Origin of the sequence: Croceifilum oryzae, assembly GCF_030814315.1 — a bacterium.
Classification (GTDB): Bacteria; Bacillota; Bacilli; order Thermoactinomycetales; family Thermoactinomycetaceae; genus Baia; species Baia oryzae.
On record NZ_JAUSUV010000007.1, the window covers coordinates 57,672 to 114,938 of the forward strand.

Genomic DNA, 57,267 nt, shown 5'->3' on the forward strand with positions numbered 1-57,267 from the left:
CATGGAATTGAATGTCCCATGTATCGCCATTCGCTTGGGGGATTACGGTAACGTCTTGATCTTTTTGACGGTATCTAAATTTGGCTGTACAAGAAAAGGGTTTTGTGGGCGCTTCTGTGTTTGCGAGCCAGTTTACTTCTGTTGCGATTAGTCCACTCGTATAAAGGGCATCGTGGTCATGTCCTTGGGCGACGTAGAGGGTGTTTTGAGACACATCTTTCTTAATGACAAACCAAGGTAGTCCGCCTTCACCTGCACCACCACCGATTCCTAAACCTTGACGTTGTCCCAGCGTATAATACATCAAACCATCATGCTTCCCTACGATCGTGCCATCTATTGTTTTCATATCACCTGGCTGTGCAGGCAAATAATTGCTTAAGAACTCTTTAAAATTTCGCTCTCCAATAAAGCAGATACCAGTGCTATCCTTTTTCTTTGCTGTATATAATCCAGCCTCTTCCGCTATTTTGCGAACTTCTTTTTTCTCTAGATGTCCGAGAGGGAAGAGTGTGTTTTTAAATTTGCTTTGTGGGACTTGGGAAAGGAAGTATGTTTGATCTTTATTAGGGTCAACACCTCGACAGAGTTGTCTCGTTCCATTTACTTCTTTTAATTGAGCGTAGTGACCTGTTGCCAGAAATTCTGCTCCTAATTGCTCAGCTTTTTGAAGAAATTCACCAAACTTGATTTCCCGATTACACATAATATCAGGGTTAGGTGTGCGTCCTTTTCGATATTCATCTAAGAAATAAGAAAAGACTTTTTCTTGATATTCTTTTTCGAAGTTAACAGAATAATAGGGTATACCGATTTGTGTAGCCACACGGCGAACATCTTCATAGTCTTCTGTAGCAGTACAATGACCGAATTCATCGGTATCATCCCAGTTTTTCATAAACAAACCGATTACATCGTAGCCTTGTTGTTTTAAAAGCCAAGCTGTAACAGAAGAGTCGACTCCACCTGACATTCCGACTACTACACGTTTATTTTGATTCGTCATTATGCATCTCTTTTCTATTTGTTATCCCTGTCAATAGTATGTAATTTTATTATAAACGATTTGGTCAAGAATGAACAAAAAGGAATTGGTAAATCTTATCACATAAGGGTTTTAGGAAGAAATCAAAATGTATATAATAGATATATTAATATGAAATTTACTCTCTGTGATTGCACAACTATGAAAAGTCTTCGATAAAACAAGGGAATTCGTTGTCAAAGGGAATCGAATCAAGTAAGCTTTAAGAATAAATGTGTCAGAATATGAGCCGAGGGATAGGAGGATTTATGAGGAAACTACCACTCAAACAAGTAATTTGTGTAACGGCTGCTTCAGTACTCATGAGCGGTTGTTCTTCAGTCGTACAGCAAATTCAAGAGACAACCGGAAATGAGATTCGTAAAGTGGAAGAATCTAAAGCCTCTGCACCAACGGAAATTAAGTCAAAGCAAGTGGTGAAAGAGATCCATGCAAGCCCAGGTCCTCATACGAAGATTGCGGATATTTTACAAGATCCAGGTAAAGGATCTTTTTCGGGTGATAGCTTTAACCAATCGAAAGTGTATCAAGCGTTGGATCAGATGCCAATTGGTTTAGAGCGAGATGCCGCTTTTCAATATCTCCTAGGTTTACTGGGAGAAAATTATAAGCAACTTGTAACCGTTTATGATGATGTGGAAATGGTTGACTTGCAAGAACAAGCACGGGTACTATCCGAGATTGCAAAAGACCATCAAGAGAAACCATTGACAGCGGAAGAACAAGCTGCGATTCATGCAGGAGCAGTGAAAAACAACCAAATCTTGTTCCTCATCGATGCAAGTCGTTCGATGGGAAAAGATTTACAGGGTAAAAGAAAGATAGAATGGATCAAGGACGCACTCACCCAAGCGACGAAAGCAATTCCAAAGGGTACTCAGGTTCATGTGAGGATGTTTGGAAAAGAGGGTGGAGTGGATGACAAAGATCCAGGACAATCTTGTAAGGATACCTCTTTACTATACTCAGGTGTTGAATGGACGGCTCCGGTGTGGTCAAAATCGATGACTCGATTAGAATCAAAAGAGGGTTGGAATCCAGTTGGTTTAGCGATTCAAGAAGGTACAAAGGATTTATCTGCCCATAAGGAGAAGAGTTATGAAAATCGTGTTGTTCTCATCACAGATGGTGTAGATAAATGTAATACAAATCCGAATCAACAAGCCAAGCAGTTGAGCGAGTCGGATTTGCACGCTGCTATTAATGTGATTTCCTTTGGTTCGAACCTACAAGAAGAAAAACAGGTTTCTTCGATCGCAGGTCAATCAGGGGGAGAATTTATCTCCATAAAAAATGGGGAGAAACTTACAAAGGCTCTCCAATCCGTTACAAAAGAAATCAGACAGATGGATTCTCCGTGGCAGGTACGTGCTCTGGAAAAGTCAGAAAAAACTTTTCAAAACACGCGTGATCAGTTAAAAGATCAGCATCAAAAACTGAGTGAAGTAACGAAAAATGAGCAAGAGCATCTCGAGGCCGCTAATGAATACATTTATAATCAATCTAAAATTGAAAAGACAGATTATGAACGCATTGGTCAGTGGATCGATCAGAGATATGAACAAGTGGATGGACACATTCAAAAGCAATATAAGAAGTCAGATGGAAAACTCCGCAAAGATTGGTTAAGCCAAGTGGATAACTTGGAAAAATCATGGGATAAAACAAATCCCAAAAACACACCCAATACATTTGCAGAAAAGAAAACAGAGATTTTGGGTGATGCCAAATGAACCATAACTTGAAATTGCCATATGAGATGATTTATGATGAACGCCTGCAAATTCGTCGTCCGATTCTTCATGTTGATTATGATGAGTTAGCGGTTGATGTACAGGCAGAGTTTGAACTTCTTTGTCAACAAGTATGTGCGTGTATTCCAGAGCAGATCAAGTGTTTTGAGATTGAGTATCTTCAGACGTTCGATTCGCTTAAAGAAGTAGAGGACGAAAGGTTGTTCTTTGCGATTAATGAACAATTAAATGATCTCTCTAGTAGAATTAGCGATTTAAATATCCTATTTCTCCATATTGAAGGGTCTTTCGTCTCCCATAGTGTTCATTCATAACATAGCAAAACATCCAGTTTGGTTATTGAGCCAAGCTGGATGTTTTTGTATGAATTCAAATGTTTAACCCCATAATAAGACAACAATGTGTCTTTCATTAGATAGTATTAAGTTTTTGTAAAGATTATTTTAACTTAGATTAAATTTATTCATGCATAATTAACTTTTCTCTTTTCAATCCCTAAATAGCAAGAGTAAGATTAGCCTTGTTTAATGGCAATTCAGTACTGGAGGGGTAAATGTGATTTTTAATCGTACAAAGGATCGTATCTTTTATCAAACCCTTATCGATGCGGCAAGCAACATTGTGGAAGCTGTACAACTTTTCCGTGAAAATGTTGAGACCCTAGAAGAAAAAGAAAAATACGCAGAACGACTTAAGGAATTAGAGTCAAAGGGTGATACCTATACTCACCTCATGATTAAGGAATTGAACTCTACATTCGTTACGCCGTTGGATCGTGAAGATATTTTAAATTTGGCAGTTAAATTAGATGATGTATTAGATGGTATTGAGGCTTGTGCGGCTCGATTCGTTTATTTCCATGTTAATAAATCGGCTCCGTACTTAGTACAATTTGCTGAGATTATTGTAAGCTCTGCGCTCTTGTTGCAAGAATCATTTATTGCACTAGAGAAAAAAGATTTCCAAAGTATTCGTAAGATCTCGATTGAAATTAATGACCTTGAAAATCAAGGCGATAAATTAATGCGTGATAGCTTGTATACGTTATTTGAAAATCCAAGTGATGGACTAGAGCTATTTAAGATGAAAGAAATTATCGAGAAACTAGAGCGTGTTACCGACTTATTTGAAGACTTGATGGATGTTATGGAAGGTGTGATTTTGAAGTATGCTTGATCCATTTTGGCTCGTCGTAGCGGTTATTGCCCTAGCGTTAATTTTTGATTTCACTAACGGTTGGCATGATACGGCAAATGCGATTGCGACAGTCGTGGGGACGCGTACGTTAAAACCATATACCGCCATCTTAATGGCCGCAGGTCTTAATTTAGTAGGCGCGTTTTTCTCGACAGCTGTCGCTAAGGCGATCGGTAAGGATATCGTAAATCCGAAAGCGGTGACGTTGGTAGTATTAGTGGCGGCACTGGCAGCTGTTATCATCTGGAACGTAATCACCGTATTAATGGGCCTCCCGACCAGCTCGTCACATGCATTGATTGGGAGCTTAGTAGGCGCGGCAGTTGCTTCGGCAGGATTTGATATTCTGCAAAGCAAAGGACTTATTACGATTTTAATTGGGCTCCTGATTTCACCCGTTTTAGGTGCCATCGTAGCGTTTATTTTTATGAAGATTATCCGAGCTTCCTTTGCGAATCAACCTGCTTCCCGTGTAAAAAGGATCTTTAAGCCGTTGCAGATTTTCTCTTCTGGATTTATGGCTTTTAGCCATGGTGCGGCAGATGCACAGAAGGCAATGGGCATTATGGCTCTTGCCCTACTGGTAGGAGGGTATCAGACCGAATTAAATATTCCTACTTGGGTCAAGATTTCAGCTGCCACAGCAATGGCGCTTGGTACAGCAATCGGTGGATGGAAGGTCATTCAAACGATTGGTTCCCGTTTGAGCCGCCTAGAGACACCACATGGCTTTGCTGCTGAGACGGCGGCGGCTACGATTTTGACGACAGTCGCAGGGATGGGGGTTCCGGTTAGTACCACGCATACGATTACAGGGTCGATTATCGGTACAGGGATTGCAGAGCGAATTCGCAGTGTTCGCTGGACTGTAGCGAAGAAAATCGTGTATGCATGGGTTCTTACTCTACCTGGAACAGCGATCATGGGTTATATCTTGTATACCGTACTAAGTTTCTTGGAACATTAAGCCTGGAGTCACTTGACTTCGGGTTTTTTCTATACTCGAAATCGGTGTATTTTTTCAGATAACATGCTATGATATGTGGCATATAGGATGCTAAGAGATATTTATAGCGTTTTGTGTACATAAGAGGAGGATTTTCTTTTGGAAAAGCAGATCAATTGGTTGGAGGAAGTTTCGAAGAGAGAAAGCCAATTATTAGAAGATACAAAAGGATTATTATCAATTCCTAGTATTTTAGATGAATCAACCGCTCGCGAGGGAGCACCATTTGGCGCAGAGGTTGCTAATGCGATTCAATATGTAACCAATCTAGGAGCGAGAGATGGCTTCCAAACGAAAAATGTAGATGGTTATGCGATGCATGTGGAGATGGGCGAAGGGTCGGAGCTGATCGGTGTACTTGCCCATGTGGATGTCGTACCTGTCGGAGAAGGTTGGACATCGCCTCCGTTTGAGCCGGAAATCCGGGATGGACGACTCTATGCTCGGGGAGCGATTGATGATAAAGGACCCGCAATGGCGGCTTATTATGGGATGAAATTGATTCACGAGCTAGGATTGCCTTTGTCTAAACGTGTGCGCCTTATTTTAGGAGGAGACGAAGAGTCCTTATGGCGTTGTATGAAACACTATTTTGCGAAGGAAGAGATGCCTTCAATGGGCTTCACGCCTGATGCTGATTTTCCAATCATCAATGCGGAAAAAGGATTTTATGATATTCAGGCAAACGGAACGACAGCAGCTTCTGTGACGGAAGCTGTAGAGGGAGTCTGGACGCTGGAATCGTTCCAATCCGGACAACGTGTGAACATGGTTCCCGACTTAGCCACGGCGGTACTCGTAGGGGAAGAGGACGTTTTTGAGTTAAAAGAGCAATTCCAAGATTTCTTGCTACAAAAGGGAATCCAAGGATATGCAGAAGAGGCGAATGAGCATGTGACCTTGGTTGTCCGCGGAGTTTCTCATCACGGATCGGAGCCGGAAAAAGGGCTAAATGCTGCATTAGAATTGGCTCGATTTTTAACCACTGTTAAGTTGGATGCAGTAGGTGGCCGTTATATTAAGTTGATTGATAGCTACTTGGTGGATAGCTTTTTCGGTGAGAAATTGGGGGTTGCCCAAGAGGATGAGAAAACCGGCGCTCTTACTGTAAACGCTGGAGTCTTCAACTATACAATGGGTGAGGGCGAAGGAGTACGATTAAACCTTCGTTATCCGATTTCGATTGATGATGATCAATTGCTTGAGCAACTTCGTGAGAAGCTAGCTGTGTATGACCTTGAGATTATCCATTATGATCGCAAGCGTGGGCATTATCTCTCACCTGATCATCCACTTGTATCCACATTGTCTCGTGTTTACGAAGAACAGACAGGGGATCCAGCTAAATTGATGGCAATCGGGGGAGCTACTTACGCGCGTGCGGCACAAAACTGTGTGGCATTCGGGCCTTTGTTCCCAGGTCGCCAAGAAGTGGCACATCAAAAGGATGAATTTATTGAATGGGAAGATATGATTCGGGCTACTGCGCTTTATGCTCAGGCGATCTATGAATTAGCGAAATAATCCCTGCCCAAATACGAGGAAAGACCTATAAGCGATTGAACTGCTTAAGGTCTTTCTTTTTGTTTTTGGGCGAGTTGATATATTTCGGCTACCAGGGAGTTTGGATCAACGCCTTCTTTGGGCAACGGACGAGCGATTTCGATCGGGACTCCGTGACTTGCTATTCTCTCATAAATAATTAAAAACTGGCCTTTCTTATAGAGCGGAGAATTATAATTATTTAGGTCAATGGGATCACGATCTTTGCTATCCACGATAAACTTGAGACGATATCCACTTTTTCCGGTAAATGAGCTTTCTTCGCTATAATCTAACGTTAGTTTCTCAATACTGGACCATTCTTCGATCTCATTTTGATTTATGCTCATAAATGTGTTGTATGTAATTCCATGAGGCGTGGCGAGTAAATAGTTATCAAAGGCTAAAACGACGGTTGGAGCCATGATCAGATAAAAAGCGGTAAACAGGTAGAAGCTGCGTTTGAGCGCGGTTACTCTTTTGCGATTTCGAAAGATGTTGTACAAGAATATGGGAAGCAGAAGAGCAAATATAAAAAAGATGGTGTATGAGAGATGGGTACTCATTAGATAGCTTTGATTGGGTACATGATAATTAATCTGTTGGGCGTACATGAGTAAGACCCAAATCCCTCCGGTGAGGATCGCTAATAGGGATAGTTTAAAGAGCCATCTAGCCAGTTTCATTTGTAGAATCCCTCCGTTCTCTTTCTCTATAGTGGATGGGTTAGGTTATGAGTTCATCAACTGATTGATTAGATTAACAAGGAACGTAAGTAGGTAAGCACTTGTGAGAGATGCTCGATCATGATATCGATGTCTTCTTTGGTTGTATCTTTTCCTAAGGTGATACGCATACTTTGGTGGGCGACTTCGTCTGATCGACCCATCGCACGGATCACGTGAGAAGAACGATGTTTTCCAGCGCTACAGGCAGAACCACTTGATACATAAATTTGTTGACGATTTAGCTCCAGAAGGATTGCTTGCCCCTCTACTCGATGAAAGCTGAGATTGATATTGTTAGGGAGGCGTTCGGTCGGGTGTCCGTTTAAGTCCACGTCGCCGATTTCCTGATGAATGCGTGACCAAGTATACTCTCGTAGCGTGGTTAGTCGCTCGGATTCTCGATGAATTTCTTGGACTGCGAGTTCAGTTGCCACCCCGAACCCAACGATAGCGGGTGTGTTTAAGGTAGAGGGACGAATTTCTCTCTCCTGTCCACCCCCGTAGAAAAGAGGTTCAATCCGGACTCCCTTTCGGATATAAAGAGCACCGATTCCCTTAGGACCATATAGTTTGTGACTTCCGATGGAAAGGAGATCGACTCCTAGATCTTCCACTGAACAAGGAACCTTTCCTATATATTGTACCGCATCTGTGTGAAACAAAATGGAACTATCTTGTAACAATTGACCGATTTCAGCAATGGGCTGAATCGTTCCCACTTCATTATTGGCAGACATGATGGTGACGAGAATTGTTTTTTCTGTGATTGCATTTGCAACATCTTGAACGTGTACCAGGCCATATGAATCCACAGGCAAATAGGTGACATGAAAGCCTTCTCGTTCCAAATATCGGCATGCTTCTAAAACAGCAGGATGTTCGATTGAACTGGTAATAATATGATTACCGTGATGCTTTCTTTTTCTCGCACTACCAATGATGGCTAGATTGTTCGCCTCGGTACCACTACTGGTAAAGATGACTTCACGGGGACTCGTTGCTCCAATGGCTTGAGCAATCTGCGTTCGTGCATGCTGAATCGCATCGTTTGATTGTTGTCCCAAATCATGGATGCTTCCCGAATTGCCATATTCTAATTGAAAATATGGCATCATAGCATCAAGAGCCTCTCCGCGGACGGGACTTGTGGCACCGTAGTCTAAATAAATGGTCTTCAATGCGAGATTCCCCTTTGTAAACGTCTGTTTTCATTATTCATTATACCGAATTAGGGAGCAAACTCATCCTCCTCAAAGGTTGAAATGAGAGGATTTGTAGAATTGGTTATTGACATTATTTGATTTCCTGAGAAAATGAAACTGAAGTAAATTGTTAACATTTTGTGAAAGAAGGATGCCTAACGATGTCGATGGTACAAACCGATTATATCGTTATCGGCAGTGGAATTGCAGGTCTTACTACTGCTCTGTCTCTTGGTCGTACCGGTCATGTGATGATTCTCACAAAGGCAAAGCAAGAAGAAAGTAATTCTTGGCGTGCCCAAGGTGGAATTGCCGCTGCTGTTGGAGAAGATGATTCTCCTATATTACATCAAGAAGACACGCTGCGAACAGGAGTGGGGCTATGTAATGTCGAGTCCGTTAACGTGTTAGTTCAGATGGGGCCGAACACCATCGATAAATTGTCTGAGTGGGGGACCCGTTTTGATCGCTCAGATGATGGTTGGTCGTTAGGTCGCGAAGGATCTCATAGTGTCTCACGGATTTTACATGTGACAGGAGACTCTACGGGAGCTGGGATTACCTCGTCCCTTTTAGAGAAAGTACATGAACAATCAAATATACAATTACACCCGCACACAGTGGTACAGGAACTAATCGTACGGGATGGAATCTGCCACGGCGTTGTGATGATGGATGCAGAAGGCAGCAGGCAAGTCCTCACGGCCCGTAAAGGGGTTATATTGGCTACAGGTGGTTGTGGACAGGTGTTTCGTTACACAACCAATGATCTCGTTACTACAGGTGATGGATTTGCGTTAGCCCATCGAGCGGGTGCGAAGTTAGTGGATATGGAATTTATCCAATTTCACCCGACAGCATTAGCAGTGGAACAAAACCCGATGTTTCTCATCTCCGAAGCGGTTCGAGGAGAGGGCGCATTTCTCGTGAATGATTTGGGTGAGCGGTTTATGAAGCAATATCATGACTGGGAAGACCTAGCCCCTCGTGATGTCGTATCTCGCTGTATTTATACCGAAATGCAACAAGGGCGCTCTGTATATCTCGATGCTACCTGTTTAGGCGATTCATTTTCGGAGCGATTCCCGAAAATCTTTTCTAACTGTATGAAGCACGGAATCGATCCACGGACCGATCTAATCCCTGTTACGCCAGCTACCCACTTTATTATGGGAGGCATCCAGACAGATCTAGATGGAAGAACCAATATCGAGAGACTATTTGCCTGTGGAGAAGTGGCTTGTACAGGTGTTCACGGTGCAAATCGTTTAGCTAGTAATTCTTTATTAGAAGGTGCTGTCTTCGCTCAACGAGTGGCGGATAGCGTCTCCGCCCTTCCGGATCTTCCTACGCAGGAAATCGATTTTCCAGAATATGTTCATTCTTACACAGATCCAGAGCAAGAAATGATCTGGAAAAACGAGATTCGTGAGATTATGTGGGACCATTGTGGAATTGTGCGAAATAGAGAACGTTTGGAAACTGGATTGGTACACATTAGGCAATTACGTGATAAAATAGATCGTGGCTTTTTTGAATGTAGAAATATGTTAATCACTGCACAAGTCATCTTAGAATCTGCGCTCGCTCGGGAAGAAAGTCGCGGGGGGCACTACAGGGAAGATTTCCCAGATACGAAGGATAAATGGGCAGAAAAACATCATGTAATCTAGGAGAATAAAAAATGAATTCCATTCAATTGCGTCAGTTTATTCGTGATGTATTGAACGAAGATGTAGGAGCAGGGGATCTGACGACTGAATCCATCGTACCAGTCCATCATAAAAGTGTCGCGGTTTTACTAGCGAAACAAGATGGCGTGATAGCAGGATTGCCAGTGGCGGAGATGGTTTTCCAAGAGTTAGATCCAAGCATTCGCTTCACGGCTATAGTGGAAGAAGGAGAGCGAGTCAGCAAAGGAACGGAAATCGCTCGCATAGAAGGCTTAACCCGTACAATTTTAACAGGTGAACGCGTTGCACTGAATCTTCTGCAACGGATGTCAGGGATCGCTACATTGACACGTCAATTGGTTGACTTAGTAGAAGGGCTTCCTTGCCATGTCTTAGATACTCGAAAGACGACCCCCGGCTTACGGCAACTTGAGAAGTATGCTGTGCGCATGGGTGGCGGGACGAATCACCGCTTTGGACTTAGCCATGGCGTGATGTTAAAAGATAATCATATTGCGATGGCTGGAAGCATCCAAAAGGCAGTAGAAGCCGTTCGCACTCGTGTCGGTCATATGGTACAAGTGGAAGTAGAAGCAGATACATTGGAACAAGTGAAAGAAATCCTTACCGTAGATGTAAACGCGATTTTACTTGATAACATGTCTGTACCTACTTTGCGAGAAGCGGTACGCATGATTGATCGGAAAGTGTGGGTGGAAGCTTCGGGAGGAATCACGCCTGAAACTATTCGCGGGATTGCGGAGACGGGTGTAGATGCGGTGTCCCTCGGATTCTTAACACACTCAGCTCAAGCACTCGATATTAGTTTAGACTTTGTGGAAGAATTGGAGGGAGACTCATGGCAGTAGGAATGATTCCAAATGTGGCAGACCATCTACCAGTAGAGTACCGTAGCTTATCGGATGAAGAATTGGATCGTCGGATTAAAGTAGCAAAGGCACAGCTCGGAAACGATCTCGTCATCCTTGGGCATCACTATCAACGCGATGATGTCATCAGGCACGCTGATTATCGCGGAGACTCCTTAAAGCTTGCCCGAATTGGGGCAGAGCAGAGAGATGCGAAGTATATCATTTTCTGCGGGGTTCACTTCATGGCGGAAACGGCGGATACCTTAGCGGCAGATGAACAGATCATCATTCTCCCTGACCTAAAAGCAGGTTGCTCGATGGCTGATATGGCTGATATCGAGGATGTAGAGGAAGCATGGGAAGTCATCACTGAGAAATTTGGCGATACCGTGATCCCAGTTACCTATGTCAATTCAACTGCGGCGATTAAAGCATTTGTGGGGAAACATGGGGGAACGACTTGTACCTCTTCTAATGCGCATCAAGTGCTCACATGGGCGTTTGAACAGAAAAAGCGCATTCTCTTCCTACCTGACCAACATTTAGGGCGTAATACAGCCTTTGAAATGGGAGTTCCACTCGAAGAGATGGTCATCTGGAGTCCGGGAAGCGGTGAGTTTGAACAACAAAAAGGCGACCTAGAAGATGTTCGCATGATCCTCTGGAAAGGTCACTGCTCTGTTCATCAAAAGTTTACTGTGGAACAGATCGATCGTCTGCGTGAACTAGACCCTGAGATTAACATCCTCGTTCATCCGGAGTGCTGTTTTGAAGTCGTTCAAGCATCGGATTATAACGGATCGACAGACTATATTATCAAAAAAGTAGCCGCAGCCGCTCCTGGAACGAAGTGGGCGATTGGGACAGAGGTCAACCTAGTTCAACGTCTCGCACAGGAGTATCCGGACCAACAAATCCAGCTACTCAGCACGACGATGTGTCCGTGTCTTACGATGAACCGGATTGACCGACCTCATCTACTCTGGACACTGGATAGCATTATCGAAGGAAATCCAGTGAATCAGATTGAAGTGGATGCAGACACGATTTATTGGTCAAAAGTGGCGTTAGATCGGATGTTAGCAGTATAAACAGTAAAAAACAGCGGTTGTAGCAGAAGGATGTGCCTTCGTTACACCGCTGTTTTATTATGCTTTCTTCAAATAGAAATAAAATAGCACGCCATCCTCTGTGTTGTATACACCATAGGATGAACCATGCAATTCCAATATTTTTTTGGATATAGCCAGACCCAATCCGGTGCCCCCTGTTGAACGCTTACGTGCGGCATCCACTCGATAAAATCGATCCCAAATTTTATCGATTTGTGACTGTGAAATATGAGTTCCTTTGTTTTCTACACACACTTTTACCTGCTTGTTCTCCTCTACGATTGAGACGATGATTCGTTCTTGCTCTGGGGTATATCGAATGGCATTGGTGATAAAGTTGGTAAGGACTTGTTCGATCCGATTCTGATTGGAGAGGACTTGAACATGATCCAGCTCTCGATCTAGTTGCAATTGCTTTTTTTCAATCTCCCATGATAGCTGATCACAAACTTGTTCCGCCAACTCATCGATATAAAAGGACTGCATCTCCATCTTGTAGGTACCCGATTCGTACTTTGCCAACTCGAGCATCTCCACGATCAGCATATCCATCTTATCCACTTCTTTTTCCATGGCATTGAAGTAATGATCACTCTTATGAGCAGCAACCCCATCTTTCAGAATCGAGACACAGCTTTTCATCACACTTAGAGGGGTTTTCAGCTCATGGGATACACTGGCGATAAACTCTTTCCGAGTCTCCTCTAACTGCTTTTCCTTTTCGATATCATCCTGTAATTTTTCAATATACGACTGCAATTTACGGGATAGCTCATTAATGTTTTGTGATAGATCCCCAATTTCGTCTTTCGAATGAACGGTAACCATTTCCGAAAAATCGAGGTTTGCGATCTTTTGTGTCGTTTTATTGATTTGAAGCAGAGGACGTGCAATTTGTTTCGAATAATAAAAGGAAAGGAGCATGGTGAGAAGGAGTACCAAGATAATGAGGTAAATATAATACCCTTCTAACATTTGAACCGCTTCGCTAACGGGTTGCAGTGAAGTCATAGCGATCATGTAATATATTTTCCCATCGGGGCCTTTAAATGGTTGGATTAAGACTTTATATCTAACACCCTCCCCGTCTACATTTTCCTCCACTAATTCAGTGGACTCTGTATACATACGGGGTGGCTTTTTCATAGCCATTAATCCTTGAAAAGATAATATTTTTTCAAAGAATAGTCGGTTTGAGTAAAAAAAACTAGATGACATAGTCGGAAACTCGATATGTTTGATAGTCCCTAATAACGTGGTCGGATTATCACCTAACTCCTGTCGTAGTTTCTTCTCAAACTGTTCGTTCCGCTTAGACCGTTGACCTTCATTTCCAATTACAACCCATGTGGGAATAAATGTGCCCTTGTTTTCGAATCCGCCTAAGCTAATGTCATTTCCAACTTTTACAGTCTCTTCATTCTTTATCTCGTCTATCGTAAAAAAATAATACAAGGGAAGTTTCAGGACTTGTGACTCTTTCTTGGTGTAGGGAAACCGTTGTTCGTTTACTTGAACTTCTAGAGCAAAGTCATCGGAATATAGCATCTTTCCTTGATCATCTAAGATGGTCATCCAATTTCCATCGCGATAAAATTCCTGTTTCAGTTCTTTAATGTTAGAAAAATTGGCGTCCTGATATTTCTTCTGTAAGGCAGTGATTCTTTCTTTTGTATTTGCTACTTTTTGGTTCTCATAATATTTTTTAAAGAACACCGTTTGCCCGATAAAAATTGTTGCGATAATCAGCATGCATAATCCAGTTGTAAATAAAAATAGCTTAAATACAATTCCATTTTTCATACGTTATCTTCTCCGATATCTAGTCTTCTCCTTAGGATAACCCTAGTATAGTGTATATTATTGATGCATTTTTTGTTTTCATATGGAGAAGTAGTTGTGATTTTAGCATGAATCGAAAGAAGGGATTCAGGTTATATTGTGGAATTATTCCATAGTGTTTGAAAATATTAACGTACATATGTGGAGGAATTTATATGAAAATGAAAGTTGCTTCGCTCGTTTCAACGGCTATACTGGCTTTTAGTGCTGTCGTATCCGCTAATGGAGGAGACCGACAAGAGGTTCATCTTCACGAGGATCAATATTTTGTGAAATCGGATACTGTTAACGTACAGGATCAGGGAACCATTGAGATCAATATGCATAATCAGTCAGGGTGGTCAACCCATCCGAGGGTAGTGAGATACAAAGTTCTACATACAGATGATCAAGGAGATACGAGTGCTGTTGCGGATGGATATGTTCGTCTGAATGAGTCTAAGTCTTTTCAAAAGAAGGTTGGGAAAGGTAAGTATTCTTTGCAGTTAGTTTGTGAGAGACAAGTTTACGGATGTAATGCTACTGGAACGATTGAGAAGAAATAATGGAATGGTGATAAATGGTGAAAAACTTGAGTTCCTGTGCGGGTCTCAAGTTTTTTGCTGTTTTTTCCGACTCTTTTTCTGCAACTTTGCGAACTGTTTTAAAAGGATGTGATTCATTATATTTGATAAGGGATTTATTTATAAATAGGGAGTGATTTAGATGAAAAAGAAACTTGCGCAATTGGCAATGGGATGTTGTACCGTAATGGCTATGGCAACGGGTGGACAAGCATTTGCTAGTGAGGATCCGGTTCCTTATGATCCGATTCTATATACGGGTAAAGATCATACTTGTACAAGAGCTGATATCCAGTTTAATGCTACGATCAAAAAAGAAGTAGCTGATAAAGGTGGAGTTGTATCTTTAATGGCTCCGTTCCTTTCTTCGAAGCCTCATGAAAGTATGCCAACGAAGCTATTTTATGGTACGCATTTGTTTGCAGGTGCTGTTAAGGGTGAGATGGTAAACGGATCAGATAAATGGTATGTGGTTCACAACTGGTGGGCAGATACGTATATGCATTCTTCTAACTTTGAAGATAAGATTGAGTGTAATGAGTAGGCTATTTGTATGATGTAAGAGCTATCGATGAGTAGAACGTTACTTATGGATAGCTCTTTGTTTTACCGGGACTCGGCTACTTCCTTTAGTGCTTTCATTTGCTTTTGAAATATTTTCTTCATAAATCCACTGAATAATGTCCCCATTACTCGGGCTAGGAAGGTATGAAAGGTTTGCGTACAAGTGTAGTGTAATCGAGTTCCGTTTGGGATCTCAGATAATTTATACGTAACATCTACGGAAAACATTTTGTTTCCTAAACGGATGGATAGCAGCTTTGGTTTTTCGTAGGCTAGGACTTCGCCATCATACTCCGCGATTCGTCCGCCTTCTTTTAGTTTTTGTTTAAATTTGGTTCCGACTGGGTTTTCTGGATCAAATGTGCCTAGGTATGTAATTTTGACTAGTTCTTTCATCCAAAGTTTGGTTTTTTCTTCTTCATCGATGAATTGAAAGACGTGTTCAATGGGGGCTTGGATCTCCATAGAGTGTGTGATCATTTTACGCCTCCTCCTTCGTTTAGTTAGTAATTTGCGATTGTGGTATCTTTTTATACTCGGGTGTATGAAGTAGCAGGATGAAGTGAAATGGGGTATGTGGATGATCGGGGGCTGGGAGAGTCTATTCGACCACAGCTCAATACCGATCCAGCAGGGAAGGTGGGACTGTCCGCTCCGCAATCCGTAGCTAAGTAGGATCGCTAACATCGCAATGGGCGAATAGACTCTCCCTTGCTTCTTTAATTAATCGGAATACGATATAAAATAAAATAAAGTCAGTTAAATAAACTGACTTCATCTCATGTTTAGCTATCAGGTGGATCGCCTAAGGTATTTTTTCTGAGGGTCATCTTCTACACCTCCTAACTCCGCAAGAATTAGAAGCCTTAACCCTCAGGAGGGTCACCAATATTGTTTTTTCTAGTATTCATCATCACTTCTACCCCCTAGTTTATACCATAATAATTTAGCCATCTGGTGGATCACCAACGTTGTTTTTTCTAGCATTCATGTCTTCTTCACCCCCTGCGCAGACCTCTTTTAACGATTTTCTTACATTGGAACGGAAGAAATTAAGTGCGTATTTCTCGAATTGTGGATCGCCATTGGCATCTAAACAATGCCCTAAGAGTAGATTCAATCGTTCTACTTGATCAGTGAAAGCATGGCGTTCAGCTAATGATAATGCTTCTTTTAAGAGGGAAATAGCCTGTTCAAAATTACCATGTTCCACGTAGCATTTTCCTAATGAAATTAATGCTTCAGTTTCCCAGTAGGCATCATCAATTTCTCGACTATAGCGGACTGCTTTTTTAAAAGCAGTCACAGCCAAGTGCATTTCATTACGTTTATCGTACAACATTCCTAATTGCGTGTAAATATAAGCGAGAAGGTATTTCCTTTGAATATGCTTTTCCAACATTAAGGCAGTTTCAAAGCAAATTTGAGCAAGATTGAGTTTATTGGATTCCATGTAGATGCTTCCTAAGGTGGTAAATAACTCGCAGGATCGTTCATACATCTTGTCCAGACGGGCAATTTCAATTCCCTTTAAAGCATATTGGATTGCTAGAGTCCGTTTGTTTACTTTGGTAAGGGTGGAAGCATGCAACTCATAGATATTTAGATTAATTAAGTTGCTTTCGCTCAACGGAAAGTGGAACTCTCTTTCTTCATCAAGAGTATTAGTAATCTCTTCTAGATTGAGTAGAGCGTCTTCCCAGCGTTTTAATTTTTGGTTGTAAATAACTTGAGCAATCAATATCAACTGTTTAAAATACCGACGTTCTCCTTCTGAATGAAAATATTGAAGGGCATCTTTCGAATATTTGATTGCTTGGTGTAGATTGTTCTGATGATGTTCAATACGACTTAATTCATAATAGCAGGCTGTTTTTAGGTTGCCTTCTAATTTCTCTGGATGTCTTTGATTTATTAATTGAATAGAGTCAAAAAGGTTCTTGTGCGCCTTTTTCCAATTGCGCTTTTTGGCATATGCTATTCCACGCAAGTAATGGATATCGACTTGCAAAGGATTTTCATTCGCAACTTTTAAATCAGTCAATTTTCTAAGACCTTCGTTCGGGTCAACCAGTAAAATAATATTCTCCACTGAGATTAACCGCAAACGAATTTCCTCTTCTTCTGTTGTATTGACTGTTTGGTTTTCAAGTGGTTGGAACGATGATTGCCGAAAGCGTGAGACATCTTCTAGTGTCAGGTCAAGTTGCTGTAAAATCAGGGATAGATGTCCCTCATTAATGGTCTGTTTCCCTTTTTCATAACTACATACGGTTGAAGCAGATAGCTTTCCTCGAATCGCCAAGTCGTTCTGGCGCTTTCTTTTTGCCTTTCTCGCTTTTGTTAGAAACTTCCCTAACTCAATACGATCCCATTGGTTGTTCATCGCGTAATCTCTCCTTTCAGAAAAAAATTTTTGTCGATTTATGCTTATCGCTACTCAAATTCGCTTTCGATTTGCGAATACCTTCTGTAATTGTCTATTAATTCGGTGACATATCTAACAGCTTTCTCTTGTAACCCCGAAAAAATCCCGTGGATTGGGTGGATTTTAGACATTTGACTATTTTATCTGAAAATTATAAATTAACTTTGAAAAGTGGATGTATTTGCTATCAACATAGGAGGTGCTTGGTTTGCTATCTATTCAAGTTGAAGGGCAGAAGGTAGAGCATGTAATCAGATACGCGAAAGATGACAACGAACAAAAGAAGGTTCAGATTTCGATATTTTACGAACCGGAGCCTGTGTACCACAAAGTCGTCTTACACACGACGGATGATGAGAAGTTGATGATCCCAATGAATCATATTACCTTTGTCCAGTCGAATGGTAAGTCGGTGATTAAAGGGAAGTCATATGATATTTTCACGTGAAAGGGGGCGCTATCTGTGAATCATTCTTCGAAAATCCCCATTCATCTCTTTACCATCTACGCGATTGTAAGACCGAATCGAGATATCCATTATGCGCAGATTGTGTGTGACGGTGTTGAAATCAATTTGCCTGATATGGTGTTGGAGATAAACAGCGATTTAGCTTGCAGTTGTGGTAATTTGATTAATCCAGATGTTTCGATCCATCAGTGTCCACAGTGTCGAAAGCGTTCGTTGCCTAGTATTCAAAATATGAAAGGAGGCGATTATCCTACTAGCTAGCCGAATCATCATTTTTCATTAAGGAGGATGTTCATGGAAGTAGGACAAGCAATGGAGAGAATAAACGAGGATTTCTATGTAAAACAAAATGGAAAAGTTATTCAACAGTCTACAGCTCGATTTGCTATACAGGGTGATTTAGAGCTACTAGATGTGGAGGAAGGAAACAAGGTCCTAGAATTAGGAACGGGTTCGGGTTATACTGCGGCTCTTTTGCTGGAATTGATAGGAGAGTCGGGGAAGCTTGTATCCCTTGATATAGAGCCAAGTTTAACGGAACGAGCGAGAGGAATGTTTGTTGGACGGAATGTTGAGTTTCATGTGCAAGATGGTAGATTAGGCTGGGCGGAGGGAGCCCCTTATGATCGGATTGTAGCTTGGGCAACACCAGATAAAATGCCCGAAGCATGGGTGGAGCAACTAGCTGAAGGTGGGATTCTAGTTTCCTCTTTTCTTATGTCGGATATGGCTGATTCGATGGTGACAACCCAGTTTCGAAAAGAACAAGGAGTGCTTGTAGGAGAGAATATTGAGCGTGGATCTTATATCTCGATGAGAGAAAATCCAGCTGACTATGATCTCTTAGGTCCTGCTATGGATGCTGATTTTGCCGAAAGGGGGATAGATCGAGAGATATTCTGGTTTAGTACAGATGACCCATCCCTCGATTCGAAAGAACAGTTCCTCTTGATGAAAAAAGCGGAGTATCAAGAACAAATTTTGGCGGAAACAGAGTATGAAGATTTTCGTGTCTACTTTCTGTGGAAGCGAGAAAAGGGTAGATTTACAGGCTCAACGGGCGAAAGATCTGGATTTGGAATGGTTTCTGATGGATTAGCTTATGTAGATCGGCATGGAAAAGCCTATTCTACGAGTCAACCAGCTCTGTTGCATCTTAAGAAGTTTGTAGAGAAGTGGCTAGCAGAAGGAAAAATTGGCTGGAAGGATATGAAGCCAGTTCTCCGAGGAACACGAGTTATTTTAGAGAGAAAGTAATGGAAAGTAAGAACCAACTACTTTGAACTGCTGACTGATCCTATCTCAGGTGTGTGAATATGGATTTATTTGCATACCTGATAAATAATATTTAAGAGATGGAGTGATTTTATGTCCATTCAGCGCTTAGATAATGTCTTTTATCCCCTCGGCGGAATGGGGTATTTAGTAAAAAATATTTCTGATCTTTTCCAAGAAAAAGTTAAAGGTAAGGGTTCCATCCGCCTTTGTTTTTCAGCTCAACCTAATAGCTATCCTCATTTAGGTACAGTGATGTCAATAATGGTTCTTTTTGCAATCGGCGAACATTTAAGGGAAAGGCTTAATATCCCTGTTTACATGCAATTTGATAAAGGTGAGCATTGTATTGGCGATAAGAAGATTGTCGATGGAGTTGTCTATTCAAAGAGTCTAGAAGATGTAGACATGGGTGGTATATCTAAAGCAGATTTTTACATGAAATCCTTTAATCAAATATTTACGAGGCTTTCAGAATGGAGTTCAATCCCCTATAAAGTGAAAAACTATAGGGAATTACAGGGAGAACCATTTGTTCGGGGAACACTCCTCAATATTTTGAGAAGAGGAAAATATATTATCCCTATCATTAGTCCTTCAGAGCGTAAGTTTCATTTACGCTTCCCATGCCCGATCTGTAAATACTCGGATAAACATGGGCATTACCAAGAAATAGAATTCCGCGATTTTAATTCAGTGCAATTAGTGAGTAATTGCTTTGAACACGGTAAGCATTCTATAGTTATTAGTGAGGAAAATGAAGATTTTTTTGATATTAATACAGCTTTGTATGATCTATTGTTAGGTGCTTATTTGATTGAAACAGATCGTGAGGAGAAAACGGTAAGTATTATGATAGATGGAGGGGATTATGCTGGAGTTTGGCCTATGCTCGTACACAGTGAAGCCCTGTTAGAGCTAGGCTTTCATTCAATCCCAAATCGTCTATTTGCTCCTTTAATATTAGATTGGTCAGGTGCAAAGTTTTCAAAATCACTTTATGTCAAACATGGTGCATACAGTTATCTTCCTAAAGGCTTACTTGATTTTTCACAATTTGAAAAGGATTACGGGAGCAAGGGGTTTGATCGATTGTGGATAGAAGCCAGAGAGTGGGCCAATGATCCTGTAAAGTTTTTCAGAAACTATTCAATGGACTATTTCAATCTCATTCTGAATCAAAAGGAGAATTATCTTGAAGACTAAAAAGCCTTTCATATTGTTAAGTTTAGACAAGCTGTACTTTGAAGAAATCAAGAGTGGTACTAAGAAATATGAGTTTAGAAAGAAATATCTTAATGTTCCTTCTACAGCATTTATTTACTGTCCATCTCCTGATCAAAAAATAAGAGGGGTGGTACAGTTCGATACTCCTATTATTGGTTCGCCCGAGGAGATCTCGTTAATCTCACAGGAATCAACCGGTGAAGGAGATCTCACTGCCGAGTACTTAAAAGGAAAGAAACAAGGCTATGCCATACCTGTTATGGGATGGGAAGAGATTACTCCTCTTTCCTTGCATGAATTAAGATTTCACTTTCCAAACTTTGTACCGCCCCAATCATACTATCGCTTGGATCATAAACCTGATTTGCTAGAGTTTCTTTTGAGTTCACGAATTGTAGAACACGAAGGGATTTGAGGTGTAGTGTATGGAGTTTGTGATTAGAAAGTCATTTCCGTATGAAGAAGACATGTTTATTAAGCTATTGTCTGGATTGTTGGATTTTAATAAGAAGCATAGTACATCTGATCCTGATTTTATTCAGATTTTGAATTTTAGAAAGCAAATGGCAAAAGATCTATTTGGAAATCAAGATGACAAGAATGTTATATTCTTTGCTCTTACAGAAGGCTTAGCAATTGGCTTTCTTCGTGCTCATATATATGTGCCTGACTACACAACTGATATCGTAGCGGAAAGGGCTGGTAATATTGATGAACTGTATATCGACGAGAAGTTCAGAGGGAAAAATGTTGGTCAAATGCTGTTAGATGAAGCTTGTACTTGGATGATGAACAGTGGGGCTATGGATGTAACCCTGCAAATGTATGGATGGAATACATTTGCAGCAACTTTTTATCGAAGACAAGGCTTTCAAACGTTGGATATAAGGCTGAAACGGAAGCTAACACTTACAGAGCGTGCATAAATCCATCGTACCAGAGGGTTGTGATATTCGGTCCATTGAGAGCATGTAGGGACATGGTTATTACGTTAAAGTAAAGGAGTGGGCAACAAATGAACTTGATCGATCAGGTGAGCAAATGCACAGGGTTGGAGTTAAAGGAGATTAATATTCTCCCTGCACGGAAGGGCTTCGCAGCCAAGGTAGAGAAGCAGGGAGTAATGATGCTACTAAAGGCTGTGGAGTTAAGCGAGGAAAGGGAGAGATCCTTACAGAAGGAGGCTCGTATTCTTCAGAGTCTTAGTAACTTTACTGGGGATCTATATGTAGCAAAGGGGAAAGTAGATGGCTATTTTTGGCTGCTTAGAAAGTGGCTAGATGGAAAGACTGCGACGAAGCAGACCATTTATATCAGAGAAAATCCAACCTTACTAGGCAATAAGCGGCAGTTTATAGCTGATATCTGTCAAATGCTTGAGAAAGTCGTGGAACTTTATGATTTAGGATATCTGCACGGTGATCTACAGCCAGGTCATTTCATTTTCGCACCAGATGGAGAGATGCACCTAATAGACTTAGAGCTGACAGTCGATTCAAGAGAACCGAATCCTATTTATCGCGGTGCTTTGGTGCATTATGTTCCTCCAGAAACAGCGGCAGGGATGCTAGCCGGTAGCCAGGAGATTCCGTTGGATGCTGTTTCTGAAATATACAGCTTCGGAGCAGTTGTTTTCTACTTGTATACACGTGTTGTACCAGTTGCATACAGTCATTCGATGGAAGACCCCAGCTATGACTTTGAATTCAATGATATGCTTCAAGCAGTCCGTAGCGGTAGAGTGAGATCTTTTGCGCAAGCAGGAGCAACTCCATTCGCAGAGTTGGAATATATACTCCAGAGATGCCTTGAAACTGACCGTGCTAAGAGATACCAGTCATTTAGTGAGCTTTTATGTATGCTGGAAGAAATAAATGTGATGATGGATGAAGCTTAAAAATCCGTTTATCCTGTAAGCTGTATTTCGAAGAAATCAAGCATGGTGTGAAGAAATATGAGTTTAGAAAGAAATATCTTAATGTTCCTTCTACAGCATTTATTTACTGTCCATCTCCTGATCAAAAAATAAGAGGGATTGTAAAAGCTGAATTGTGATTTTTGTTGGATTAACTTGCTTTCCAGTGGATGCAACATGGAAAAAGAGAACGAAAAACAGAAACACAACACGTGCTCCTGTTTTATATAAGAAATTAATGTCTTATCCGCAAAAAAAGGAGGCATGTATGTATGGATAAATCTCAAGATGTTTTAGAAAAAATTCTCTCGCGATTGGATAGCATGGATTCTCGTTTTGGTAATATGGAAGTAAACGTAACGGAGGGTCTAGACAAGATGGGCGCGCGATTGTACAAAATGGACACCCGTTTTGACAAGATGGATGCCCGCTTTGATAGCTTAGAGTCTAAGGTAGATGAAGTCAAACAGGAACTGAACTTTGTAAGAGAACCGGTAATCAAAAACAGCGAGGGTATTGCTGATTTAAACGTAAAAGTCGATGAGGTTAAAGAGGATATCGCATCTTTTCAAGAAAACATGGTTTTCTTAACGATCAGCAAGTGGAAATCAAGAAAGATGTATGGAAACTCAAGAGAAGAGCATGAAAAAGCGTACCTAATAACTCTCTAGAGGTGCTTAATTTCTTGGGAATCTCTACTGTCTGCTGATAGGCTCGAACCGACAAAAACAGAAAGACGACCTATCGCACAGGTCGCCGCTATCCCCACTAGGTTATAGCCAGTGAGCGATCCTGCCCGGATAGTGGAGGATTTTTTTGTAAAAAAACAGTAGACCCGCCCATAAGGTCTACTGTCAGATTGCTAGTCATCGCTGACTAACGGTAACTCTCAATTACTCACCAATTTTAAAATTAGGACCAAAATTCATTTCATGACCCTGCCAAGACTTAACGATTTTATCATTAGGTACTGTTTTAGGGAACTTAACATACTTAAATTTGCCTGTGCCTTTTACCGATACTTGTTTTCCATCAACTTTCCCTTTAAAGGTAACAACGTAATTGTAGTTAGCCCCTTGCTTTAAATGATTTCCCTCAGCCATAAATCCAGCACCGAAATAGTTAAAATCACTACCTTTAAAACCTCTCCGTTTGTCGACTGTTCTCGATGTCCCTTCCTCTATGACATCTAATGACCATTCTCCATCCATCGTTTTTGGATTTACGCCACCGATTTTCGCGTAAATGGAGAGCCAATCTTCCTTTTCGATGTATTTGGACCCAAAAACGGCACTTTCCATCTTCATCTCTTGCTTTTTCTCACTTTGAACACTTTGTTTGCCTTCTTTGGCTTGAGCGTCGTTATTGCTGATATTGGTGAAAATCCCTACGGATAGAGCGGCAACAGCGGCAACTCCTAGGATTGACAAACGGTATGCTTTTTTGTTAAATTTTTTAATCATGGTGATTCTCCTTTTAATGTGTGATTTTTTTCCCACAAGTCTCGCTGAGATGGAGAGCGAGAGGGAATGAGATTTCATTTCATTCTCGAGTAGTCGGATGATGGTGTGTCCGTAGCCTTCTTTTTGTTCTGATCCAACAAAAGTGAGAGCGAGTGCATCACAGGCGATTTCCTGATCTTCACGCATACGGTAATATGCGTACCAAAGAATCGGATTAAACCAGTGCAAGATGAGGAACACGTTCATCAGACTATTTACTCCTACGTCTCTACGTTTGATGTGAGATAATTCATGATAGAAGATATATCGTAATTCATCGTCATCCAGATCACGGATATGTGTATCGGATAGGATGATGCGAGGACGATAAAAACCGAAGACAGCTGGACCCGGAATTTGATTTGAGTGAACTAAGGGGATGTGTTGATTCATCATCGACATGTCCCTTTTGCATTGTTCAAAAACTTGAACGGCTCGTTCATCCGTGATAAGCGGTTGTTTTTTAAGGTTCGAGTTAATGCGTTTATGGATCAAAAAGAGTAAAGCACTCAGACAGACAACACCCGAAAGCCAAATAGATAAGAGAGGGATATCGCTCGGAACACTCGGGATATAGTTGGAAATGTTAAATGAATCTTGCTGTTGTCCCCCTACCACTGGAGACATAGCGTTCTTGGACAAAGGTACTGCTTTCTCGGATGATGAGACATCTGTTGTTGCGACTTCTTCACTCGAAACAGCACGATCGAACAAGGAAGAGACATCCTGAAACGAGGGAAGAAAGTTGTAAATGCTGTACGAACTCTCTGGTGCCCATGGGAGAAGCAATCGTACCATGACGATGGTCCATAACAGATACTGCCACCGTATTGTTAACTTGTCTCGTAATAGCCCCTTCATCAATAGAACGAGGACAACTAACACACTCGCCATGATCGATGCGTCTAATACCCAATTAAAAAAGTACTGGAGATAGGTGTACATAGTGTTCACAATCATTTTCCCTTCTTTCATTACTGCCGATGCTACTTGTCAGCCTTATCATCGAGAATCTGTTTTAGTTCGTTAATCTCTTCCGTGGATAGTTTTTCTTTTTGTAGAAAGTTCACTAGGAACGGTTTCAGTGCTCCACCAGAGACGCGTTTGAGGAACGAGGTTGTTTCTTCTTGGACACATTCAGCTTGCGAAACCAACGGATAGTACGCATAGGAACTGCCATTTTCCTGATGGTACGAAATCGCTTCTTTTTGAACCAAACGATTGATTAACGTTCGAATGGTTTTTGGTTTCCAGTCGGTATGTACCGCAAGGGTCTCGATCACTTCATTTGCTGTTAGTGGTGATTTTGTCCAAAGGACTTTCATAACTTCCCACTCGGATTGAGATATCTTCGGTAACTCTCCCATTTGTTTTTTCTCCTTTCTGAGATTACTGTTGTAATCCTTGTTTATGATATTACATTAGTAATCAAGTGTGGTCAACTAAAATATTAAAAACGACGATAAATTTTTTTCTGTAAGTGATAAACCTATTATATAGAGGAACGTATTTTTGTAAAGGAGAATAAGATACATAGAATCAGAATGGTGATGAGGAGAGGGTATTTGTATGGATCAGCGGAAAATAAGCCATCCAAAGGTAAGTATCTTAATCCCCACTTACAATCGTCCTCATTTTTTGAAGATGGCTTTAGATAGTGCATTAGCCCAAACGTATCCGAATATCGAAATCATTATCGGTGACGATAGTACGAATCACGAAACAAGGGATATGTTGCAACCTTACTTAAAGCAATATCCAAATATCAAGTATTTGAAAAGAAAAGCTCGTTTGCCTTACGATAATATGAGAGAATGCTTCCAATTAGCTTCTGGGGAGTTTATTAATTTCTTAATGGATGATGATCTTTTTCATCCGGAGAAAATATCAAAGATGATGGATTATTTCATCGAATATTCGAATGTTTCATTAGTTACTTCATACAGAGACTTAATCGATGAAAATGGAAATGTCATTCATATACCGGGTTTTCATAAGCATGTGGCTTCTGAGGATACAGTGTTTAATGGAAACGAATTAGGAACTATTTTCATGAGGAATGGAGTTAATTTTATCGGAGAACCTACCACGGCTCTATTTCGAAAAAAGGATCTTCCTGATGGTTGGGCGAACTATCAAGGGCTTCAGTATGTTGCACTTGTCGACATGGCTAGCTGGTTGTCCTTACTTGCTAAGGGGGATTTCGTATATCTCGTAGAGCCCTTAAGCAGTTTTAGAATCCACTCGGGTCAAGGAAATCATAATCATCAATGGCAGCAGGGGGCCTATTATGAATTTGGAGTTATGATTCATGATAGTCAATTTCTGAACCAGCATCCTTCTGAACGAGCTGCTCTAATCGATGATTATATCCGATTACATGGGGAATCGTTTGTGTACGGCATATCTGAATGTACCAATCCGTATATATCAGAAGACGTGCGGGTGAGGTATCTCAACATATTTAATGCGAATTCAAGATAAAAAGAAATCGCCCTTGTAAAGGGTGGCGGTTATCGAGCCACTTTACAATAGGCGATTTCTTTTTGCTTTATTTAATTAAAGAACCCTGTAGGGAAACCAGTAGGCTGTTGTTGCTGCTGTTGTTGTTGATTAAGACTTCCCAAGCGCTCTTTTGTTTTCTTCCAGTAAGAACCAGATCCATCGATATCGATCAGAGGGTCGGTTATGCCGAATTGATTTCGGAAATCATGTACGGCTTCTTGACAGAAGGGCAAGAAGTAATCGTCAATAATCACATATCCACCTAGAGAGACTTTGTCATAGAGGTTGCTTAGAGCATCCCAAGTAGAGGCATACATATCGCCATCTAGTCTAGCAATGGCAATTTTTTGGATCGGAGCGACTGGCAAGGTGTCTTTAAACCAACCTTTTAAGAAAGCTACTTGATTGTCTAGTAAGTCGTATTTTCTAAAATTCTCAATTACTTCTTCCAATGAAACTTTTAAGAAATTCATCGTATGGAAAGCAACGCTCAGTGAGTGTTGATCAGCAGGATAACTTGGATCAGCCATTGGTAATCCTTCAAATGAATCAGCGGCCCAAACGGTTCTGTCGGTAACATTATGAGCTTTTAAAAACCCCCTCATAAAGATACAGGATCCGCCTCTCCAAACTCCCGTTTCAATGAAATCACCTGGAATGCCTTCTTTGATGACGGATTCCATACAGTGATGTAAGTTATTCATACGCTCTCTGCCAATCATACTGTGCGCAATGGCGGGCCAATCTAACCCTTTTTGTCGTTTTTCTTTCGTAGGGTCAAATACGATATTATCTGGATTAGAAAAATTTTTTTCAATATCAAGCCAAATTTCAAATAGAATCGTCTTTTTTAATAGCTCTAGATATAATTCTGCATTCGAATCTGTATTCGACTGATCTTTATGCGTGTATATCATGTTACAAGCCCCTCTCTATCAAGTTACATAACACATAATATGAGAAAAGCTACGATTTATACCTTTAATGTAGGGATCGATCAAGACATAATGGAAAAGGACCATTTATATATATGAATAGGAAGGAAAGGCTAGAGATCTCCATTACAAAAGAGGGTGCAGGGGTATGGATCTGTCGAATGAAAGAAGTGTTCCAAAAGTAAGTATCTTAATACCGACCTACAATCGTCCGGAGTATTTGAAACTAGCTTTAGATAGTGTGTTGGCTCAAACGTATCCGAATATCGAAATCATTATCGGTGACGATAGTACGAATAACGAAACTGGTACGATGTTGCAACCCTATTTAAAGCAATATGATTACATAAAGTACTTTAGAAGAGCTGCGCGCGTACCTTACGATAATATGGCCCAATGCTTCCGATTTGCTTCTGGCGAGTTTATTAATTTTTTGATGGATGATGATATTTTTCATCCGGAGAAGATATCGAAAATGATGGACTACTTTTTAAAGCATCCGAATCTATCGCTGGTTACTTCTTATCGAGGGTTAATTGATGCAAATGGAAATACCTTGCCTATAGAAGGGTTTAGTAGACCTGTATTTTCTCAGGATACTCTCGTAAATGGAAAAGAATTTGGATCATTTTTTATGAAGCACCGGATTAATTTTGTTGGAGAGCCTACCACGGCCCTATTTCGGAAAAGTGCTCTGCCAGGGGGTTGGGCGAACTATCAAGGGATTCGGTACTTTGCCCTTGTCGACATCGCGAGTTGGCTGACGTTACTTAGTAATGGAGATATTGTATATATCGCGGAACCATTAAGTTTTTTCAGGAGACACGCTGAGCAGGGTAATAATCATGAAGCGTGGAAAGAAGGAACGTATTATGAGTGGGGTATTTTGATTCATGAGAACCCATTTATCGATCAAGCTGAACGCGATTCTCAAATCAGTGGGTATATTCAAGAGCATGGGGAACAACGGATATTCGGAATATCGCAATGTACGAATCCATATCTTTCAGAGGATGTGCGTGCAAAGTACTTGCAGATATTTGATCGGAATTTTATTCGATCCAAACAATTTCATTCCTGATATTAAAAAAAGAAAGGGCTGGTTTTGAACATCAGCCCTTTCTTTTTTATGGTTATGGTTATGTCTAATCCTGCTTTGCCACGGTCTTATGGACGTAGGCAGTAGCGCCAGAGGATGTTTTGATTCGATACCATTCATTGCTGATACCGGTTAGAGTCATTGAGGTTCCTTTGGATACTTTTTGGACGACTGAGGCGTTCAGAGAAGGAGCGGATCGGACGTTCACGACATTCTCTGTTGCTACAATCTTGCCGGAAGCATTGGTAAAGTCACTGGTCGGTTCTTGTTCTTCCAGTTTCGTTACAAAGGAGTTGTTGATGAAGCCAATTTTTCCTGTCTGAAGGCGAACTTGATACCAATCTTTTACGTATCCAGTGAACTCTAGGACGGTACCGTTGTTTACTTGTTCAATGGTAAATGATCCAGTAGAAGGACCTGTTCGAATATTGACATTCGTTCCTTTTACTTTTAATTGCCCTTTAGTGGGCTGAACGGCATAGGAAGAATCTCCAAGCCATTTATTTGTCGATTTTCCACTATGAATCCAAATGGGTGTTCCTTCTGGAATCAGTTTATAGAGTTCAAGTAGGTTTTCTTCTCCCATACGGACACAGCCGCTGGAAGCATTTGTACCAATCGACTCAGGATGGTTCGTTCCATGAACTCCGTAGACACGACCTGAGTCACCTTTGACTGAAAAACCCAACCAACGCTTGCCAAGTGGGTTCTCAGGTACACCACCCGGAATTCCTTTCCAGCCAGGAGCTACGATTTTGACTACCATTGTGAAAGTACCTTCTGGGGTGAGGTCTTTTGTTCTACCTGTTGCGACTGGGTATGTCTTTGTAACTTGTCCATCTTGATAAAGATAGAGCTTGTTGGTCTTTTTGTTAATCTCCACTTGATAACCGGGCGTTGCTGCTTGTGCCGAGGCGGGGATAAGACCTCCGAATAAAACAGTAAATGCTAGTGCGAATGCGAGTAGCCACTTTGTGTGCTTCAATTTTGTTACCTCCTACATAGATGAGAGCGATAAACCAGCTTAAGATATTCACTGTACAACATGGGAAATCCTTTGTAGCGTGAAAAATGTAACATTTACGTGACATTTTGAAATAATGGATAAATAGTACTAGTGTGGCAATTGGAGTTGGAGTTGGAGTGTGGATGGGGTGGCGGCTTGTTGATTAGGGTTTATGGGGTGATCGAGGTCCGGAGAATCTGTTCGATACCTCCTCAGATACCGATCCAGCAAGGAAGTAGAGGCTGTCCGCTCCGCGATCCGTAGCTAGGGCAGGTGCAAAACTCGCAAAGTACGCTCAAACATGTTGCACCAAAAACGCCCTACACTACGGATCTCTACGCTAAGTAGGATCGCTAACATCGCTAGTATCCAACAGACTCTCCTTTCCCTCTGAAACGAATGTAAAGGTTAATCAAAATTCTTGTGTATTTGGGTATTGGAGAAAGCTTGCGGCATAACCATAACCACCAAATGAAACGAGAATAGGGGCAATGTGGGCAATGTGTCTGACCATAGCGATTGAGTAGAACCTGCTTAGCGTAGTCATACGCAGCAAGGGCGTTTTGTGGCAATGTCTGAGCGTACTTTGCGAGTTTTGCCACTTGCCCGAAGCGAAGGATGACGGAGCGGACTTGCTTTTCCACATCCTTGCGGGCTCACTATTTGAGCTGTGGTCAGATACATGCCCCGGAATAGCTTCAATTCCAACAACCCTGTATCTGAACAGTATTTTATTTCAATCCCTAATCAAGCAAACAAACAAACAAACACTCACTTACTTAGCCACCGTTTTATGCAAATAAGCCGTTTTCCCATTCGACAACTTTACTTGATGCCAATCCCCATTCATACCTGTCTTCACAAACGAAGTACCCTGCTTTGCTCTCCCTACTACCGCACCTGACATCGATGGTGTCGATCGAATATTGGCTACATCCACAAATACCGTTACTTTTCCGCTAGTAGGAGGCGTGGGTATGGAGACCGTGCTATAATTCTTATGAATAAACACCTTACGACCGTTCGATAACTGAACTTGATACCAATCACTTGATTTTCCAACGAGGGTTAGGCTCATCTTAGCTTTTAGTTTCGTAACAATAAACGATCCTGTAGACGGACCTGTACGAGCGTTTACTGTTGTGGTTGTTTTTAGTGTTCCGGAAGCTGGTTTTAACCCAACAGATGCGTCACCACGCCAGGTTTTATTGCTTTTCCCACTGTGAATCCAAATCGGTGTTCCTTCATAGATACGACTATATAAATCGATGACGTCACTATTCTTCATACGGACACAGCCACTTGATGCGTGAGAGCCAATCGATTTTGGATTATTCGTTCCGTGGATGCCGTAAATTCGACCATTGTCCCCGTTTACGCTGATTCCGTTCCAGCGTTCACCTAGAGGATTATTCGGGTCCCCACCGGGAATTCCTTTCCAACCAGGCTTTACAATCTTAACGGCTAGAGGAAATGTTCCTTCTGGGGTAAGTGCTTTGGTTTTCCCTGTAGCGACTCGATATGTTTTCACTACGGTCTTCCCGTTGTACAAATAGAGATAGTTTGTTTTTTTGTTAATCTCAATTTTGTAATCTGGAGCTGATGCGGCTTGGGCTTCGGTGGGCTGGTATAGCCCGATCACAAGGGTGAAAATGAGGGCAAGTGTTACCCAAGAATACCAATGACGTTTTTTCATTCGGTTCCTCTCCTTCTCTGTACTCTGATTCCATGATACTCGATTATTTAGAATAAATAAATAATTATAATTGAAAAATAAGGTGAAGTTGTGAATAATAACTTGTCTGGGCATATATGTTTCATTACAATAAAGCGATATAGTCTTGAAATAATCAATCCATGGATAGGGTGTTTATATGATATATGATCTCGTATTGTTTGATGTGGACGGCGTTTTCTTAAGTGAAGAGCGTTGTTTTGATACTTCTGCCTTAGCAGTATGGGAGTTACTTTACGGGCCTCATTTTTTGGGGATGAGCGGGGAATGTTTTACTGTAAATCCAACCGAAGAAGAGATTCGTCGAATTCGGAGAGACGTTTTTTGTGGTGATCAAGTGTTAACGTGGATGAAGGATCGTGGGATTAATGCGAACTGGGATATGGTATATCTCGTTTTTACCGTGCAGGTATGTTTACTTCTTAGAGAGGTTCAAGAAGTGGAGGAAGCGAAGGTTACTTCGTGGTTACGTGAGGGGATCGATGAAAATGCTTTACAAGAAGTAGGAAGCTTAATTAAACAGCATCAGCTATCGTTTCAGCCTGATTTTAAAAACTTCCTCCATTTTTTTGAAGAAAAAGAGACTGCATTAAACCGACAAGAGTTGTTGTGTTACTTCAATCAATATTCAAAGCAGGGCTTCGATGTTGATACGGAGCAATTCTCCCGCAATAGTGATTTATGGCGAATCGGACATTCTGTGTTCCAAGAGTGGTACTTGGGCGAGGAGTTATATACACAAGTGCCGAGGGTGAGAGGGAAGAAAGGGTATGTGTATCAAGAGATTGCGTTAGCAGAACCTGCAAGCATTGGGAATGCGTTAGAAAAGTTGAAGGGACAAGGGATTAGGCTCGGAATCGGAACAGGTCGCCCGACGATTGAGACGGAGATTCCGTTAAAAGAGCTTGGCCTTTATGATTATTTTGAAGAGGATCGTATTGTGAGTGCAACGGATGTGGTGGAGGCTGAGCAAGCGTATCCACATTATGCTCCGCTAGGGAAGCCAGGACCTTATACGTATATCAAAGGATATTTAACGAAGCAATCGACAGTAGAAGAGTGCATACAGTTACCTCTTCCGCTCTCTCCTGATCAAGGGAAGCGAATTTTAATCGTAGGGGACTCGATTGCCGATTATTTAGCGGCCCGAAAAATGGGATGTGACTTTGCCGCTACGTTAACGGGACTTACTGGACAAGCTGCACGAAGTAAGTTTGAGGAGCTCCAGGCAGATTACATTTTGAATGATGTGACGGAAATTCTGGATATATTCGACATTGACTAACGGAAATCATTTTAAGCATAATAGATATGGGCAGCTTGTCGATTTTTTCAACTGTTCAACAATGAGTGAGGCATAAAAGGAGGACTATTATTATGGCGAAACATGAACTTCCAGCTTTACCTTACGCTTTTAACGCGTTGGAACCACATTTCGACGCTCTAACCATGGAGATCCACCACGATCGTCACCATGCTACATATGTAAATAACTTAAATGCAGCATTAGAGGCGCATGGAGAACTATCTTCAAAATCGGTTGAAGATTTGATTGCTTCATTGGATTCACTACCAGAATCGATTCGTGCAGTTGTACGTAACAACGGCGGTGGACATGCAAACCACACCTTGTTCTGGGAAATCTTAAGTGCAAACGGTGGCGGAGAGCCAGTGGGCGAACTAGCAACCGCTATGAAAGAAACATTTGGTAGCTATGAAGAGTTTAAAAAGCTCTTTGCAGATGCTGCTGTAAAACGTTTTGGCTCTGGTTGGGCTTGGTTGGCGTTAAAAGATGGTAAGCTATTTGTTACCAGCACAGCGAATCAAGATAGCCCGATTATGGAAGGTGCGACTCCTGTTATCGGTTTAGATGTATGGGAGCATGCATACTACTTGAAGTTCCAAAACAAGCGCCCTGACTACATTGGTTCTTTCTGGAATGTAGTAAACTGGGATGAAGCAAACAAACGCTATCTTGCCGCTCGCGGTTAAGATCCATATACGTAATAAAAAACGGTTTCCTATGGAATATAGGATGCCGTTTTTTTATTTGTCAATGGAAATCGATTACAGGGAATGAATTCCTATTGTTCCGGTGTGGATAGTCCCATATAATAAGACACATGTTTTTGAACAAAGACACCGAATTTCATATTTGGAAGGAGGAACTACGAATGAGTATCAAACCATTCATTCGCAGATGGGGTTTGTTCAGTTTGGGAATCATCATTGCCCTATCTTGTACCACTGTTTTTGCAAAAAAAGCATCTTTTAATGCTTTTCATATAGAGTCTACTGTGCCTGCTACAATGCCAGTTCCTACGGATGTGGTTTATCAACAGATGAGCGCAACCATTAAGAAAGCAGTACCAGAGAAGACGACATCTAAGTCTACGGGTACAGGGCAAGAGATCAGTAACAATAGTAAGAACGATAAAATAGATAATAAACCTAACTTAGAATTACTCGCTCGTGCTGTCTACAGTGAGGCTCGCGGCGAAGAATTTCAAGGTCAGGTTGCCGTTGCATCTGTCATTATTAACCGCACGGAATCAGGTCAATTTCCACGAAGTATCCGTGGAGTGATCTTCCAAAAGAATGCTTTTACGGCTGTTTCGGATGGACAGTTTTGGTTGAAGCCAGATGCGGAGGCGTATCAAGCGGCAAAGTTGGCATTAAAAGGATCAGATCCAACTGATGGAGCTTTATTTTATTATAATCCGAAGACAGCTACGTCAAAGTGGATGAAAAACAAAGCAGAACAGAGTAGTACAAAACGCATTGGTAATCATGTTTTTATGCAGTAATAAGGGTTCGACTAAACCATTCCTTGTATGTAAAGGAGTGGTTTTTTTGTATGCTCATGAAAATCTCCTAGATGACACACAATAACGAAAAAGGAGGTATGTTTCATGGCGCGTAAAAGAAGTCGTTTGTTAGTAAGAACGGCAGGTCCGGAGGTGGATCGTCTTCAAATGGATGTGATGAATCGTAAGCTCGGAACCTCATTTTCAAATCGAGAGGACCTCAAAGTGGAGATAGCAAGGCAATTTGATATCCCCTACCAGGTAAAAGGATCGAATGGAGCTTTGCGAGCGGAGGATGCTGGTAAGATTGGTGGAACGATGGGCGGACTTTTGGTAAAAGAGTTGGTGCGGATGTCTATGGAGTCGCTTTCTAAGAACCGTTAACCCCGCTAGTATAAAAAATAAAGAAAACAGCAGTTTTTTTAGTGGAAACTAGTATAATGGGGGTAGAATATTTAAGGGGGAGTCATCCAAAATGGAGCGAGTCTTACTGCTTACCATGGGCTTTGGTACAGGACATAACGCCGCGGCCAAAGCGTTGGAAGCGGAATTTAGTAAAGTACCGGGTGTGGAAGCGGAGACAGTTGACCTATTACAGTTGATTCCTAAGTCCCTACATCCTCTGGTGCAATCAGGCTATCATGGGATGTTGGCAAAGGTTCCATTTTTCTATCATTATCTTTATGACTGGACTTATCAATCGAAAGTGATACGGCAATTATCTAGTGAAATTATTGAAAAATTAGGGCGCGCAATTCGCAAGAAAGTCCTGTCCTTATTAAATGCATTTAATCCTACACGAATTGTGACTACTCACCCATTCTCTCTTTTATTGCTACCGCCAATCTGGAGAGGGATTCCTACAGTGGGTGTGGTTACCGATTATGAGCTTCACCCGATGTGGGTGGTACAGGTGCCCGATGTTTTATGTGTGCCTAAAAAGTTGTTAGACGAGCAACAGATGGAGCAACTTACATGGAAGTCAGGATGTAAAGTGATGGAAACGGGGATTCCCATCCAGCCTAGGTACTATCAATCGATTTCTCGGGAGCAAGCGCGCACAGAACTTGATTTACCTGCTACGAAGCCAGTCGTGCTGGTGATGGGTGGTGGAATGGGGCTTGGACCCATGGAGCAAATGGTGATGGAGATGAGCTCGATTTCCGGCATTCAATTTGTTGTGTTTACGGGTCGAAATGAGGCTTTATTGGATAGGTTGAGTAAACGCTTGTTTGCATCGCCAGTCCGATTGCTGGGTTATTGTGATCAAGTGGATTTGTACATGTCGGCGGCTGATTTACTTGTGACAAAGCCGGGCGGCATCACGATTACCGAGGCGATCGCCAAACGGTTACCTATGTTTTTGTTTCAGGCTTTTCCGGGTCAGGAAGAAGCAAATCAAGCATACTTAGTGAAGCATCGTGTTGCCGTTATCACGCGATTAGCTACGGTTTGTTTGCAGTTGGACAAGCAATTTTTAGCAGGTTTCAATTCCCGTCAGTGTACGGAGCGTTTTGAAGGAATTTTATCTCCAGATGCGGCATCAAAAATATTGGAAGCAACTTTTGCATTATCGCCTAATAAAATCTATATGCTGTAAGTGACGAAGTTTCTAGATATAAGAAAAGGGAGGAAACTTCTTTGCAAATTGTAACTTACATGATAAAGGCGGATGAGTTAAATATTCACACTCATGATGTAGGGAGTTCCCGCTTAGGCTTTATGCAAGATGATTGGATCGTAGATGCGGTATTCGCCCAGCAATGGCTGATTCAAGAAAAGCAGGAAGTGTTTCCGCACTTGTTGCCCACGGATTTACTTACTTTGTTAGAAAGAGGTAAGAATGAGTTTCTGATCTTAGAAAGTGTCGTAAAAAAAATGGCACCGTTTAATGTCTCCAAATGCAAAGTGGAGGGAGAAGGAATTGCCTTAGAACCAGATGAACTACTCCTATTACCTCCACTACCCATGCCGGTTAGTTTTCGGGATTTTTATGGTTTTGAGCAACATGTGAAAACATGTCGTGAGAAACGTGGGCTAAGCATGGTGCCAGAATGGTATGAGCTTCCTGTGTTTTATTTCTCTAACCACCGAGCCATGGTAGGCATGGATCATAAGATCAAAAAGCCCGACTATACATCTTGCTTGGATTTTGAGTTAGAGGTTGCCTGTGTGATTGGAAAACGTGGTAAAAATATCGCGGTAGAAGATGCGCGCGATCACATAGCGGGTTTGATGATTTTAAATGACTGGAGTGCCCGAGATATCCAGCGAAAAGAGATGGCTGTGGGTCTAGGTCCTTCTAAGGGAAAAGATTTTGCTACGTCGATGGGGCCGTACTTTGTTCCTCTTTCTTCGCTAGAGGATCGGCGAAAAGGAGACCATTGGAATTTGAAAATGGTTGCCCGAATTAACGGAAAGCAAGTATCGAAAGGCAATTTGCGCGATTTAACTTGGACATTTTCTGAGATGGTTGCCCATGCTTCTCAAGACTGTGAGTTGGTTCCGGGAGAAGTATTTGGCTCTGGAACAGTAGGCACAGGTTGTTTATTAGAATTGGGTCCAGAGGTACATCGTTATCTGGAACCTGGTGATATGATAGAGTTAGAGGTTGAACGGTTAGGTGTACTTTGTAACCGGATTAGTAGGAATTAGTATACTATGACCTTCTCCATCCATAGGAGAGGGTTTTTATTTCTTATTTTCTTAGAGAACTGGAGCGATTGATCATTCGAAAACAACAGCAACAACCGCAAAATACAAAAGATAAACGGCAATCGAAGGAGAGTCGTTTAGAGGAAGGGCAAGTTGTCACGATTCCGATTCGAAAGTTAGGGATTAACGGCGAAGGAGTTGGACACGTTCAAAAGAAAGTTGTGTTTGTAGAGGGTGCTATACCGGGTGAAGAGGTTCAAGTTCGCATTGGACAGGTTGAGGAACGGTTTGCCTATGGTGAACTGATGAAAGTGATCAAGCGTAGCCCTTATCGAGTAGAGCCGGAGTGTCCTGTGTATGATCGGTGCGGAGGCTGTACGATTCAACATATCCATAAACGGTTCCAAGCCCGGCTGAAGCGGGAGCAGATCGAGGAATCATTTAGACGTTATACTTCATTGAATGAATTACCAATAGAGCCAACGATCCGCATGCAGGACCCATGGAAATATCGCAACAAAGCTCAGCTTCCAGTAAAGCAAATCGGGAGAAAAGTAGCGATGGGGCTGTATACGGCTGACTCGAATCATCTAGTGGATGCAAGTGAATGTAAAGTTCATCATCCGAAGTTAAATGATCTCTTAGAGCGTTGTCGGAAAGTAGTGGAGCGCCTACGAATCCCTGTGGTTGATGGTGGTAAGCGTAGTAAGGGGATCAGGCATCTAGTTGCACGGATTGGATTTCGCACGGATGAGGTTCAGCTCGTTATCGTATCGTCAATTCGTCAATTAGAGCAAGAGGCACAGCTTGTGGAAGAGATCCGTAAACGGGTACCTGAGTTAGTCAGTATTGTGTACAACTGGAATCCAGAGGACACCTCGTTGGTATTTGGGGAAGAGACACGCGTACTGTGGGGAGAAGAGAAGCTACAAGATCGTCTCGGGGACTATATGTTCAACTTATCAGCGCGGGCTTTTTATCAATTAAACCCACAGCAGACGGAAGTTTTATATGACCAAGTGAAGAAAGTGGCATCTTTGACAGGAACCGAAACGGTTATCGATGCTTATTGTGGCGTTGGGACGATCGGGATTTGGTTAGCTGCAGATGCGAAGAAGGTGATGGGGATCGAGAGTATTGAAGAAGCAGTGGAAGATGCGAGAGAGAACGCGGAGATCAATGAGGTTGATAATATCGAATTCCACTTCGGACAAGCTGAGGAATTGATTCCTTTATGGGTTGAGCAGGGACTGAGACCTGATGTGATCGTCGTGGATCCCCCGCGTACAGGACTAGGACAGGTTATGGTAGATACTTTGTGCGAGGTGAAAGTTCCACGGTTCATCTATGTTTCTTGTAATCCAGCTACACTTGCGAAAGACAGTGAGCAATTATTGAAGGCGGGTTATGAGTTAGAGAATATTATTCCGGTGGATCTTTTTCCGCAAACGGCTCATATTGAGGCGGTTTGTCGGTTTGTGTATAAGAAGTGATGGGTTTATTGGAGCTAGACCGGAGCATGTATCTGACTACAGCTCAATAGTGTGAGCCTGCGAGGATGTGGAAAAGCAAGTCCGCTTCGTCGTTCGAAGCTAGGGCAAGTGGCAAAACTCGCAAAGAGCGCTCAGACATTGCCACAAAATGCCCTTAGCTACGAAAGACTACGCTAAGTTGGCTCACTATTGAGCTACCGGGATTACTAATCAATCAACATATCTCTTAGACAGACACATTATCCAAGATAGGAGATCACCTCAATGGACCGCATAATCCTAGAAAACGGCATCATTACCACCCTCGATCCCAACTTCCCACAAGTCGAAGCCATCTACATAGAAAACGGAAATATTATCGCTGTTGGTAGCCAGCAAGATATCCTTCATACATACAATGGAGCCAATGTGAAAAGAGTGGACTGCAAAGGAGCCTACTTATACCCCGGATTCGTTGATAGCCATATGCACCTTTCACTAGTAGGGCAAAAACTACAGATGATCGACTTTCGCGAGGTTCGTTCGAAGGAGGAGATGCTCCGATTGATTCGTGAGCGAGCGGAGACGCTACCCATGGATGAATGGATCGTAGGACAAGGATGGCAGGAATCGATGTTGGATCAACTCCCTAGCCTCGAAGAATTAGACCAGTCCTCATTCGGCAGACCCGTATTACTTAGTCGAGTCTGCTTCCATAGCTATCTCGCTAACGGGCGGGCGGCAGAACTAGCGGGAGTTCGTCCTCATCAAGAAGAACCCGAAAAAGGGGCATACGGACGAAACACAGATGGACGATGGAACGGAAGGGTTTACGAGGAGGCATCGCTCCCTTTTCATCAAGCACAGCCAAAGCCAACCTTTGAACAGAAGAAATCCACGATCCGGCAAGCGATGGAGTTGGCATCACAATACGGACTCACAGCCGTCCATACGGAGGATTTACGTTTTATCGAAAGTGTATCCGACTTAATCCAGATTCATCGTGAATGTTGCCAAGAAGGAACTTATCTACGCACGCACCAGCTCATTTACCAGCCACACTTTGACCAACTAGAGGAGCTAGGATTGCATTTTCAAGGTGGGGACGAATGGTTCCGGCTCGGAGCGATGAAATTGTTTGCAGATGGGTCACTCGGAAGCTGGACTGCTTGGTTACAAGAGCCGTATACAGATAATCCAACAACAAACGGGCTCGCCATCCATACAGATGATCAGCTCTTTCGCTTCGCAGAAAAAGCCGCCAAAAGAGGCTATCCCATTGCCGCTCATGCGATCGGAGATGCCGCGGCCGACCAAGTAATCCGTACCATTGAACAACTTCAGCGAAAATATGGAACGGAAAATCCACCTAGACATCGACTGATCCACGCCCAAATTTTGCAACCATCTATGGTAGAGAGAATCAAAAACGCGAAAATTTCTCTCGATTTACAACCGATATTTGTACAAGGTGATTTTCCGTGGGTAGTGGAACGGATCGGTGAACAACGATTAACAACTTCCTATGCTTGGAAAACATTAATCGAAGCAGGAATCCCATGTGCTGGAGGGAGTGATGCTCCTATTGAGCCATTATCGCCACTTCTTGGTATGTACTCTGCTATGACACGGAATCATCATCCAGCCAGTCATTCCGACTATCATGACTCTCAAAAGATAACGGCTGAGCAAGCACTGAGATTATACACACTCGGAAGTGCCTACTTAGCAGGCGAAGAACAGGAACGCGGATCAATTACGCCTCAGAAACATGCAGACTTTACCATCCTAGACCGTGATCTACTGCAATCTACACCTGAGCAAATTCGCGATGCTACTGTATTAGCTACCATCGTGAATGGGAAGGTTGCATATACGAACTCGTCTATTATATGAATCCGATTATATGAACCAGATGACTTCTATGAAGGAGTCATCTTTTTTGTTCTATCTGATTGGGTGGAATCATAGGCTATGCATGAGGTGATCACATGGCCGTGATTCGCACCAACTCAGAACAAATTAAATTATTAGCTAGATTATTACGTGCAGAAGCAGAGGGCGAAGGCGAACAAGGTATGCTGATGGTAGGAAATGTAGGAGTGAATCGAGTTCGAAGTAATTGTTTGGACTTCAAAAATATTCGTACCATTCAACAGATGGTGTTCCAAAATCCGGGTGGATTTGAATCGACTCAGAAACCCTATTTCTATCAAGCAGCCAGAGATCGTGATATTCGCCTAGCTCAAGATGTGGTAAACGGAAGGCGAATCGATCCTGCTCGAAATGCATTATGGTTTTTCCGACCAGTTGGAGCTTGCCCACCAACGTGGTATAACCAAGCGGGTAGTGGTCGTTTTAAAGCTCATTGCTTCTTTGTTCCTACACAAACTGATTGTCCTAGAGTATACACATAGCAGAGGAAGGGGTAAGGGGTTATGTATTGGCAATATCCATATCAACAATATCAGTATGGTGGTAACGTTTCACAAGCAGGCAATATTCAGCAAAGGGTAGAACGTTATTATTCGGAAGACCTTCTGCAAAAAAATATAGGGAAGACGGTTACCGTATATCTCACCTTTGAAAATAATAAACAGTGGAATGCTCGGCAAGTAACCGGGAAGTTACGTGAAGTAGGAAGAGATTTTATACTGGTCAAAGATCGCCAAACAGGAAAAGATCAGATGTATCTAAACATAAATGTCGACTATATCGTATTTGATGATGCACCTGCCACGATAGCAGATGGATATGAGCAAGACTGACTAAAAATGAATAGATCAGGCTGAAAGACTAGGATCCGACTGTGATCACTAGTCTTTTTCTGGTTAAGCGGCTAGATAGCGTTTGATTAATGGCTTTATATTTTCTGTCGGGATCGCAAAACCGAGACATTGTGAAGGATAGATAATAAGTGTATTTACCCCAATTACATGACCGTGAAGGTTGATGAGAGGACCGCCGCTATTGCCCGGATTGATCGGAGCATCCGTCTGAATCACACTATGATAGTATCGATTCGATAACTGAAGAGGACGATTTTTTCCGCTGATGATTCCAGTGGTGGCGGTTTGCTCTAAGCCGAAAGGATTGCCAACCGCTAGTACCCATTCCCCGACTTGTGTTTGAGTGGAATCGCCTAGTTTTAACGCATGGAGCGGATGAGCTGTTTTGATTTGTAGTACGGCGAGATCCTTTTTTGGCTCTGACCAAACGACTTGTGCCGTTACAGGACTACGAATGCCATCTAGTTTGATATGAATTCGTTTGGCGTTTTGGATGACATGATAGTTTGTGAGGATGTATCCTTTGCGTGAAATGATGAAACCACTGCCAAATTGCCGTTCCGGTTGTTGTTGCTGTCGTCTCGGTTGCTCCATCATAATGCCAAATCGATGGGTAGTAGTAGGGGCATCTTCCGTCTGGATCGCAACAACTCCTTTACGTACAGAGCGAATGAGTCGCACAAAATAGTTAGAAGGATGGTGGGCAGCTAGTCGATTTGTATATAATCGTTGCATTTTTTTGGATGCCATCTCGATGATCACTCCCGTTTCTCTAATCCTACTCCAATCATTTTATGATTGAACCTCATTCCTGGTACAGGCTAATAACTAGAAATGAGGGATTCATCATAACTTGCAACGTTTGTCCATATATTGAAGTAGAGGAAGATGATACGGGAGGAATGGGGATGAAACAATTTATTCGTAAAAGCGGTACAGCCCTAGCATTGATAGCGGTTTCGATTTTAGGCACAGTGCTATATATGAATTATATCGAGGATAAAGAGGCAAAAACGTATGTTGAAACCTATACCCAACTAGGTGGTAGCCAGATCGTGAACGAGATGACAGAGACCTACTCCCAAATCATGGAGCAGTATTCTAACTATAAATTGAACCGAGACACAAAAAAGAAATTAGTCGATCGCCTCCAATTGTTAACGAAAAAACTTCAGCAAGTAGAAAATCAACTAAATACGAAAACGGAATCGCAGAAACTCGACTTCGCGTACTTATATCAAGATGCTAAGTTGGTTTCCTTAAGCTTGTCAGATCCAACCAAAGATGACATTGTTCCGGTAGTCGTGCTTCACGCTTCTGAAGGGGTTGGAGAGTGGAAGAAGCAGGTTGTGAATATGGAGCAAGGGGATTAAAAAAGGGCATTTTTATAAGTCTGAATAGAGAGAACGAAACATTGTCAACTAATGATTATTGTTAGTTGACAATGTTTCGTTCTCTTATTATGATTTTATAGAAAAGTTCATCATGAGAAGGAGAAATCATTATGGCTTATAAATCTTTTTTAACGATTCGAGAGATGACTTTATGTGCTATGTTTGTAGCACTTATGACTATTGGGGGACAGATTAAACTTGATTTTACAGGGGTTCCCTTTACTCTGCAAACCTTGATTGTGATGTTGGCTGGTTCTTTGTTGGGTAAGCGTTTGGGCACGATTAGTATGTTTGTTTTTATAGCACTTGTAGCTGTGGGTGCACCTCTTTTGGCCGGCTTTAAAGGTGGAATCGGAACCTTATTTGGACCAACGGGTGGGTATATCTGGTGTTTTCCACTCGCAACGTACCTCATCGGATTCTGTATCGAAAAGCTTAGACGAGGTCAGAAGCCGAAATATTGGCATGTTTTATGTGCGTTTCTTTTGGGAGGGGTAGTGGTTGTTCACTTGATCGGATTTATCTGGTTTTGTAGCTATATGAATGTGCCGTATGGGCAAAATCTAGTTATTGGATTGTTTGTTTTTATACCTGGGGATGTGATCAAAGCGGTTGTTGCTACGGTGATTAGTTTGGGTGTGTATAATGCGATGCCAGGTTTGTTACGGAATAACAGGGCAAAGAGTAGTAAGGCGATTGGATGATTCGAGGGTTGAGGGATTGTTTGAATAGCTACATATTGGATGATGGAGAGTGAAGGATGTGGTCAGATACATGCCCCGGGACAATCTCCTTAGTACTAGCAGTATTTCATTCGTTATTTCATCAGTAGCTCATCAACATATGTAAGAAAACAAATACTAATAGCCTCTAGAATACATTTTCTAGATGGCTTTTTCTCTGTTACAATCAAATATACAAGCTAAATGAAGCCAACATGTTAGGAGAACAATATGAGTAAAACAAAGACCTCTCGTTTAGATAAAATCCTTGCTAACTCTGGATTTGGAACACGCAAGGAGATAAAAAAGCTTTGCAAACAGGAACTAGTCCGCGTAAACGGGCAAATGACGAAAGATCCTTCTACCCATGTGAATCCTTATCAAGATGAAATATTTGTGGGAAATGAGCGAGTTTTTTATAGTGAGTGGGTGTACCTGTTAATGAATAAACCAGCAGGAGTCATTTCTGCTACAGAGGATCACCAGCATGAGACGGTTATTGACATAATCGATGAAAAGTACAAGCACTTTGATCTGTTCCCTGTAGGGCGTCTGGATAAAGATACCGAAGGCTTTCTATTACTAACGAATGATGGGAAACTGGCCCACCAATTGTTATCGCCTAAGAAGCATGTGGCGAAAACGTACTATGCCGAAATCGACGGGGTGGTTACAGAGGAAGATATCGAGGCATTTTCTAAAGGAGTTACTTTGGAAGATGGATATCAGACACTCCCTGGGAAGTTAGTGATTTTAGCCAGTGGGATGCTATCAGAGATTGAGCTTACGATTACAGAAGGAAAGTTTCACCAAGTAAAACGGATGTTTGAAGCAGTAGGGAAAAAGGTAACGTATCTTAAGCGGATTTCCATGGGACCTCTCCAGTTAGATCCCTCTCTTGATTTGGGAGAATACCGAGAGCTGACCCAGGAGGAAGTTATTCTACTCCAACAGGCAAATCGTAGTGAATAAGTTTGCAGTTGGGGTACATTGCTAGGGAGGGACCATGTCCATTACGACGACTGTGGCCTTATTAAAAAAAGTATCGTTTCGCGTTTTTCCAAAAAACCTACCCGTTACCGATATTCGTATTCCATCTGAACTTCGTTTGATCGGAACGGGAACAGATGCGATTGTAGTGCAGGATCCTCGGGATACTTCGGTAGTCTATAAATTATTTCATCCCGATCGGTTATGCAAAAAAGAAAACGAATGGAAATCTTATCAACAACTAGGGGAATCATCCTATTTCGCTAAATGCTATGGTAGTCAAGATAATTATCTGATCTTAAGTTATGAATCCGGGTTGACTCTATTAGAGTGCTTGGAACAAGGTGTTGAGATTCCAGAGCAAGTGCTCGAAGATGTAGACGAAGCCCGTTTCTATGCGAGGTCTGTTGGATTAAATCCAAGGGATATCCACTTGAAAAATGTTTTTCTCCAAGAAGGTCGGGCAAAGCTGGTGGATATATCGGAGTATGTGATTCCTGGAAATGATTATCGATGGGATCACTTGGTAGAAGGGTATCGACAATTTTATCCACTGATTCGGGGAATGAAAATTCCCAAGTGGATGATTGAATACGTAAAAAATTTATATCTTGATCAAAACGGCAAAAAGAAATCTTTCTCTGTATCAGAATTTGGAAAAAGATTGTTTCGTTTGTTTAGTGCATAATGATCTGTAAGAGAAAAACGATAACGAGCTTCGTTTTTCTTTTTCTATCTAAACGATGAAATGATACAATTAAAGGGACGATGATACGCGCGGCTTGTAAAATATAGGCGAGACGAGGGGGAATACGTGATGACAAATTCTGTTGTAGATTCATCACTGTTATGGATTCGTGGCATTCGGATTCCTGCAAGTCAATACAAACGCATCAAATCGAGACTGGAACAAAATCTTCAAGGCGAACCATCTCGTACAGATTATCTAGAGTTAGCCCAGTTAGAATTACGGAAGCAGAATTATGGACTTGCAATGGAAGCAGTAGAGGAAGCATTACAGCTCGATCCTACTGATGCAGAGAGCCAACTGCTATATGCAAATATCCTAGAACTTACTGGCGAATGGGATCGGGCAAAATCAGTGTATCGTACCAATATCATGCTCCACCCCGTCTCTTCTCAAGGGTATCGCGAGTATGGACGGTTTTTGTTGAGCATGGATCATGATGATTCGATTTCTCATATACGATCATTGGTCCTGAAGGGTTTGGAGCTAGACCCAAAAGACTCCTATGCGCATACGATCTTGGCGGAGATTTACTGGAAGCTAAATCAAAAAAGCCAAGCAGAGTTACATTTAGAAATCGGCCTGCGCTACTTACAAGATGAACCATGGATTCATCAGCGACGTGCTGCTATCTTGGCAGAGTTAGAGCGGTTTGCTGAATCGACCCATCACTATAAACAAGCTTTGAAAGAAGATAAAAAGAACATATATATAAGGCACCAATTGCAAAGAGTAGAGCGGTTAATGAAACAAAAAACGACATAGATGAAAACACACCCCAGTTCGCTATCGAACTGGGGTGATATGCTAGTTTTGCCGTCTGTCTAGATCCATTTGGCAGAGGTTTGGGAAAGGGAGTCAGTAATTGTCTGAAATATCGACAAAATTCGAGAATCATGTTACAATGTTCCCCGTAGGTAAGGTTGACCTTCTTGCTTACGTTTACTTACTATGCTTCTTTTAACTCCTTAATCTTGACCCTCTTTCATGTGACCAGGCTGGAAGTCTGTACCTGGTCTCTTTTATTTGTTACAATAACGGTGGAAATTTGCAAACTATAGAAAAAGGAGGGGGTACGGATGTCTTTTGATCCACTCTATCTCCGATTTTTTGATTTATATCATGCCAAAGAGTATTGGGAAGCCCATGAAGCGTTAGAGGACTTATGGCAGACGGAGAGATCGAATGATTTTTATCACGGATTGATTCAAATTGCTGCGATTCACCATCAGTTAGAGCGTGGAAAAGTTCGCGGAGTACGAAAGCTTGCCACTTCGGCATTGAGATATTTAACTCCTTATGCCCCAGAATGTGATAGAGTGCAGATTACGTGTATTCTACAATGGTTGCAGTTTTGTTTAGACCGCTTACCTGATGATATACAGCAAATACCTGTGGAAGATATGGCCCAATTTGCAATCCCTATCTGCTCATTGCCTACTTCAAAAGAATTACAGGAGACAGAAATAAGATAGCTCAACGACTTTTGATATAACAAGTCCTATTTTGGGCTTTTTTTTATTGTTTTCTTACATAATTGAATCACTTTCCGACTAAATACATATATAAGAGCCTAGAAAGTGATAAGCCTAGGTGGATGATGTTTTATAGAAGGAGAGGACTGAAATGAAAGGGAGACGTTGGACGGAAGAAGAAGATCGTTATTTAAGAGAGAGAGTATTGCAGTCTATAAGTAGTGGTGGTAGTCAATTAGATGCATTTGATGAAGTGGGCAAGAAGATGGGTCGTACTGCAGGTGCGTGTGGGTTTCGGTGGAATGCAGTACTGCGTCAACAAGATCCAGAGTCGTATTCGGATGCAAAGAAGAAACGGGTATATACACAGCTTCAGAGGAAGAGACGACCTCGATTTGAATCATTGTCCCGTATTGGAGAGTCGTTAGCTGAGGTGGAGAGACAATGGTTTTATAAGAAGAACCATGTTGAACAATTAAAGAAACAAATTCAGTATCTAGATCAGGAGATTCATGCATTAGAGGGTGTTAATCGATCCTCGGCTGAGATCGAGAAGAAGTCTGAACAGCTTACGCAAAAAGAGTTACAGGAGCGCTATCAGGATTTGTTGCATTTAGTAGATGAAATTCAACAACAGCCTGCATTTGCTAAGTTTTTTTCGGAGATGAAATTTGACTTTCCCGTGACAGATGGGAAGTCAGATCGGGACACCTCATCATAAGATATATAAGGGAGCGCAGGGAGAGGTGAGAACTATCGCAGAACAAGGTCCGTCCAAACGTATGAATAAACAAGAGATGCTGGAGTATATGGAACAACTTGAAAAACGTGTCGGATTGGTACAGTCTGAGATTACGCGTTTAAACCATTCCCAAGAGAAGATGAAGCAAGATTTGCGTTTTTTAGAGTTAATGTTATTAGAAGAATATCATATGCTGCTGCAAATTATGGATCGGAATCAAGGTACATTGCGAATTCATGCGAAATAAGACACTGTTATCGGTGTCTTATTTTATTGTGAAAAGGAAAACCATAGCTGTGCTATTCAGGATAGCATAGCTATGGTTTGCGATTTGTTTGCAAATATTAGTGTACAGTGTCTAGGGCCTTGATATGACTGGTTTTAGATGAAAAAGCGCCCTCTGCCAGAGAGGACGCACTTTTTTAGATGTTATTTTTTATTAGCAACCCCATCCACAAACGAATACGAATATGGTAGCAATGACAAGCAAGAAGATGAGAAGGCTTCTCCAGCCAAATCCACCACCGCCATAATAACTTCCACAGCCGCTCATAGATCTCACCTCCCTTAAAAAGGTTGTTGATGGTTATAAAAATGGATTAGCATTTATAATCATCACCGTAACCTCCGCAAACGAATACGAAGATGGTAGCAACGACGAGCAAGAAGATAAGAAGACTTCTCCAACCAAATCCTCCACCACCATAGTTTCCGCAACCGCTCATAGATTTCACCTCCTATCTAAGAGGTAATCCTTTCCTAGTAATTAGCAACCTCTGTAACCGCCGCCCCATCCACATGCAAAGACGAAGATAGTAGCAACGACGAGCAAGAAGATAAGAAGACTTCTCCAACCAAATCCTCCACCACCATAGCTTCCACAGCCGCTCATAGATCTCACCTCCCTAAACTAGTTCATCTTTATTTATTTAGCAGTCAAATCCCCCGCAAACAAATACGAAGATTGTAGCTGTAACTAATAAGAAGATGAGAAGGCTTCTCCAGCCAAATCCACCTGCATATGCACCCATTTAACACCCTCCTATTGTTCTAGATTGCTGAAGAGAACAGTTTGCAGTTGTACTCGATCGGTCTGACAAGGTTTTCGGTTTCTCTTGATCTCTTTAGCTAATTTACTGTATGCGCCTCAAGGTTCTCGTGTACAGGCATGAGCCTGTATAAACGAAATTAGGTAGATGCTTAGATAGAGAATACAAATACGAAGATGGTTGGTACCAGTAATAAAAATAAGAGAAGTGCGCGCCAGCTATCCATGTATCATCGCCCCTGCCTTTGATAGATAGATCCTTTTCTACCATATGTAACGAGTCGTCATCAGGAATGTCCATTTATCGATTAAATAGAAAAATAGGCTGGAGATAGAAAATAGAGTGTGACCGAGCAATGAGCGGATTCATACAGTAAAGAAGAATCATGATAGGAGGGGGACCTATGAGTCAGGGACCATCGATGCAAAGTTTAGTAAAAATGATCAATAACATCATGGGGCATAACGTTCTGAGTGAGCAGCAGCTAAATAAGATCCTAGAAGGTGCGAAGAAGATATACGATAAAGGTGGTATGCCAGCCGTTATTCAATACTTAATGAAAGTGACACAAGCGGATGTCGATGCTCAGGAACTTACCCAATTTGCAGAAAATGTAAAGAACAACCCACAAATCGGCATGGACATCTTAGAAGGTAAAAAAAGCATTCGTCCACAAAAAAAGAAAAGATAATCAACCACAAAAAAGAAGCAAACAGTACATCTCCTGTTTGCTTCTTTTTTGTGGGTCAATCGATCAAGAAAAGACCAAAAATAGAACCAATTAATGCCAACTATTTTGGTTACACTATGTAGCAAGTAAAATGAAAGGTGGGAAAGACCATGTTAAAAAAGAAGCTGTTAGTTGTTACATTATCAATGGGTTTACTAGTAGGTGGGGTATTTGTATTCAACCAAAAGGCATTTGCCGATGATCTTACGAAAGCGGGAAAACACGAAGGACACGAGAAGATGTCTAAGGAACAGCGTGTGGAACAAATTTCGAGTAAGGTTAGCACTTACTTAGGCATTCCACAGGCAGAGGTGCAAAAACTCGCTCAAGATTCCAAAATTGGTATGAAAAACGTAGTCTTTGGTGCAGTTATCGCCAAGAAGACGAATCAAACCTTGCCACAAGCAATAGCCGAAAAGGACAAGCTAGGGAATTGGAAACAAGTGATGGCGGCTCATAAGCTGGAGTGGAAAGACATTCATCCTGAAATGAAGAAAATTGCTCCACACTTCGGTAAAAAGCTTGGATTCATCAAAAATCCAACCCTTATGTATGAAGTACTAGCCACATACACAGGAGAAAGCACAAGCACTCTAAAAGGATTAAACGAGAAATACAAAGTTCATCCAAAAGGCTTGATGAAAGCTTCCGTTCTCTCTAAAGCAAGTGGAAAGAAACTAGAAGATGTACTTAAACTAAAAACAAGCGATAACAAGTGGAAAGACGTAGCTACTAAGCTAAATGTGGATAAACAAAAAGTAGACGCAGCCAAAAAAGAATTATTTACAAAGCTACGAGCCGAAAAGAAGGCACAAGAACCAGAACAAAAATCAAAGAATCCACAAGGATCTAATCAGTAAACAGAACAAATTAACAAAAAGAAACAGGCCCAACTGCTCCACACAGTTAGGCCTGTTTTTCTATGAAAGATGGAATCATCACTTAAAAACCAGTCAACGTCTTCCAAACTTCAATTTTCGTTTGTACTTTACGAATTACTTCATTAGTAAATTCAGTTGTAGTAGCACTTCCGCCTAAATCAGAGGTACGGATGCCTTCTTTTACCGTTTCAATCGTGGCTTCATAGATTGCACGAGAAGCATTTGTCGCGCGTGGATCATCCATGTAAGTAAGCATGGCCGCCCCTGCTAAAATCATAGCCATCGGATTCGCAAGGTTCTTTCCAAATAAGGATGGAGCCGTTCCATGAGGAGCCTCAGCCATCACAATATCCGGTTCAAAGTTGTCATTAAAGCTCATGAGGATTGATTCAGAGCCAGCGATGGTTCCAAACATTTGAAGAACCAAATCACTCAAGCAATCCCCATCGCGGTTTAAAGCAGGAATTACCATCGGATCACCCGAGTTGTTCAACAATAATGCATAGGTCGCATCAATTAATTGAGGCTCGTATCGCACGCCAGGATAACGTTTTGCTGCTTCATCCATCTCTTCTTTCAACATGCCTTCATACACAGGGCTAACTGTATATTTTGGACCGCCAAATACTTTTGCTTTGGTTTTCTTTGCATGCATAAAAGCGAACTCAGCTACAGCACGGCAGGTTTTGCGATCGATCGTCTCAGTACGACAAGCTACTTCGTCTAAACCGCTTCCTTCGCGCCATTCTTTCGCACCGTATGCATCTCCGACTGCCATACGAATAACAGAGATGGGAGAGTAAGTACCTGCTACTGGGCGAACTCCTGGAATCCGGCGACCTGTACGAATGATGACTTTGCCGTCAATTTCTCGACGTAAAATCGCATTCGGAGATCCCACGTCTCCTTTTATTTCAGGAGTAACAGTAGCTGCCTTTATTCCATAACCAGTTCGTTTCATCGCTTTTGCCGCATCGTGGACGACTTGGTTATTGGTTGCCCGTCGATTTTCTAAACTCAAATCAAACTCTTGGAATTCTAAGTCTAGACCAATTACGTTTGGATCCAGTACGCGCAGAGCTTCGTCTAAAAGCTCTTGTCCCGTCTGGTCTCCTTTCATTACAACGATCACTTTTTGATCACTCAATATCATTCACCCCATTTTAAAAATGCCACTTCCTTATTATACTCGTAGATAATTTCACAAACTAGACAAAGAAAATTAAGAATATTAAAGAGCCTTGCATAGATTTGCGCGAACTGTGGTATGATCAAGATTGAACATATATCCTATATTTAGTGTGTTCTAACCACCGTTAAGGTATGTAGAATGAGGGGGAGTTTACGGTGATTTATCAAATTTGTGCGGGCGTGGCAACAATTTCCTTCTTACTACTAGTGATTTACATAATCCGCACACTCATTACCATGAACCGTACATTACGGAGTGCTTCATCTAGTTTGGAAGAGGCGACATCGTCCTTGCAAACCATACAAAAAACGATCCAGGATTTACAACCTCAGGTTCAGGCAGTGCTTACCGAAACAGAGAAAGCTCTTCACGGGGCCAATGAGCTTGTAGCAGATGTCCAACATAAAGCAGCACAAACCCAAGAAGTATTTGATAACATTCAAAACCTCGGAAAATCCATTGATCGTGTTTCGCATACGATTGTTGAAAGTGTACAAAGCCATAGGGGTACGATCGGGAGTGCAGTATCTTATATGGGTTTGGGATTAGAGTTAGTACGTAAATGGAAAAATCGAAATCAATCATAGTGGGAGGCGTGTAAAGATGAGCGAGAAAAAAGGAATGAATGTAGGCGAGTTTGTAGTCGGTGCAGTAATCGGTGGGATCATCGGAGCAACCGTAGCCTTATTGACAACGCCCAAAACTGGTAAAGAGATGCGAGAGGATTTAAAAGAAGGCCTAGAAGTGGCGAAAGATAAGAGTTGTGAGATTGTTCATGCTGTAAAGTCCCAAACAGGTGATGCGTTTGAAAAAATGGGCGAGTCGGGAACGAAGGTCCAAAGTAAGTGGATTGAAATTAAAGATTCAATGGGCAAAGATTCAGTGTAGCGGACAAGCTAGTGACTCTCATATAACACCTTAGAGAGGGGAGGAAGCGGAGTTGAGTGGGAGAGTAGATGAGATTCGAGTGCAATTAGATCAAATCAATTTGCAGATTCTAGAACTTCTAAACGAGCGTGCCAGGTATGTACAAGAGATTGGTGAGACGAAACAGAAGCAAGGGACGATGAAGTTTGATCCTGAGCGTGAAAACGATATGTTGCAAAAAATTGTGTTACATAACGACGGTCCTTTTGACGACCAGACGATTCAACATCTCTTTAAACAGATTTTTCAAGCGTCCCTCACTCTCATTGAAGATAATCATAATAAGGGCTTACTCATTAGCCGAAAAAGAAAAGTAGAGGATACCGTAATCGATTTAGGAACGGTTCAAATTGGGGACGGGATTCCTAAGATTGTGGCTGGCCCGTGTTCGGTGGAATCGGAGGAGCAAGTCTTCCAAGTGGCTGAGGTAATGGCCAGACAGGGAGTAAAGATGATTCGTGGTGGAGCCTTTAAACCGCGTACATCTCCTTATGATTTCCAAGGTTTAGGACTGGAAGGTCTCCAGATTTTAAGGCGTGTTGCAGATCATTTTGGATTAAAAGTAATTAGTGAAATTATGAATCCAGCCGATGTAGAGATGGCGACTCGATATGTGGATGTCATTCAAGTAGGTGCTCGAAACATGCAGAATTTCGATCTACTTCGAGCTGTAGGCTCTGTTTCTACCCCGGTGCTCTTAAAACGAGGACTCGCGGCTACGATGGAGGAATTCTTGTTTGCCGCTGAGTACATTGTCGCAAGTGGTAACGACCAAGTCGTTCTGTGTGAGCGTGGGATTCGGACCTATGAGAAATGGACGAGGAATACACTCGACATCTCCGCTGTTCCCCTCATTAAACAAGAGAGCCACCTGCCTGTTATGGTCGATGTAACGCATTCGGCTGGACGGAAAGATCTTCTTCTCCCTCTAGCGAAAGCGGCTTTTGCAGCAGGAGCAGATGCGGTGATGGTGGAGACTCATCCTAACCCGATTGTCGCCCTCTCTGACTCGCGCCAACAAATTGATTTACCAACGTTTGAGCAATTTATGACCCAACTACGCGAATCGCGTTTTCTTCCAGAATTGCTGGGAACTAGATAAAATCATTACAGAAAAGCGAACAGATTCGAATCTGTTCGCTTTTCTACGAAAAAGTTTGTTATGATGATAAAATATAGAGAAGTTGATGGGAGGAGTTCCCTATGAATGCAAGGGAATGCTTGGAATTAGCTAGTCAAAATCAGATTAGTCCGGATCGTCTGTATGATTTTTTTGCGCAGAATGTACCTAGACTAACCGTTGTATATCAAAATTCAGAAGCTGGAAGAAAGCCTTTATTAGCGAAGAGTAATCACCCAAATGGGAAAAGTGTGATTGCTTTTACGGACGTCGATGTGGCTCGATATGTAAGAGCTACGAATCCAGAATATCTAGTGATTCAAGAAGAGCCTGCTTTACCTTTTTTACTAAAAGCATTTCGTTCGGACGCAGAAGGCATTTTATTTAATCCGGGACTACCTTCCAAATTGTATCTAGATAAAGGACGACTTATGGCACTCATTAGTGCATATGCAGTACATAGATTATCCCACTCGACAGGTGCATGGTTACCTTCTAGAGGGAATGAATTATTATTAGCCCCATACCAACCAGGCAAATTTACCGTTGTCATCTACGTGACCGAAAAGGATGCTCGTCATGTAAGTGCACAACAAGGTGGAGAAGTGAGACTTGCTTCATGGGAAGATATTTTTGCGCGTGTGGAGAAATTAGATGCGCCAGCTCCTCTATTTCATTCGGGACTACCAGAGCAGATGCTATTAACACAAAGTCAGGTAGTAGCGATTCAACAAGGGCCTAAGTCAGGCTTTGTGGAACCTGAGATAACACAACATCCATTTATCCCTGTAAACAATCCAATCGAGGAACAGTATGAGAACGCGGGTGTAGAGCCAGAAGTGAAGCAAGCTGAAAATGCGTCCCCGTTCGAAGAAGTTGCGACTACCATGACAACAGATGTGAACATGCCACAAAATAACGAAGAAGAGATCGATGTGGTTCCAGATGAAACTAGAAATGAAGAGCCTACTGTAGAAGTGGCTCAAACGGAGACCATCATAGAGGATACAGAATCGAAAGAACCACAATCAATTGAACATCATGAAATGGACGTAGCTCCAGTAACTCCACCAGCTTCAACCCCAGCACCAGAGCCAACACCTCCAAAACCGAATCCTGCTAAAGAGCACGTCGTTCCCGGGAATCTGTCAATCCCGCCCGAATTAAAAGCCCAATTGGAACAATTAGAACGGGCTACGATGTCTGGACAAGGTGTAGCGAACGGTTGGGAAGTATGCCGGTTATTAGCAGATAGCCGCCGGATCTGGGTGATTACGGATCATAACGGGAATATGGTTATCCTAGCGGGTCAAGATCAAAGTCCGATTGTGGATTTCTTTACCTCTGATACTCATGCAGAGCAGTTAATACAAGAAGCGAAGAAACAGAACCCGAGCCTTCCAGATATGATGCCACGGCTTGTATCGACGAAGAAGCTTTTCCGTGCCCTCGCTAGTCGCCAGCCTGTTGTGTGGATTAACCGCGGAACATCCGTTGCTTGGACCAGTGTGATGGGAGATACGATTCCCTATATCCTGCAACTAATGGCACAAAATGAGCGAAATCAGAACTAACCTAATTAGGTTGGTTCTTTTTTGGTACAATGGAAAGAATAATCTTTGCTATACTAATAATGAATAACCGTAATGGATGTGGGAAAACAACATGAAGAAAAAAGAGACTATTACTATTTATGATGTTGCACGAGAAGCCAATGTATCGATGGCTACTGTTTCCCGGGTTGTAAATGGCAATCCCAATGTAAAGCCAGCTACACGAAAAAAAGTGTTAGAAGTGATTCGGAACCTAGGTTACCGTCCAAACGCAGTGGCGCGTGGTCTTGCCAGTAAGAAGACAACCACAGTAGGAGTCGTGATCCCAGATATCTCAAATGCTTTTTACGCTGAGGTGGCAAGGGGAATTGAGGATATCGCGACGATGTATAACTACAATATTATCCTGAGTAACTCAGACCTACGACAAGAGCGAGAGCTTCGGTTGATTGAAACGTTAATGGAAAAGCAAGTAGACGGATTGTTATTTTTAGGTGGAACGATTACGCCTGCTCACAAAGAAATTTTTTCGGCATCCTCGATTCCAGTTGTGTTGGTGGCGACAGAAGATCTAGAAAAGGAGCTTCCTTTTGTTCATATTGACCAGAAAGAGGCGTCCAAGGAAGCGGTAATGGTTTTACTAGCAGAAGGGCATAAGAAAGTCGGATATATCTCTAATCCAAATGAAGATATGGTACAAGGAGCGCCGCGCTTAGAGGGTTATAAGCAAGCTCTTCATGAGACAGGGATGGAGTATGATGACTCGATTGTTCGTTATGGGGACAACGGGTATCGATCCGGATATCAGGCGATGCAGGACTTGCTTACAGCTGATCCTAAGATTACCGCTGTAGCATGTGCAAGTGATGAGATGGCAGTAGGGGCGTTGCATGCGTTACAAGATGCGGGGAAAAAGGTTCCAGAGGCGTTTTCCGTCATCGGTTTCCATAACATTCCTCTGGCTTCGCAAGTACGTCCGTTGCTCAGTACGGTAAGTTATCCCATGTACGATGTGGGCGCCGTATCGATGCGATTATTGACCAAGTATATGCTACGTGAAGAAATTGAAGCAGAGCAAGTTTGGTTGCCTTTTAGTTTGGAATTACGAAACTCAACAAACCTGAAGCAGTGGCCAGAATAGAGAGAGAGAGGAATCAATCGGATGAAGATCGGAATCATAGGGGCAATGGATAGCGAGATCGCTCGCTTTTTAGAGGACTTAACAGAGAAACAAGTACATCAGATTCATGGCTTTTCCTACTATGAAGGGATGATGGCAGGTCGCGAAGTGGTGATTACCAAGTCAGGTGTGGGAAAGGTAAATGCCGCCATCTGTGCAACGACATTAATCAGTCATTTTCAAGTGAAATCGGTCTTATTTACCGGGGTAGCAGGGGCTGTTCATCCAGATCTAGAGATTGGAGATATCGTAGTCTCCAGTGAATGCCAATATCATGATGTAGATGTAACGGCTCTGGGATTTGTACGTGGTCAGATTCCATTTCAAGAGACGTCGATCTTCCCAGCTGATCCAGCTTTAGTACAATGGGCTGAAGAAGCAGGTCAGGAGATGGATGGAGTCCAAGTGAAAGTAGGAAAGGTTTTATCCGGAGATCAATTTATATCAAGTGTGGAAGCCGTACATATGCTTCGTGAAGAGCTACAAGGGGCTTGTGTGGAGATGGAGGGAGCGGCGGTCGCTCATGTCTGCTTTATGCTTAAGACTCCATTTATCGTGATTCGCTCTATGTCGGATCGAGCGGACCATTCTGCCCATGTGAATTTTGAGGAGTTTACGATTTTAGCAGCAGATCGTTCCTACACGATGGTGAGCTATCTATTGCATAAAATAGCATAGAAATATGCATATACGTAGCAAATGATCCCTGTTTCTGTGTGTTTAAAATCCCCTTTTCAGAGCAAAATAACGTCACAATATGAAAGGGGGTTTTCTAAATGGCACGTGATGTTCGTTGTGAGGTAAACAACTGTACGTATTGGGGATCTGGCGACAAATGTGAAGCCGATGCTATCTATGTAGTAAGTAATACAGGAAGAGAAGCGGAAGATCAGAAGGAAACCGATTGCCATACCTTTGAACGGAAAGCCAAGCACTAAGCTTATTTGAATGACTTGTTTTGAATAATCGTATGAGAGAATCTGGCCTATAAAAGGGTCAGATTTTTTATGTTTTCCAAAGAATAAATTCTTATATATAAACTAGATTTGGTATGAATGAGAAAAACATTCTATGTTATAATCATACATAAAAGAAAATTGCTATATTTCTTAGGGGGAGAATCATATGCTAGATCATTCACAATCAGTAGGGATTCAAACAAAAGAAAATAATTTAGAAAACTATGAGGCAGCGTATAAGGATTTTTCTTGGGTCGATGTTGAGAAAGCGTTTACATGGAGCGAGACAGGGAAAGTGAATGCTGCCTATGAGGCGATTGATCGGCATGTGATGGAAGGAAAAGAGCATAAAACAGCTTTATGGTACAGCGACGAGTCAAGAGATGAGAAGTATTCATTTGGCGATTTAAAAACAAAATCAAATCAATTTGGAAATATACTTAGAAAATACGCAATTAGCAAAGGAGACCGAGTTTTCATCTTCTTGCCACGAACGCCTGAGCTATACATAAGCTTCTTAGGCGCCTTAAAAGTAGGAGCGATTATCGGACCTTTGTTTGAAGCATTTATGACCGTAGCTGTAAAAGATCGCTTGGAAGATAGTGAAGCAGTAGCGCTTGTGACTACACCTTCGTTATTGTCACGTGTGCCTCTTGACGAGCTACCACATCTCAAACATGTCATCT

62 protein-coding genes and 1 pseudogene (2 of these 63 running past the window's edge) are annotated in these 57,267 nt (G+C 41.9%); 48 read left to right on the forward strand and 15 right to left on the reverse strand.

Going from position 1 to position 57,267, the window contains the following annotated elements; all coding sequences use genetic code 11:
* A protein-coding gene (gene mnmA, locus J2Z48_RS08875) for a tRNA 2-thiouridine(34) synthase MnmA (protein WP_307253056.1) crosses the window boundary here: on the reverse strand, positions 1-1,009 show its 5' portion. It extends 95 nt beyond the left edge of the window; 1,009 of the gene's 1,104 nt are visible here — the first part of the coding sequence; its start codon is at positions 1,007-1,009; its stop codon lies off the left edge, out of view.
* A 284-nt stretch (positions 1,010-1,293) separates the two neighbouring features.
* Between mnmA and J2Z48_RS08880 the strand changes: the two genes are divergently transcribed.
* From J2Z48_RS08880 to pepV, 5 genes are all read left to right on the forward strand, one after another.
* Entirely contained in the window at positions 1,294-2,778 is a 1,485-nt protein-coding gene (locus tag J2Z48_RS08880) for a vWA domain-containing protein (RefSeq protein WP_307252768.1), read from the forward strand.
* Entirely contained in the window at positions 2,775-3,113 is a 339-nt protein-coding gene (locus J2Z48_RS08885; protein WP_307252769.1) for a hypothetical protein, read from the forward strand. The genes J2Z48_RS08880 and J2Z48_RS08885 overlap by 4 nt, the downstream gene beginning before the upstream one ends.
* 241 nt (positions 3,114-3,354) lie before the next feature.
* A complete protein-coding gene (locus tag J2Z48_RS08890) occupies positions 3,355-3,975 on the forward strand; it encodes a DUF47 domain-containing protein (RefSeq protein ID WP_307252770.1) in 621 nt (206 codons plus the stop codon).
* Positions 3,968-4,963: an inorganic phosphate transporter gene (locus J2Z48_RS08895; RefSeq protein ID WP_307252771.1), complete on the forward strand. Its 996-nt coding sequence runs from the start codon at positions 3,968-3,970 to the stop codon at positions 4,961-4,963. The genes J2Z48_RS08890 and J2Z48_RS08895 overlap by 8 nt, the downstream gene beginning before the upstream one ends.
* A gap of 138 nt (positions 4,964-5,101) precedes the next feature.
* Entirely contained in the window at positions 5,102-6,526 is a 1,425-nt protein-coding gene (gene pepV, locus J2Z48_RS08900) for a dipeptidase PepV (protein WP_307252772.1), read from the forward strand.
* Between the two features lie 44 nt (positions 6,527-6,570).
* Here the strand turns inward: pepV and J2Z48_RS08905 are convergent, their stop codons facing one another.
* A complete protein-coding gene (locus J2Z48_RS08905; protein ID WP_307252773.1) occupies positions 6,571-7,230 on the reverse strand; it encodes an Asp23/Gls24 family envelope stress response protein in 660 nt (219 codons plus the stop codon).
* Between the two features lie 68 nt (positions 7,231-7,298).
* The gene (locus J2Z48_RS08910; RefSeq protein ID WP_307252774.1) at positions 7,299-8,450 is read right to left on the reverse strand and encodes a cysteine desulfurase family protein; all 1,152 of its coding nucleotides are present in this window, start codon (positions 8,448-8,450) and stop codon (positions 7,299-7,301) included.
* Positions 8,451-8,635: 185 nt separating this feature from the next.
* Here J2Z48_RS08910 and J2Z48_RS08915 point away from each other — a divergent pair, with 185 nt between their 5' ends.
* From J2Z48_RS08915 to nadA, 3 genes are read left to right on the forward strand one after another with little or no spacing between them, the layout of a single operon-like run.
* Complete coding sequence (locus J2Z48_RS08915; RefSeq protein WP_307252775.1) at positions 8,636-10,147, forward strand: L-aspartate oxidase; 1,512 nt, start codon at positions 8,636-8,638, stop codon at positions 10,145-10,147.
* 11 nt (positions 10,148-10,158) lie between these two features.
* Positions 10,159-11,016 (forward strand): carboxylating nicotinate-nucleotide diphosphorylase, encoded by an 858-nt coding sequence (nadC, locus tag J2Z48_RS08920; RefSeq protein WP_307252777.1) that lies wholly within the window; start codon positions 10,159-10,161, stop codon positions 11,014-11,016.
* On the forward strand, positions 11,007-12,110 hold the full coding sequence (gene nadA, locus J2Z48_RS08925) for a quinolinate synthase NadA (protein WP_307252778.1): 1,104 nt from the start codon (positions 11,007-11,009) through the stop codon (positions 12,108-12,110). Before nadC ends, nadA begins: the two co-directional genes overlap by 10 nt.
* 57 nt (positions 12,111-12,167) lie before the next feature.
* Here nadA and J2Z48_RS08930 read toward each other — a convergent pair whose 3' ends face one another.
* Positions 12,168-13,934, reverse strand: a complete 1,767-nt coding sequence (locus tag J2Z48_RS08930) for a HAMP domain-containing sensor histidine kinase (protein WP_307252779.1) — start codon at positions 13,932-13,934, stop codon at positions 12,168-12,170.
* 194 nt (positions 13,935-14,128) lie between these two features.
* On the opposite strand from J2Z48_RS08930, the gene J2Z48_RS08935 reads away from it, so the two are divergent.
* A complete protein-coding gene (locus tag J2Z48_RS08935; RefSeq protein WP_307252780.1) occupies positions 14,129-14,518 on the forward strand; it encodes a hypothetical protein in 390 nt (129 codons plus the stop codon).
* Positions 14,519-14,678: 160 nt separating this feature from the next.
* A complete protein-coding gene (locus J2Z48_RS08940; protein ID WP_307252781.1) occupies positions 14,679-15,080 on the forward strand; it encodes a hypothetical protein in 402 nt (133 codons plus the stop codon).
* Between the two features lie 62 nt (positions 15,081-15,142).
* Here J2Z48_RS08940 and J2Z48_RS08945 read toward each other — a convergent pair whose 3' ends face one another.
* Together J2Z48_RS08945 and J2Z48_RS08950 are read right to left on the reverse strand one after the other, a co-directional pair.
* Positions 15,143-15,580 (reverse strand): SRPBCC family protein, encoded by a 438-nt coding sequence (locus tag J2Z48_RS08945; RefSeq protein WP_307252782.1) that lies wholly within the window; start codon positions 15,578-15,580, stop codon positions 15,143-15,145.
* Positions 15,581-16,046: 466 nt separating this feature from the next.
* Positions 16,047-17,486: a helix-turn-helix domain-containing protein gene (locus tag J2Z48_RS08950; RefSeq protein WP_307252783.1), complete on the reverse strand. Its 1,440-nt coding sequence runs from the start codon at positions 17,484-17,486 to the stop codon at positions 16,047-16,049.
* 250 nt (positions 17,487-17,736) lie between these two features.
* On the opposite strand from J2Z48_RS08950, the gene J2Z48_RS08955 reads away from it, so the two are divergent.
* The 8 genes from J2Z48_RS08955 (at position 17,737) to J2Z48_RS08990 (ending at position 23,085) form a co-directional block, all read left to right on the forward strand.
* Entirely contained in the window at positions 17,737-17,976 is a 240-nt protein-coding gene (locus tag J2Z48_RS08955; protein WP_307252784.1) for a hypothetical protein, read from the forward strand.
* Between the two features lie 15 nt (positions 17,977-17,991).
* Entirely contained in the window at positions 17,992-18,258 is a 267-nt protein-coding gene (locus J2Z48_RS08960) for a hypothetical protein (protein ID WP_307252785.1), read from the forward strand.
* Between the two features lie 33 nt (positions 18,259-18,291).
* Entirely contained in the window at positions 18,292-19,254 is a 963-nt protein-coding gene (locus J2Z48_RS08965; RefSeq protein WP_307252786.1) for a protein-L-isoaspartate O-methyltransferase family protein, read from the forward strand.
* Between the two features lie 111 nt (positions 19,255-19,365).
* Positions 19,366-20,478: a hypothetical protein gene (locus J2Z48_RS08970; RefSeq protein WP_307252787.1), complete on the forward strand. Its 1,113-nt coding sequence runs from the start codon at positions 19,366-19,368 to the stop codon at positions 20,476-20,478.
* Entirely contained in the window at positions 20,468-20,914 is a 447-nt protein-coding gene (locus tag J2Z48_RS08975; RefSeq protein ID WP_307252788.1) for a hypothetical protein, read from the forward strand. The genes J2Z48_RS08970 and J2Z48_RS08975 overlap by 11 nt, the downstream gene beginning before the upstream one ends.
* A gap of 10 nt (positions 20,915-20,924) precedes the next feature.
* A complete protein-coding gene (locus J2Z48_RS08980; protein ID WP_307252789.1) occupies positions 20,925-21,425 on the forward strand; it encodes a GNAT family N-acetyltransferase in 501 nt (166 codons plus the stop codon).
* Positions 21,426-21,514: 89 nt separating this feature from the next.
* Positions 21,515-22,396 (forward strand): serine/threonine-protein kinase, encoded by an 882-nt coding sequence (locus tag J2Z48_RS08985; protein WP_307252790.1) that lies wholly within the window; start codon positions 21,515-21,517, stop codon positions 22,394-22,396.
* A 290-nt stretch (positions 22,397-22,686) separates the two neighbouring features.
* Positions 22,687-23,085 (forward strand): hypothetical protein, encoded by a 399-nt coding sequence (locus tag J2Z48_RS08990; RefSeq protein ID WP_307252791.1) that lies wholly within the window; start codon positions 22,687-22,689, stop codon positions 23,083-23,085.
* A 222-nt stretch (positions 23,086-23,307) separates the two neighbouring features.
* On the opposite strand, the gene J2Z48_RS08995 is transcribed toward J2Z48_RS08990, so the two are convergent.
* The gene (locus J2Z48_RS08995) at positions 23,308-24,876 is read right to left on the reverse strand and encodes a M56 family metallopeptidase (RefSeq protein ID WP_307252792.1); all 1,569 of its coding nucleotides are present in this window, start codon (positions 24,874-24,876) and stop codon (positions 23,308-23,310) included.
* Positions 24,877-24,902: 26 nt separating this feature from the next.
* Positions 24,903-25,283: a BlaI/MecI/CopY family transcriptional regulator gene (locus J2Z48_RS09000; protein WP_307252793.1), complete on the reverse strand. Its 381-nt coding sequence runs from the start codon at positions 25,281-25,283 to the stop codon at positions 24,903-24,905.
* 202 nt (positions 25,284-25,485) lie between these two features.
* Here J2Z48_RS09000 and J2Z48_RS09005 point away from each other — a divergent pair, with 202 nt between their 5' ends.
* Complete coding sequence (locus tag J2Z48_RS09005; RefSeq protein ID WP_307252794.1) at positions 25,486-26,400, forward strand: glycosyltransferase family 2 protein; 915 nt, start codon at positions 25,486-25,488, stop codon at positions 26,398-26,400.
* A gap of 155 nt (positions 26,401-26,555) precedes the next feature.
* Here the strand turns inward: J2Z48_RS09005 and J2Z48_RS09010 are convergent.
* Positions 26,556-27,338: pseudogene (locus tag J2Z48_RS09010) on the reverse strand (TylF/MycF family methyltransferase); the annotation flags it as partial.
* Between the two features lie 166 nt (positions 27,339-27,504).
* Here J2Z48_RS09010 and J2Z48_RS09015 point away from each other — a divergent pair.
* On the forward strand, positions 27,505-28,437 hold the full coding sequence (locus J2Z48_RS09015; RefSeq protein WP_307252796.1) for a glycosyltransferase family 2 protein: 933 nt from the start codon (positions 27,505-27,507) through the stop codon (positions 28,435-28,437).
* Positions 28,438-28,501: 64 nt separating this feature from the next.
* Here J2Z48_RS09015 and J2Z48_RS09020 read toward each other — a convergent pair whose 3' ends face one another.
* Together J2Z48_RS09020 and J2Z48_RS09025 are read right to left on the reverse strand one after the other, a co-directional pair.
* Positions 28,502-29,440: a L,D-transpeptidase family protein gene (locus J2Z48_RS09020; protein ID WP_307252798.1), complete on the reverse strand. Its 939-nt coding sequence runs from the start codon at positions 29,438-29,440 to the stop codon at positions 28,502-28,504.
* A gap of 796 nt (positions 29,441-30,236) precedes the next feature.
* Positions 30,237-31,157, reverse strand: coding sequence for a L,D-transpeptidase family protein (locus tag J2Z48_RS09025; protein WP_307252800.1), 921 nt, complete (start codon positions 31,155-31,157; stop codon positions 30,237-30,239).
* A gap of 178 nt (positions 31,158-31,335) precedes the next feature.
* Between J2Z48_RS09025 and J2Z48_RS09030 the strand changes: the two genes are divergently transcribed.
* The 10 genes from J2Z48_RS09030 to J2Z48_RS09075 all read left to right on the forward strand — a co-directional run bounded on the left by J2Z48_RS09030 (position 31,336) and on the right by J2Z48_RS09075 (position 40,898).
* The gene (locus J2Z48_RS09030; protein ID WP_307252801.1) at positions 31,336-32,481 is read left to right on the forward strand and encodes an HAD family hydrolase; all 1,146 of its coding nucleotides are present in this window, start codon (positions 31,336-31,338) and stop codon (positions 32,479-32,481) included.
* Between the two features lie 92 nt (positions 32,482-32,573).
* Positions 32,574-33,188, forward strand: coding sequence for a superoxide dismutase (locus J2Z48_RS09035; protein WP_307252802.1), 615 nt, complete (start codon positions 32,574-32,576; stop codon positions 33,186-33,188).
* A gap of 182 nt (positions 33,189-33,370) precedes the next feature.
* A complete protein-coding gene (locus J2Z48_RS09040) occupies positions 33,371-34,003 on the forward strand; it encodes a cell wall hydrolase (RefSeq protein WP_307252804.1) in 633 nt (210 codons plus the stop codon).
* A gap of 105 nt (positions 34,004-34,108) precedes the next feature.
* Entirely contained in the window at positions 34,109-34,387 is a 279-nt protein-coding gene (locus J2Z48_RS09045; protein ID WP_307252805.1) for a small, acid-soluble spore protein, alpha/beta type, read from the forward strand.
* 91 nt (positions 34,388-34,478) lie between these two features.
* Complete coding sequence (locus J2Z48_RS09050; RefSeq protein WP_307252806.1) at positions 34,479-35,603, forward strand: MGDG synthase family glycosyltransferase; 1,125 nt, start codon at positions 34,479-34,481, stop codon at positions 35,601-35,603.
* Positions 35,604-35,644: 41 nt separating this feature from the next.
* On the forward strand, positions 35,645-36,658 hold the full coding sequence (locus J2Z48_RS09055) for a fumarylacetoacetate hydrolase family protein (protein ID WP_307252807.1): 1,014 nt from the start codon (positions 35,645-35,647) through the stop codon (positions 36,656-36,658).
* Positions 36,659-36,726: 68 nt separating this feature from the next.
* Positions 36,727-38,151: a 23S rRNA (uracil(1939)-C(5))-methyltransferase RlmD gene (rlmD, locus tag J2Z48_RS09060; RefSeq protein WP_307252808.1), complete on the forward strand. Its 1,425-nt coding sequence runs from the start codon at positions 36,727-36,729 to the stop codon at positions 38,149-38,151.
* Between the two features lie 264 nt (positions 38,152-38,415).
* On the forward strand, positions 38,416-40,026 hold the full coding sequence (locus J2Z48_RS09065; RefSeq protein WP_307252809.1) for an amidohydrolase: 1,611 nt from the start codon (positions 38,416-38,418) through the stop codon (positions 40,024-40,026).
* Positions 40,027-40,121: 95 nt separating this feature from the next.
* A complete protein-coding gene (locus tag J2Z48_RS09070; protein WP_307252810.1) occupies positions 40,122-40,547 on the forward strand; it encodes a cell wall hydrolase in 426 nt (141 codons plus the stop codon).
* Positions 40,548-40,568: 21 nt separating this feature from the next.
* Positions 40,569-40,898, forward strand: a complete 330-nt coding sequence (locus tag J2Z48_RS09075) for a spore coat protein GerQ (protein ID WP_307252811.1) — start codon at positions 40,569-40,571, stop codon at positions 40,896-40,898.
* 63 nt (positions 40,899-40,961) lie between these two features.
* Here J2Z48_RS09075 and J2Z48_RS09080 read toward each other — a convergent pair whose 3' ends face one another.
* The gene (locus J2Z48_RS09080) at positions 40,962-41,669 is read right to left on the reverse strand and encodes a S1C family serine protease (RefSeq protein WP_307252812.1); all 708 of its coding nucleotides are present in this window, start codon (positions 41,667-41,669) and stop codon (positions 40,962-40,964) included.
* A 158-nt stretch (positions 41,670-41,827) separates the two neighbouring features.
* Here J2Z48_RS09080 and J2Z48_RS09085 point away from each other — a divergent pair, with 158 nt between their 5' ends.
* The 8 genes from J2Z48_RS09085 (at position 41,828) to J2Z48_RS09120 (ending at position 47,237) form a co-directional block, all read left to right on the forward strand.
* Entirely contained in the window at positions 41,828-42,292 is a 465-nt protein-coding gene (locus J2Z48_RS09085) for a hypothetical protein (protein ID WP_307252813.1), read from the forward strand.
* Between the two features lie 131 nt (positions 42,293-42,423).
* Positions 42,424-43,017 (forward strand): biotin transporter BioY, encoded by a 594-nt coding sequence (locus J2Z48_RS09090; RefSeq protein ID WP_307252814.1) that lies wholly within the window; start codon positions 42,424-42,426, stop codon positions 43,015-43,017.
* A gap of 249 nt (positions 43,018-43,266) precedes the next feature.
* Positions 43,267-44,007, forward strand: a complete 741-nt coding sequence (locus tag J2Z48_RS09095) for a pseudouridine synthase (RefSeq protein WP_307252815.1) — start codon at positions 43,267-43,269, stop codon at positions 44,005-44,007.
* A gap of 34 nt (positions 44,008-44,041) precedes the next feature.
* On the forward strand, positions 44,042-44,713 hold the full coding sequence (locus J2Z48_RS09100; protein WP_307252816.1) for a serine/threonine protein kinase: 672 nt from the start codon (positions 44,042-44,044) through the stop codon (positions 44,711-44,713).
* Positions 44,714-44,842: 129 nt separating this feature from the next.
* Entirely contained in the window at positions 44,843-45,538 is a 696-nt protein-coding gene (locus J2Z48_RS09105; RefSeq protein WP_307252817.1) for a tetratricopeptide repeat protein, read from the forward strand.
* 314 nt (positions 45,539-45,852) lie between these two features.
* The gene (locus J2Z48_RS09110) at positions 45,853-46,248 is read left to right on the forward strand and encodes a DUF309 domain-containing protein (protein WP_307252818.1); all 396 of its coding nucleotides are present in this window, start codon (positions 45,853-45,855) and stop codon (positions 46,246-46,248) included.
* A 151-nt stretch (positions 46,249-46,399) separates the two neighbouring features.
* On the forward strand, positions 46,400-46,969 hold the full coding sequence (locus J2Z48_RS09115; RefSeq protein WP_307252819.1) for a hypothetical protein: 570 nt from the start codon (positions 46,400-46,402) through the stop codon (positions 46,967-46,969).
* Between the two features lie 25 nt (positions 46,970-46,994).
* A complete protein-coding gene (locus J2Z48_RS09120) occupies positions 46,995-47,237 on the forward strand; it encodes a hypothetical protein (protein WP_307252820.1) in 243 nt (80 codons plus the stop codon).
* Positions 47,238-47,589: 352 nt separating this feature from the next.
* Here J2Z48_RS09120 and J2Z48_RS09125 read toward each other — a convergent pair whose 3' ends face one another.
* Both J2Z48_RS09125 and J2Z48_RS09130 read right to left on the reverse strand, forming a co-directional pair.
* Positions 47,590-47,715, reverse strand: a complete 126-nt coding sequence (locus tag J2Z48_RS09125; RefSeq protein ID WP_307252822.1) for a hypothetical protein — start codon at positions 47,713-47,715, stop codon at positions 47,590-47,592.
* A gap of 41 nt (positions 47,716-47,756) precedes the next feature.
* A complete protein-coding gene (locus tag J2Z48_RS09130) occupies positions 47,757-47,882 on the reverse strand; it encodes a sporulation protein YjcZ (RefSeq protein ID WP_207896825.1) in 126 nt (41 codons plus the stop codon).
* A gap of 560 nt (positions 47,883-48,442) precedes the next feature.
* Between J2Z48_RS09130 and J2Z48_RS09135 the strand changes: the two genes are divergently transcribed.
* A complete protein-coding gene (locus J2Z48_RS09135) occupies positions 48,443-48,730 on the forward strand; it encodes a hypothetical protein (protein WP_131849508.1) in 288 nt (95 codons plus the stop codon).
* A 149-nt stretch (positions 48,731-48,879) separates the two neighbouring features.
* Positions 48,880-49,629 (forward strand): hypothetical protein, encoded by a 750-nt coding sequence (locus tag J2Z48_RS09140; protein WP_307252825.1) that lies wholly within the window; start codon positions 48,880-48,882, stop codon positions 49,627-49,629.
* An 82-nt stretch (positions 49,630-49,711) separates the two neighbouring features.
* Here the strand turns inward: J2Z48_RS09140 and J2Z48_RS09145 are convergent, their stop codons facing one another.
* Positions 49,712-50,770 (reverse strand): isocitrate/isopropylmalate family dehydrogenase, encoded by a 1,059-nt coding sequence (locus J2Z48_RS09145; RefSeq protein WP_243649524.1) that lies wholly within the window; start codon positions 50,768-50,770, stop codon positions 49,712-49,714.
* Positions 50,771-50,997: 227 nt separating this feature from the next.
* Here J2Z48_RS09145 and J2Z48_RS09150 point away from each other — a divergent pair, with 227 nt between their 5' ends.
* The 8 genes from J2Z48_RS09150 to acsA form a co-directional block, all read left to right on the forward strand.
* Positions 50,998-51,429: a DUF948 domain-containing protein gene (locus J2Z48_RS09150; protein WP_307252827.1), complete on the forward strand. Its 432-nt coding sequence runs from the start codon at positions 50,998-51,000 to the stop codon at positions 51,427-51,429.
* A 16-nt stretch (positions 51,430-51,445) separates the two neighbouring features.
* On the forward strand, positions 51,446-51,730 hold the full coding sequence (locus J2Z48_RS09155) for a YtxH domain-containing protein (RefSeq protein ID WP_307252829.1): 285 nt from the start codon (positions 51,446-51,448) through the stop codon (positions 51,728-51,730).
* Positions 51,731-51,782: 52 nt separating this feature from the next.
* Positions 51,783-52,871 carry a bifunctional 3-deoxy-7-phosphoheptulonate synthase/chorismate mutase gene (locus J2Z48_RS09160; protein ID WP_307252830.1) on the forward strand — a complete coding sequence of 363 codons (1,089 nt, stop codon included), beginning with the start codon at positions 51,783-51,785 and terminating at the stop codon, positions 52,869-52,871.
* A gap of 101 nt (positions 52,872-52,972) precedes the next feature.
* A complete protein-coding gene (locus tag J2Z48_RS09165) occupies positions 52,973-54,463 on the forward strand; it encodes a hypothetical protein (RefSeq protein WP_307252831.1) in 1,491 nt (496 codons plus the stop codon).
* A 91-nt stretch (positions 54,464-54,554) separates the two neighbouring features.
* Positions 54,555-55,583 (forward strand): catabolite control protein A, encoded by a 1,029-nt coding sequence (gene ccpA, locus J2Z48_RS09170; RefSeq protein WP_307252832.1) that lies wholly within the window; start codon positions 54,555-54,557, stop codon positions 55,581-55,583.
* Between the two features lie 21 nt (positions 55,584-55,604).
* Complete coding sequence (locus J2Z48_RS09175; RefSeq protein WP_307252834.1) at positions 55,605-56,300, forward strand: 5'-methylthioadenosine/adenosylhomocysteine nucleosidase; 696 nt, start codon at positions 55,605-55,607, stop codon at positions 56,298-56,300.
* Positions 56,301-56,398: 98 nt separating this feature from the next.
* Positions 56,399-56,560 (forward strand): DUF1540 domain-containing protein, encoded by a 162-nt coding sequence (locus J2Z48_RS09180; RefSeq protein WP_131849499.1) that lies wholly within the window; start codon positions 56,399-56,401, stop codon positions 56,558-56,560.
* Positions 56,561-56,747: 187 nt separating this feature from the next.
* Positions 56,748-57,267 carry the 5' portion of an acetate--CoA ligase gene (gene acsA / locus J2Z48_RS09185; protein WP_307252838.1) on the forward strand. It continues 1,199 nt past the right edge of the window, so 520 of the gene's 1,719 nt are visible here — the first part of the coding sequence; the start codon lies at positions 56,748-56,750; its stop codon lies beyond the right edge, outside the window.

Excerpts from the sequence above, each read along its gene's own strand:
- J2Z48_RS08880 (WP_307252768.1), top strand. The coding sequence starts at position 1,294 with ATGAGGAAACTACCACTCAAACAAGTAATTTGTGTAACGGCTGCTTCA.
- J2Z48_RS08885 (WP_307252769.1), top strand. The coding sequence starts at position 2,775 with ATGAACCATAACTTGAAATTGCCATATGAGATGATTTATGATGAACGC.
- J2Z48_RS08895 (WP_307252771.1), top strand. The coding sequence starts at position 3,968 with ATGCTTGATCCATTTTGGCTCGTCGTAGCGGTTATTGCCCTAGCGTTA.
- J2Z48_RS08905 (WP_307252773.1), bottom strand. The coding sequence starts at position 7,230 with ATGAAACTGGCTAGATGGCTCTTTAAACTATCCCTATTAGCGATCCTC.
- J2Z48_RS08915 (WP_307252775.1), top strand. The coding sequence starts at position 8,636 with ATGTCGATGGTACAAACCGATTATATCGTTATCGGCAGTGGAATTGCA.
- nadC (WP_307252777.1), top strand. The coding sequence starts at position 10,159 with ATGAATTCCATTCAATTGCGTCAGTTTATTCGTGATGTATTGAACGAA.
- nadA (WP_307252778.1), top strand. The coding sequence starts at position 11,007 with ATGGCAGTAGGAATGATTCCAAATGTGGCAGACCATCTACCAGTAGAG.
- J2Z48_RS08930 (WP_307252779.1), bottom strand. The coding sequence starts at position 13,934 with ATGAAAAATGGAATTGTATTTAAGCTATTTTTATTTACAACTGGATTA.
- J2Z48_RS08935 (WP_307252780.1), top strand. The coding sequence starts at position 14,129 with ATGAAAATGAAAGTTGCTTCGCTCGTTTCAACGGCTATACTGGCTTTT.
- J2Z48_RS08940 (WP_307252781.1), top strand. The coding sequence starts at position 14,679 with ATGAAAAAGAAACTTGCGCAATTGGCAATGGGATGTTGTACCGTAATG.
- J2Z48_RS08945 (WP_307252782.1), bottom strand. The coding sequence starts at position 15,580 with ATGATCACACACTCTATGGAGATCCAAGCCCCCATTGAACACGTCTTT.
- J2Z48_RS08950 (WP_307252783.1), bottom strand. The coding sequence starts at position 17,486 with ATGAACAACCAATGGGATCGTATTGAGTTAGGGAAGTTTCTAACAAAA.
- J2Z48_RS08965 (WP_307252786.1), top strand. The coding sequence starts at position 18,292 with ATGGAAGTAGGACAAGCAATGGAGAGAATAAACGAGGATTTCTATGTA.
- J2Z48_RS08970 (WP_307252787.1), top strand. The coding sequence starts at position 19,366 with ATGTCCATTCAGCGCTTAGATAATGTCTTTTATCCCCTCGGCGGAATG.
- J2Z48_RS08980 (WP_307252789.1), top strand. The coding sequence starts at position 20,925 with ATGGAGTTTGTGATTAGAAAGTCATTTCCGTATGAAGAAGACATGTTT.
- J2Z48_RS08985 (WP_307252790.1), top strand. The coding sequence starts at position 21,515 with ATGAACTTGATCGATCAGGTGAGCAAATGCACAGGGTTGGAGTTAAAG.
- J2Z48_RS08990 (WP_307252791.1), top strand. The coding sequence starts at position 22,687 with ATGGATAAATCTCAAGATGTTTTAGAAAAAATTCTCTCGCGATTGGAT.
- J2Z48_RS08995 (WP_307252792.1), bottom strand. The coding sequence starts at position 24,876 with ATGATTGTGAACACTATGTACACCTATCTCCAGTACTTTTTTAATTGG.
- J2Z48_RS09000 (WP_307252793.1), bottom strand. The coding sequence starts at position 25,283 with ATGGGAGAGTTACCGAAGATATCTCAATCCGAGTGGGAAGTTATGAAA.
- J2Z48_RS09005 (WP_307252794.1), top strand. The coding sequence starts at position 25,486 with ATGGATCAGCGGAAAATAAGCCATCCAAAGGTAAGTATCTTAATCCCC.
- J2Z48_RS09015 (WP_307252796.1), top strand. The coding sequence starts at position 27,505 with ATGGATCTGTCGAATGAAAGAAGTGTTCCAAAAGTAAGTATCTTAATA.
- J2Z48_RS09025 (WP_307252800.1), bottom strand. The coding sequence starts at position 31,157 with ATGAAAAAACGTCATTGGTATTCTTGGGTAACACTTGCCCTCATTTTC.
- J2Z48_RS09030 (WP_307252801.1), top strand. The coding sequence starts at position 31,336 with ATGATATATGATCTCGTATTGTTTGATGTGGACGGCGTTTTCTTAAGT.
- J2Z48_RS09035 (WP_307252802.1), top strand. The coding sequence starts at position 32,574 with ATGGCGAAACATGAACTTCCAGCTTTACCTTACGCTTTTAACGCGTTG.
- J2Z48_RS09040 (WP_307252804.1), top strand. The coding sequence starts at position 33,371 with ATGAGTATCAAACCATTCATTCGCAGATGGGGTTTGTTCAGTTTGGGA.
- J2Z48_RS09045 (WP_307252805.1), top strand. The coding sequence starts at position 34,109 with ATGGCGCGTAAAAGAAGTCGTTTGTTAGTAAGAACGGCAGGTCCGGAG.
- J2Z48_RS09050 (WP_307252806.1), top strand. The coding sequence starts at position 34,479 with ATGGAGCGAGTCTTACTGCTTACCATGGGCTTTGGTACAGGACATAAC.
- J2Z48_RS09065 (WP_307252809.1), top strand. The coding sequence starts at position 38,416 with ATGGACCGCATAATCCTAGAAAACGGCATCATTACCACCCTCGATCCC.
- J2Z48_RS09070 (WP_307252810.1), top strand. The coding sequence starts at position 40,122 with ATGGCCGTGATTCGCACCAACTCAGAACAAATTAAATTATTAGCTAGA.
- J2Z48_RS09075 (WP_307252811.1), top strand. The coding sequence starts at position 40,569 with ATGTATTGGCAATATCCATATCAACAATATCAGTATGGTGGTAACGTT.
- J2Z48_RS09080 (WP_307252812.1), bottom strand. The coding sequence starts at position 41,669 with ATGGCATCCAAAAAAATGCAACGATTATATACAAATCGACTAGCTGCC.
- J2Z48_RS09085 (WP_307252813.1), top strand. The coding sequence starts at position 41,828 with ATGAAACAATTTATTCGTAAAAGCGGTACAGCCCTAGCATTGATAGCG.
- J2Z48_RS09090 (WP_307252814.1), top strand. The coding sequence starts at position 42,424 with ATGGCTTATAAATCTTTTTTAACGATTCGAGAGATGACTTTATGTGCT.
- J2Z48_RS09095 (WP_307252815.1), top strand. The coding sequence starts at position 43,267 with ATGAGTAAAACAAAGACCTCTCGTTTAGATAAAATCCTTGCTAACTCT.
- J2Z48_RS09100 (WP_307252816.1), top strand. The coding sequence starts at position 44,042 with ATGTCCATTACGACGACTGTGGCCTTATTAAAAAAAGTATCGTTTCGC.
- J2Z48_RS09105 (WP_307252817.1), top strand. The coding sequence starts at position 44,843 with ATGACAAATTCTGTTGTAGATTCATCACTGTTATGGATTCGTGGCATT.
- J2Z48_RS09110 (WP_307252818.1), top strand. The coding sequence starts at position 45,853 with ATGTCTTTTGATCCACTCTATCTCCGATTTTTTGATTTATATCATGCC.
- J2Z48_RS09115 (WP_307252819.1), top strand. The coding sequence starts at position 46,400 with ATGAAAGGGAGACGTTGGACGGAAGAAGAAGATCGTTATTTAAGAGAG.
- J2Z48_RS09125 (WP_307252822.1), bottom strand. The coding sequence starts at position 47,715 with ATGAGCGGTTGCGGAAACTATGGTGGTGGAGGATTTGGTTGGAGAAGT.
- J2Z48_RS09130 (WP_207896825.1), bottom strand. The coding sequence starts at position 47,882 with ATGAGCGGCTGTGGAAGCTATGGTGGTGGAGGATTTGGTTGGAGAAGT.
- J2Z48_RS09135 (WP_131849508.1), top strand. The coding sequence starts at position 48,443 with ATGAGTCAGGGACCATCGATGCAAAGTTTAGTAAAAATGATCAATAAC.
- J2Z48_RS09140 (WP_307252825.1), top strand. The coding sequence starts at position 48,880 with ATGTTAAAAAAGAAGCTGTTAGTTGTTACATTATCAATGGGTTTACTA.
- J2Z48_RS09145 (WP_243649524.1), bottom strand. The coding sequence starts at position 50,770 with ATGAAAGGAGACCAGACGGGACAAGAGCTTTTAGACGAAGCTCTGCGC.
- J2Z48_RS09155 (WP_307252829.1), top strand. The coding sequence starts at position 51,446 with ATGAGCGAGAAAAAAGGAATGAATGTAGGCGAGTTTGTAGTCGGTGCA.
- J2Z48_RS09165 (WP_307252831.1), top strand. The coding sequence starts at position 52,973 with ATGAATGCAAGGGAATGCTTGGAATTAGCTAGTCAAAATCAGATTAGT.
- ccpA (WP_307252832.1), top strand. The coding sequence starts at position 54,555 with ATGAAGAAAAAAGAGACTATTACTATTTATGATGTTGCACGAGAAGCC.
- J2Z48_RS09175 (WP_307252834.1), top strand. The coding sequence starts at position 55,605 with ATGAAGATCGGAATCATAGGGGCAATGGATAGCGAGATCGCTCGCTTT.
- J2Z48_RS09180 (WP_131849499.1), top strand. The coding sequence starts at position 56,399 with ATGGCACGTGATGTTCGTTGTGAGGTAAACAACTGTACGTATTGGGGA.